Origin of the sequence: Methylobacter sp. Wu1, from assembly GCF_036553575.1 — a bacterium.
GTDB lineage: Bacteria > Pseudomonadota > Gammaproteobacteria > Methylococcales > Methylomonadaceae > Methylobacter.
The window spans coordinates 56,867-111,600 of the sequence record NZ_JAZHOC010000050.1 but is presented as its reverse complement, the minus strand read 5'-3'; the positions used below and the strand labels follow the sequence as shown (position 1 = coordinate 111,600).

The following is a 54,734-nucleotide window of genomic DNA, read 5'->3' as shown; positions in this document are numbered from 1 at the left end:
CGGCATCGAGCCGAACACCGCTCTCGCCCAAAACGCGGGACTTCCGGTGGACAACGGCATCGTGGTGGATGAGTACTTGCGGGCAGGAAATCCGGCTGTCTATGCGGCGGGCGACGTGGCTAATTTCTACAACCCGGCGCTCGGCCGGCGCATCCGGGTCGAGCACGAAAACAATGCGCTCACCATGGGCCGTTATGCAGGCCGCAACATGGCTGGCGAAACGACTCCTTATCATTACCTCCCTTACTTCTACTCCGATCTGTTCGAGTTGGGCTACGAAGCCATTGGCCTTGTCGATTCCCGACTGGAAACAATCCCGGACTGGTCGACTCCTTACCAGAAAGGGGTAATTTACTATCGGCAGGATCGCCGGGTGCGCGGCGTCCTGTTGTGGAACGTCTGGGAGAAGGTCGGAGCCGCCCGGGATCTGATCGCTGAACCCGGACCTTTCGAGCCTGAGGCTTTGCCAGGGCGGCTCTGAGCCTTTTGCAACACGACAGCCCAGTACCTTAGCTGGGCTCAAGGCTCTGTTGCGTTAATGGTTGAACCGGTCTTTGTTCTGGCCTTATAGAGGCTACTTCAACGGCGTCGATAATTTCTCGTCTTTTCCTAGGCGACATTTATGGAGAAATCGTCATGGCAGAGCATTACTGTTTTCGTTCCCCGCAATTCCTCGGCAAGGAAGACGCCTATCCTGCTGAAACCCATGAATGGATGCTCTGGACGCAGTCATCGAGCGCGCATGGCCTGACCGAACGACAGGTGGACGAGGTCCGGCAGGATTATGCCAAAATAAACCCCATTCAGCCCTCCCGGCGTAAATGCGGATGGTAAAGGCTGGAAGGCTCATAGCCCAGTGCATAAAGGAACTGTTCCCCGGTTATTTCGCCTTGGTCATGGCAACGGGCATCGTCTCGATTAGTGCGCATCTACAAGAGGAGCAGGCGGTCGCCGGATTATTGTTTCTTCTAAATCAAGCGGCATATATTGCGTTATCCGTACTCAGTCTTGCTCGTTGCATCGTTTATCCGTCAAGGGCAATTGCAGATCTGACAAATCCTGCGTTAGCGCCGGCGTTTCTGACCACCGTGGCCGGCACCGATATCCTGGGCGTTCAATTCGCCCTATTCGACCAGAATTATGAAATGGGCTTCGCTCTGTGGATCACGGGATTTTTTTTATGGATCGTGCTGATATACGGCATGCTCACCGCCTTGGTGATACGTGAATCGGCATTGAACTTAACGGTCATGAACGGCAGTTGGCTCATGGTGGCTGTCGCCACGCAATCCGTGGCGGTTCTTGCAATGATGCTTGCGCCTTGGCTTGCAGCCCGGCAAGAGGTGCTGGTCTTTTCCTCGCTGACGTTGTACTTGCTTGGATGCGTACTTTATTTTCTGATAATTTTGTTAATTATATATCGGCTGATATTACTGCCGCTTGAACCAGAAGAATTTGTGCCGTCTTATTGGATAAACATGGGCGCCGCCGCAATTACTACCCTGGCAGGAGCGACGCCGATTTTACATTCATCGAATATCCCCTGGCTGCAGAATATAATTCCATTTCTTAAGGGAATGACCCTGCTTTCCTGGGCCTTCGGCACCTGGTGGATTCCGTTCATCATCATTCTTTCATTCTGGCGCTATGTCTACAAGGGATTTCCGATCGCTTACGATGCAGGCTACTGGAGCATGGTGTTCCCGCTGGGAATGTATTCGACGTGCACTTACGAAATGGCTGCGGCCATGGAGATATCCATTCTGCGTCCTGTCCACTGGTTCTTTTACTGCGCGAGTCTCTCCGCCTGGATTGTCGTATTAGCAGGGTTTATCCGCAGAATCGCCGCAACCATGGCCAGGGAATTTTTGACTGTTTTGATCGTCTTAAACTTACTTTGATGCGCGAGTAGTAGGCACGCCTATTAGCTGGAGAAAACGAATTTACAGGTCAATGAAGCCCCCATGTTATGGCAAAAATTATTGGTCGAAGCTCATTTCTCTCCCGTGTCCAAGCCCAAGAAACAACCTCTGGATTTGACGAAATCCATGGTTTGAAACCGAACTACTCTTGGCGCTTCGCAAGCGGTTGGCAGGAGTGCTTTGGCATGGGGTAAGCATAATAGAGGCATGCACCTGCTCCGCCGGAAATCCCGGATAGACGATAGCTATTCTAATATGGAGGAGCAAAGATGAGACTTCAACTTAAACGGGTTTACGAGCCGCCGGCGGATATTGACGGACTGCGCATCCTGGTTGATCGTCTATGGCCACGTGGCCTTTCAAAGGCAGACGCCAAGATCGATTTCTGGGCTAAGGAGGTGGCGCCCTCAAGTGAGCTTCGTCGTTGGTATCATCATGAGCAGGAAAAGTGGCCTGAGTTCAAGCGTAAATACCTCATTGAATTACAGAACAATCCTGAGTCAGTACAGGAACTTATCGCTAAAATCGGAAATAAAAAAGCCACTCTTCTGTTTGGCTCTAAGGAAACCATGCTCAATAATGTTGCAGTTTTAAAAGAATACCTGGAGACACTTTTGTGAAAAAGATCCTTTAATTTCTAGCATATTCTAGCGTGATTGGAGAGCATGCAAAACCGGGGAGGCAGTCAGGCCGATGTGATAATCGACTTCTGAGATGACGGAAAACAGGTGTTTTTCCGCGTGGTGTGCCATTATGAAATATCAAAATGAATGCGACCGGCTCACGGTAACTGCGAATGAGTTCATGGAAATTTGCGACCATTGGTGGACGAATCTATAAAAGGATTCGCACCGCATAGTTTATGCGACCCTGCCAGGCCGCAGTGGACTTCAGACACTTAAATTAAGGCAATTCTAAAATCGAAGGCTTTGGTCCTTTGTGTCAATAGCAATGCTATCAACCGGAGAATCTAATGAACTACAAAAAATATGGTTTGATTATGTTCAGCTTAATTTCCATTGTAGCGCTTGCCGCCGAAGAGCGTACTGAAATCGAATTCAACGCACTTCCTGAAGCCGTACGAAATACGGTCTCCCGCATCATTGAGCAAAAAGATATAACCTCAATTGCAAGAATAGCTGATGATGGCTACGTCAAGTTTGAAATCAAAAGCACCAAGACAGTCAATAATAAAGATTTTATCGAGACGGATATGATCGTCGCTGCCGATGGCGAAATGATGAAAATGGCAAAAGAAGCGCCCCTTTTTGACATACCGTTCCCTGTCATGACGCAAGTGAACCGACGCTACCCCAATCTCAAAGTTGACGAAGTGGAAATCGTCAAGACGCGTTATTTCTTATTGACGGGAAAGATTGATGGACGGCCTGTCAATTTGAAAATAAATGATGATGGCGAGATACAGGAGATTCCGGTTGATCAGGGTAATAAAGCGATTCTGTCGCATTAGCTGGAGAGCTATAGGTTCAGGTAAATTACCTTTATGCCAATAGAAAGCACTGCTCAAACACGATTGCCTTCAAAGGCCGCGGATTTGAACAGGATAATCCTGACTTGTGTCCGCCGGTATTTGGTTTGCCCGCTGAGCTATCGAAATCTGGAAGAAATGATGGTGGAGTGCGGCGTCGAAGTTGACCCTTCCAGTATTTACTGCTGAATCCAAAAGTCCACGCCTCAACTGGAGACCTCTTTCAGGAAAGATCGCAAGCGTTCAGCCGGTAAGAGTTGGAGGATGGACGAAACCGACATCAAGGACCGGTGGCGCTATCTCTACCGTGCTGTAGACAAGGAACAATTTCTTCGAACAAGACCAGCGGGGCCATCAAACGCATTATTCGACCGATACTCGGCTTCCAATCTTGTCGTTCGGCCAGTTCGCTCTGCAAGATATCTAGCTGATGTATAGGATCAAGAACGGCCAGAGGGAAGGGCTTGGGCGATAGCCAAAATCGATCCGCGACAGGACAATTTTATTCATTGGCCGCCTAAAACCAATTCGGCACCAAGTTGCGATCGATAGAAATTAACGCAACAGAATCCTCCTTTATTCCCAATCAACACTCGGAGGTGAAAAATGGAACCGTCAAGCCAACCTGAGGTCCTCGTAAATATGGAGGACGCTCATCTCTGCTGCGGAGGCTGCGGCGATGCGGCCTCAAACGCTGGAGCCGATGCGGGACGTCGTGTTTCAATGCGACATGGAGCGCGGGGCCGAACGCCTGAGAGAACCTTAGGACAGCCTCAGACCTGATGTCCGAACCAGATCCGGTAGGGTCTGAGAATTTGCCAAGGAGAATTTGAGCCCTATTAACCCAGCCGGGATCATGATCCTACCGAAAGGCGGACGAGGATAGGCCCGGGGTGTATTGGGCACCATGCCGACCCGGCGCGCCCTTCCATTCACTGTAGACTAACGCAGGGTGAAAAATAATCGGAGAATGTGACATGACGTACACATACGTTGATGATCTTGTCAAAGCGGACGATATCCCTGAAAACGGCATCACCAGCCGCACGGTGTTCCAGGATGAACACTTGAAGGTCGTCCTGTTCGAATTCGACGCAGGGCAAGAGCTATCGGAACATACGGCGTCGATGCCCGCCGTGATGCACTTCCTGCAGGGCCAGGCTCGCGTGACGCTGGGCCAGGATGCTCAGGAGGCGCAAGCGGGAACATGGATTCATATGCCCGCCAGGCTTCCCCATAGCCTGTATGCAAAGACCCCCGTGATCATGCTGTTGACCTTGGTCAAGGCAGGGAAATGCGATCCGGAGTCCGCTGCACCGGCGCGCTAGCATGGGTTATGCCCCATCTGCCGGGCATCTTGCGTCACCGATAAATAACGATGAGGATTGGCTATGACCTATGTCGAGCAAATGGCTGGGTTTGTCGGACGGGCGTCCTATGACGACTTATCCGAAAACGCCCGCCGCCAATTCAAGATTCGGGTGCTGGACGCCGTCGGCTGCGCGATTGGCGCACTCGGAGGCGAGCCAATTCGAGCGATCCAAGCACAGGTAGCCGACTTTGGCGGCGCCGCACATTGCGCTCTGATCGGCGGGGGGCGAACGGCTCCGGACCGGGCGGCGTTCCACAACAGCGCCCTGGTGCGCTACCTCGATTTCAATGACAGTTACCTCGCCAAAGGGGAAACCTGTCATCCCAGCGATAACCTCGGAGCCGTGCTGGCGGCGGAATATGCGAAAGGCAGCGGCCGTGACCTGCTCACTGCGCTGGCGGTCTCTTACCAGGTTCAGTGCCGGCTGAGCGATGCAGCGCCGGTCCGCGCGAAAGGCTTCGACCACACGACCCAAGGCGCCTATGCTGTTGCCGCAGGCGTTTCCAAGGCGCTCCGTCTGGATCACGCACAAACGGCCCACGCCATCGCCATCTGCGGCACCGCTCTCAACGCACTGCGAGTCACCCGAACCGGGGCTCTGTCGCATTGGAAAGGCTTGGCTTTCCCCCACACGGCATTTTGCGCCACCCATGCGACCTTCCTGGCCATGCGCGGCGTTACTGGCCCGCTGGAAGTGTTCGAGGGGAACAAGGGCTTCATGGACGCCATTGCGGGCCGCTTCGAGATCAACTGGGACCGGGAAGACCTGGAGCGCGTGACCCGGACCATCGTCAAGAAATACAATGCCGAAATTCATTCCCAGTCAGCCCTGGAAGGCGTCCTGGATCTGAAGCAGGAACACGGGTTTACGGCGAGTGACGTGCAACGCATCGAGATCGAGATTTTCGACGTCGCTTACCACATCATTGGAGGCGGTGAAGAGGGCGATAAAACCTTGGTTCGAACCAAAGAGCAGGCGGACCACAGCCTGCCTTACCTGATCGCCGTTGCCGTTCTGGACGGACAAGTGATGCCGGAGCAATATGAGTCCGCTCGAATCGCGCGGCCGGACGTCCAGACACTGCTCAGGAAAGTGTCCGTCAGCGCTCTGGATGACTACAGCCGGCGATTTCCCGAGGAAATGCCCTGCCGCGTCACCGTCCATCTGAGCGATGGTCGGAGGCTGGTTCAGGAAAAAAGGGACTACGAGGGATTCCATACCCGCCCCATGGTTTGGGAAACCGTCGTCGAGAAATTCGAACGGCTGAGCTCGGGTCGCACGGACCCCGGCCTTCGGCGCCAAATCGTGCAAGCAGTGGATCAGCTCGAGTCGATTCAAGCCGCCGATCTGGCACAGCTGCTCGAACGGGTGGCAAAGAATCGAACGCAAGTGGCCGCCCCTGAAGAACTCCGGTTGAACAGTTCCATACCTTACGGCGAGGAGATAGATCATGATTCAGGCTGCTAATCCTACCGATGAACGCGCTTTCGGCTTTCTCCGCATCAACGAGCGTGAGACCAAGCCGCGCACGCGGGGCGTCACCGAGATCCGCGGACCTTACTACACGCCCATGGGCAAGCGCTATTTGCAGGATGTACTGGAGACGATGGGCGCTTACGTCGATGCGCTCAAGTTCGCCGGCGGCTCTTTCAGTCTAATGCCTCGTCAAGTCGTCAAGGAACTCATCGATTTGTGCCACGCCCATGACGTTCAGGTGTCCACCGGCGGTTTCATCGAACACGTGCTGACCCAAGGGCAGGAAGCCGTCGATCAGTACGTTCGCGAATGCAAGGCATTGGGATTCGACATCATCGAGATATCCTGCGGCTTCATCGTCATCCCCACCGATGATTGGTTGCGGCTGATCGACAAGGTGCAGCGGGCCGGAATGAAGGCCAAGCCCGAAGTGGGCATCCAGTTCGGCGCGGGGGGAGCGACTGCAGCTGCCGAACTGGAGGCCGAAGGAACACGCGATCCGGAGTGGGCGATCCAGCAAGCCAGACGCTTCCTGGACGCAGGAGCCTACCTCATCATGATCGAATCGGAAGGAATCACCGAGAATGTGAAGGTCTGGCGCACGGACGTGGCAAGCCGGATGATCAACGCCCTGGGTCTGGAAAATCTCATGTTCGAAGCCGCTGATCCCGACGTTTTTGCCTGGTATGTCAAGAACTATGGTCCGGAAGTCAATCTCTTCGTCGACCACAGCCAGATCGTTCAGCTCGAGTGCTTGCGCGCGGGCATCTGGGGAACCAAAAGCCTTTGGGGACGGGTGCTGACGTACAAGGAGTGACGGCTTTTTGGGCGCCCTGACATGGCCATTGCTCACGAGCAAGACCGATCCAACGCTACTCGACCAAATAAGGAGAAGTCCTATGACTCATGTCGTGACTGAAAGCTGCATCAAATGCAAATACTGCGATTGTGTCCTCGTCTGCCCCGTGGACTGCTTCCGGGAAGGCGCCAATTTTCTTGCGATTGACCCGGACGAATGCATCGACTGCACCTTATGTGTCCCGGAATGCCCGGTGGAAGCGATCTTCGCCGAGGAAGATGTCCCGACAGACCAGATGCCTTTCATTGCCCTGAATGCTGAATTGGCTAAGGCATGGCCGGTGATTATCGAGAAAAAAGGACCCTTGCCCGATGCAGAGGATTGGGGCAAAGTCAAAAGCAAATTGCATCTGCTCGAGCGCTGAGGAGGGACGAGGATCGATGCGGCATTGCTGAATAAATCAGTTTTCGGCATTAAGTTGAGGGTTTTAGAGATGACTCTCTCAGTCGAGTGCCCAATAGATCGGGGCACAAGATCAAAGTATCTAACATTTAACTTGGAGGATATTTTAACCATGTCAACTAACACTTTCCCATATTGGACGCTGGCACCCAATGCATTCAATGCATTAAATAAATTTACAGAAACGCTTGAAACTGGAAGCGTAGACAAGAAGCTTCAAAACCTGATCTATCTGCGCATATCGCAGATCAACGGTTGCGCATACTGCACCCAACTTCATGGGCGTGATCTACGAAAGGACAGTGAGACACCAGAAAGAATGGATACACTGGCCGCGTGGAAAGAAAGTCCGCATTTCACTCATGATGAGCGCTTAGCGCTGCGCTGGGCCGAAGCGGTTACCTACCTTAAGGATCAACAGGTGCCTAAAGAGCTATTCAATGAACTGAAGACCCGCTACTCAGACACACAAATTGCAGAACTGACCTTTGCTATTGCAAGTATCAATGCATGGAATCGTATAGCGATTTCGATGCATCGGGCAGTTTAGAAGCTGCTTGGCAAAACGATTTGCAAGGACTATTTTGAGCGATGGATTCTTCAGTTGCTGGATGAGGTAGTCATCGAGCAATCCCTGCTTGAGTTGATAAACCGTGCGACCGGTTTGGGCCGCCAAGTGCTTGAGCCGGACCCAGACCAGGAAGGCGCAACCGATGTGGTTGCGTTGAATCCGGGCTTTTCGGCATTGGCAGCGTTCCAGCCCTGTCACTTGCTTGCCTTCGCGGTGCAACGGCTCAATCCTCCAGCGGAAGCCACACGCCTGTTGTGTCGCCTCGGTGGAATTTTGAGTGGCGTCGTTGGTCACGACCCAGCCCGTGCGGTGGGTGGACACCTCAACCCGGAACAGGTGCACCTTGTGGTCCTTCAAAAATTGAAGCACGCCTATGAGCAATAGGGATTAAATTTTTTGTCAGAAAAATGCAACGCTATGTTGGATACCGAACAGAGGAAATTGGTCAATCTGGTGCATTTTATGGAATTGAAATAAAAAATATCATCGCCAGAAAGCAGTGAAGCAAAACAGGACTGGAGGATATTGAGATGGGCAATAGCGGTGGCCGCGAGATATCTGATGCGCTGGTGCTTTTTGGCGTGACGGGTGATCTGGCCTATAAAATGATTTTCCCGGCGCTTTATGCGATGGCAAAGCAGGGCAGTCTCAATGTGCCGGTGATCGGCGTCGCATCATCGCCGTGGAGTCTGGAACAGCTTCGCCAGCGAGCAAAGGACAGCATTCAGCAGCACAGCACGATAGATGACCGGCCCGCTTTGGCGCATCTGCTCTCTTTGCTTCGATACGTGGCGGGCGACTATAACGATACGGAGACATTCGATGCCCTCAGACAGACCCTTGGCGAAGCCAGGTGTCCCACACATTATCTGGCCATTCCGCCTTCACTGTTTTCGGTCGTCATTAAAGGGCTGGGCGCGGCAGGACTGGCGGAGCATGCGCGCATCGTCATCGAGAAACCGTTCGGGCGCGATCTGGCTTCAGCGCGGGAGCTGAACCGTATTGCCCAGTCGGTGTTTCCGCAGGATGCGATATTCCGTATCGATCATTTTCTCGGCAAGGAAGCGATCATGAACATCCTTTATTTCCGTTTCGCCAACTCGTTCCTGGAACCGATCTGGAACCGCAATTGCGTAGCCAGCGTTCAGGTCACCCTGGCCGAGAATTTCGGCGTAAAAGGGCGCGGCGCCTTCTATGAGACAGCCGGTTGCCTGCGCGACGTGATTCAGAACCATCTGTTTCAGATCGTCTCACTGCTCGCCATGGAACCGCCGGCCTATCGGAGTTTTGGCGCCGTGCATGACGAGAAAGCCAAAGTCTTTCATGCCATGCGCCCGTTGAACGCAGATGACCTGGTGCGCGGCCAGTACACAGGCTATCGCGACGAACCTAGCGTGGCTAAGAATTCCGATGTAGAAACTTTCTGCGCGGCGCGGCTTTTTATCGACTCCTGGCGTTGGGAAGGCGTGCCGTGGTATTTGCGTTCCGGCAAATGCCTGGCCGAAACGGCTGCCGAGGTGCTGGTCCAGCTTAAGGCGCCGCCGCAGCGGTTGTTTGCCGATTCACTGCCGGCGAATGGGCGGACTAATTATGTACGCTTCAGACTTTCTCCCAACAGTGCTATTGCCTTGGCTGCGCGAGTCAAACGCGTAGGGAAAGAATTCGTCGGCGACCAGCGGGAACTCTACCTGCTGGATGAGCAGTTAGGGGAGGAGTTGCCCTACGAACGGCTTTTGACCGACGCCTTGGCCGGCGATGGCGCGCTTTTTACTGCCGAGGAGGCGATCGAGGCCGCTTGGGCGGTTGTCGATCCGGTCCTGAAAACGCATCACCCGGTCCTCTTTTACGCGCCCGGCAGTTGGGGGCCGGAACAAGCCGATGCGCTCATTGCGGCCGATGGCGGCTGGCTTAATCCCACGCGGCAAGGACCAAGGCTATGACAAAGCCGGAGGAAGTCGTTTTTTTGCTGGATGTGGACAATACGCTGCTTGAAAACGACCGAGTGACGGCAGACCTCAGGCGGCATCTGGAGCGTTCGTTTGGCTTCGAGAACAGCGAGCGTTATTGGGTGATCTTCAATGAATTGCGCGCCGAGCTGGGCTATGCCGATTATCTGGGCGCGCTGCAGCGCTATCGGCTTGGCGCCATGAACGAACCGCAGCTATTGCTGATGTCGAGTTATCTGGCGGACTATCCGTTTGCGGATCGCCTCTATCCGGGGGCGCTTGATGTGATCAGACATCTGCGCCGCTGGGGGCCGACCGTCATCCTGTCGGATGGCGATGTGGTCTTCCAGCCGCGCAAGGTGCAGCGCTCGGGACTCTGGGATGCAGTCGAAAGCCGCGTGCTGATTTACATCCATAAGGAAGAAATGCTGGCAGCGGTCGAGCAGCGCTATCCGGCCCGGCATTATGTGATGGTGGATGACAAGCTGCGCATTCTGGCAGCCATGAAAAAGATCTGGGGAAAACGGTTGACGACGATTTTTCCTCGTCAGGGGCATTATGCGCTCGACCCCAATAATATTGCCGCTTATCCCTCGGCCGATCTGACAATCGAACATATTAGCGACCTGATCCATGTGGATTTGCCAGCATTGCTAAGGTCTGCCAATACTGAATATGTTGAACAGGAGGAATGATGAAGGCCACACAACAACTTCATAATCTCGGCCAGCGCCTCTGGCTTGATAATATTACACGAGGATTATTGACGAGCGGCACATTACAGCGCTACATCAATGAGTTTTCGCTGACGGGGCTTACCTCAAATCCCACAATCTTCGATCAGGCCATCAAGAGCGCTGATTTTTATGATGACGCTATCCGTCGTAAAGCGGCCGAAGGCAAGTCAGGCGAAGCGTTGTTCCTGGAACTGGAACTAGAGGATTTGACCCAGGCCGCCGATCTTTTTCGCCCGATCCATGACGCCACCGGCGGCGCGGACGGCTGGGTATCGTTGGAGCTGTCGCCTTTGCTGGCGGACGATACCGCCAATAGCATTAAAATAGCCAAGCAACTGCATGACCGAGCACAGCGGCCTAATATTTTTATCAAGATACCGGGAACCTCGGCAGGCATTCCCGCGATCGAGGAGTGCATTTTTAAGGGCGTGCCAATAAACGTCACGCTGTTGTTCTCGCGCGAACAATATATTGCGGCATCCCTGGCATACATGCGCGGCATTGAACGGCGGATCGAAGCCGGCCTCGAGCCCAGGGTCGACTCTGTGGCATCTATTTTCGTGAGCCGTTGGGATGTGGCAGTCAAGGACAAGGTGCCGGCCGATCTTCGAAATCGCCTTGGCATCGCCATTGCCAAGCGTACCTATACGGCCTACCGTGAACTGTTGGATTCTCCTCGCTCGCGGGAAATAGTCGAGGCCGGCGGGAGGCCTCAACGCCTGTTATGGGCCAGCACCGGCACTAAGGACCCTGAGGCTTCCGACACCCTGTACATTGAAGCCCTGGTAGCGCCGAATACGATCAATACCATGCCTGAGAAGACTTTGCTTGCCTTTGCCGACCATGGGCGAGTAGGGGCCGAATTGCCGGTCGGCACCGGCGAAGCCGATAAAGTGCTGGACGAGTTCGTAAAGGTCGGGGTGAATTACGCTGACTTGGCCGGAAAGCTGCAACATGAAGGCGCCCAAGCTTTCGTGAAGTCCTGGAATGATCTGATGGCCAGTATTGACGAAAAAGCAACCGGAGGATCGAAATGAATGCAGCCTCGCAACCATTGATTGAGTGTCCGGCCTGGAAGGCGCTGGCGGCGCATTATCAAGCCATGCGCAATATTCATCTACGCCAGCTTTTCGCCGATGATTCAGGACGCGGCGAGCGCTTGGCGGCCGAAGCTGGAGGCATTTATCTCGATTACTCGAAAAACCGCATCACTGACGAGACGATACGACTGCTCGTGCAGCTTGCCGATGAGTGCAGGTTGCGTGATCGAATTGATGCAATGTTCAGCGGTGAAAAGATTAATGTGACGGAACGGAGGGCTGTTTTGCACACGGCCTTGCGGGCACCTAAAGATGAACAGATTTTTGTCGATGGCGTCGATGTTGTGCCTGAAGTGCATGAGGTGCTGGACCGGATGAGTGTTTTCTCGCAGCAGGTTCGTGACGGGCAATGGCTGGGGTATACGGGCAAACGTATCAAAAATGTCATCAATATCGGTCTCGGCGGTTCCGACCTTGGGCCGGTAATGGCCTACGAAGCGCTGCACTATTACAGTCAGCGCGACATGCGTTTCCTTTTCGTTTCCAACGTGGACGGCACCGACTTTGTTGAGGCGACACGCTATCTCAATCCGGAAGAGACCTTATTCATCATTTGTTCGAAAACTTTCACGACGCTTGAGACGATGGTCAATGCGCATGCCGCCCGGGCATGGAGCCTGCGCAAGCTCGGCAGCGAGGAGGCCGTCTCCAGGCACTTTGTAGCGGTCTCGGCGAATCCTGAAGAGGTGGCGAAATTCGGTATCGGCGAGGCAAACCAGTTCGGTTTCTGGGATTGGGTCGGCGGCCGTTATTCGATGGATTCGTCGATCGGCCTGTCGACCATGATTGCGATCGGGCCTGAGAATTTTCGCTCGATGCTGGCCGGCTTCCGAGCCATGGACGAGCATTTTCGAACCGCCCCGTTCGAGCGCAATTTACCGGCACTCATGGGGCTGCTGTCAGTCTGGTACATCAATTTTTTCGGTGTGCAGACAATGGCGGTATTGCCTTATGAGCAGTATCTCAAGTACTTCCCGTCTTATCTCCAGCAATTGACGATGGAGAGCAACGGCAAGCACATCACGCTCGATGGCGCGCCAGTCTCTTATCATACGGCGCCTGTCTACTGGGGCGAGCCGGGTACCAACGGACAGCACTCGTTTTATCAGCTCCTCCATCAGGGAACGCAGCTGATCCCCTGTGATTTTATCGGTTTTTGCCAGACATTGAATCCGGTCAATGGACAGCATGACTTGCTGATGGCGAACCTGTTCGCGCAGACGGAGGCGCTGGCCTTCGGCAAAACGGAGCAGGAAGTCAAGACCGAAGGCACTCCCGACTGGCTGGCGCCGCACCGCAGCTTCGAGGGCAACCGTCCGACCAATACCCTGCTGGCCGAGCGCCTGACGCCGCAGACGCTCGGGGCCTTGATCGCACTTTATGAGCACAGTGTCTTCACGCAGGGGATAATCTGGCATATCAATTCTTTCGACCAATGGGGCGTCGAGTTGGGCAAAGTGCTGGCGCAGCGCACGATCCCCGAGTTGGAAAGCGCAAACGAGCCGCCGCTCAACCATGATAGCTCGACCAATGCCTTGATCCGGCGCTATCGCCAGTTTAGAGCATGAAATGCCGGTTAGGCCTAGCTGCCTTTTTCCAGGCGGCGATGACAATTTTATAAGTATGCCAACGAACAGAAAAAACCGGAGCGGCGGAGGTATAAATGAGGTATAAATAAAGATGAATGACGATATGTAGAATACTGATCAGCATCGACATCGAGGCAACCGAATGAATGAAACAGACGATAACCTCGCCTTCAGGGAAGCAATGCCAGCGTCAGAGATGCCTGTCATCAATACGCTTTCGCCTTGGTGGAGGCGCGTGAGTCTTATCATTCTGATCTCCGGTCTGGCGGTTCTTCTGCTGATAACGCTCAAGATATATGATGAGGCGCCGCCGATTCCGAAGAAGGTGATGGCGGTCGATGGATCGATTTTATTCACTGACGATGACATTCGCGCCGGCCAGCAAGTATTTCTTAAGTACGGACTGATGGACAATGGCACTGTTTGGGGGCATGGCGCTTATCTCGGCCCCGACTATTCGGCAGAATATCTGCATACCCAGGCGCTTGCCGGCGCGGCGCTGATTGCCCGGCAGCGCTATGGCCAGTCGCCAGATCAATTAACACCGGCTCAGCGGTCGGCTGTCGAGGCGGAAGTCCGGGCCGAACTGAAGCAAAATCGGTATGATCCTCACAGCGGCGCGCTGACCATGGGGCCTTCCTATGGCGACTGGTTTCGGCAGCAGACGAGCGCGTGGAACACTTATTTTTCCTCGCCGCTACAGAGCGGCGGGCTCGGCGCGGGAGCCATCCGCAATCCCGATGAGCTGCGGCAGCTAACCGCTTTTGTCGCCTGGACCGCTTGGGCTTCGGTTGCCAATCGGCCGGGAATGTCTTATTCGTACACAAACAATTTCCCATTCGATCCTGTGGCGGGAAACACGCCAACGGCTGATGCGGTGCTCTGGAGCGTTTTGAGCCTGATTTTCTTGCTCGGCGGAACGGCATTGGTGCTGTTAGCGTTCGGTAAATTCAAATTTCTCGGATGGAAGACCGAAGGGCATGTGCATCCGCAGCGGCTCCTCACTGGCGGGAGCCCCGCCCAGCGCGCCACGCTCAAGTATTTTGTCATCGTCTCGTTGCTGCTTTTAATGCAGACGCTGGCCGGCGGCGGCACCGCGCATTATCGCGCCGACCCGAACAGCTTTTATGGATTCGACCTTTCTTTGTGGTTTCCCAGTAACTTGTTGAGGACCTGGCATCTGCAGTTAGCGATTTTCTGGATTTCCACCGCGTTCGTCGCTGGCGCGCTCTTTCTGAGCAGCGAACTTGGAGGGAAGGAACCAAGAGGGCAAACGGCCGGCATTCATGCTTTGTTCTGGGCTCTGCTCATAGTCGTTATCGGCAGTTTATTGGGCGAATGGGTTGGAATGCTACAGAAATTGCCGCAGATTTGGTTCTGGTTAGGCGACCAGGGTTGGGAATACCTTGAGCTTGGCCGCGCATGGCAATTTTTGCTGGCTGCCGCGCTGCTCTTCTGGTTTGGCTTGCTGGTGCGCGCGCTGATTCCGGCCCTGCATGATGCCGAACATCGGGAGATCGCCGGTTTGTTTTTGTTTGCCGCGCTGGCTATTCCGTTCTTTTATCTGCCGGCCATGTTCTTCGACAGCTCGACCCATTTCTCTATTGTCGATTCCTGGCGTTTCTGGATCATTCATCTCTGGGTTGAGGGCTTTTTCGAGTTTTTCATCACGGTGCTGGTCGCGACTATTTTTTTCCGTTTTGGCGTTGTTTCGCAATTGACGGCTACGCGCATCATTTACCTGGACGCCATCTTGTACTTTGCCGGCGGAATCATAGGCACAGGCCATCACATGTACTGGACCGGGCAGACTAACCTCAACATGGCTTTAAGCGCCATGTTCTCGGCGCTCGAAGTCGTGCCATTGACATTGCTCACGCTCGACGCCTGGGATTTCATAACGCTGACCCACTCGCGCTGCGTTATCTGCCAACAGAAGATCGCGGTACCTCATAAATGGACTTTCTATTTTCTCATCGCCGTCGGCGTCTGGAATTTTGTCGGGGCCGGGATTTTCGGCTTTCTCATCAATCTGCCGATCGTCAGTTATTACGAGGCCGGCACATTGCTGACGCCGAACCATGGCCATGCCGCTTTGATGGGCGTGTTCGGCAATCTTGGCATCGGCCTTCTCGTATTTGTGATCAGGCAGACAGTTAGCGATACCCTCTGGATGGACTTGGAGAAATATATTCGGGTTGGCTTCTGGGGGATCAATATCGGGCTTCTGATGATGGTGGTTTTTAGCCTGTTTCCGGCTGGCATAATGCAATTGATTGATGTAGTGGAAAACGGTTACTGGCATGCGAGGGGGCTTGCTTATACGGGCACGCACCAGTCCCGTCTTTTTGAATGGCTGCGCTTGCCCGGAGACCTTGTGTTTATCATTTTCGGCGCCTTTCCCATCTTTATCGCTACGATTTATGCCTATTTAATGGAACGAAAGGCCCCGGCCGCCGGTATTGAGATCAAATAACAGCGATTTCTTGGAAAAAGCTGCTTGGGGAGCGCTTTATTTATGCACGTGCTGACGCATTGTCCTTCATCAGTGGAGTGAATTTATGACCGATCCATCTCAACTTGACCAGCTTTGCATCAATACTCTGCGCACGCTTTCCATCGATGCCGTCCAGAAAGCGAAATCCGGCCATCCGGGTACGCCCATGGGCGCGGCTCCGACCGCTTACTGCCTGTGGCAGCGCTTCTTGCGCTCCGATCCGGAAGAGCCCAACTGGCCGAACCGTGACCGTTTCGTGCTCTCGGCCGGTCATGCCTCGGCGTTGCTCTACAGTCTGCTGTATTTGTGCGGCGTCAAAGCGGCCAGCCCCAGTTATAAGGAATCTGACCGGCTGGCAGTGACGCTTGAAGATCTCAAGACGTTCCGCCAGATCGACAGCCGTTGCACGGGGCATCCTGAGTACGGCTGGACTTCCGGCGTGGAGACGACGACCGGGCCGCTCGGGCAGGGGGCTGCGAACAGTGTCGGCATGGCGATCGCGGAACGCTGGCTGGCGGCCACTTACAACCGCCCCGGTTACGATCTGTTTGACTACAACGTGTATGCACTGTGCAGCGATGGCGACATCATGGAGGGCGTTTGCGCCGAGGCGGCGTCCTTGGCGGGCCACTTGAAGCTTTCCAATCTCTGCTGGATTTACGATGACAACGATATCACCATCGAAGGCTCGACCCGTTTGACTTTCACGGAAAACGTGGCAGAGCGCTTTTCCGGCTACGGTTGGCATGTCTCTCATGTCGACGACGCCAATGACCTTGATCTGCTTACCCAATGCTACGAGAAATTCCTTAATACGCATGATGGGCCTACGTTGATTATCGTTCGGAGCCATATCGGCTATGGCGCGCCGCACAAGCATGATACGAAAGAGGCCCATGGCGAACCGCTGGGCGATGAAGAGGTTCGGCTGGCGAAAATGGCTTATGGGTGGGACCCGGATGCTCAGTTTTACGTGCCGGACGAGGTTCCTGCACACTTCCGGGATCAGTTTGGCCGGCGCGGTTCTGCGGCCCGCTTAGACTGGAATGAGCAGTTTGCAGCTTATCGCCAGCATTTTCCGGAGCTTGCCGAACAGATCGATCAGATGCAGCAGGGCGACTTGCCGGGCGGTTGGGACAGCGGCTTGCCTGAATTTCCGGCCGATGCGAAGGGCATGGCTACCCGTGAATCGTCGGGTAAAGTGCTGAATTCGATAGCCGGAAAAATACCATGGCTGCTGGGCGGCGCGGCTGACCTTGCGCCGTCTACCAAGACGCATTTGAGCGCCGAGCCGGCCGGCGAGTTTCAGGCGCCGGGGCAGGGAGGCGATTACAGCGGCCGCAATTTACACTTTGGCCTGCGCGAGCACGCCATGTGCGCCATCGCCAGTGGGCTGAGCCAGTCAAAACTGCGGCCCTATGCGGCGAGCTTCTTTATTTTTACCGACTACTGCCGGGCTGCAGTGCGGCTTTGCGCCATGATGGAACTGCCCGTGATCTATATCTGGACGCACGACTCGATCAGTCTGGGCGAGGACGGGCCCACTCATCAGCCTGTCGAACATCTCGCTTCTTTTCGGGCCATGCCGGGCATGATTCTGATACGCCCGGCGGATGCGAACGAAGTTGTGGAGGCGTGGCGCGCCATTATGCCAATCAAGAATCGCCCTGTCAGTCTGGTGTTGACGCGCCAGGCGGTGCCGACGCTGGACCGTTCGAAATACGCGCCGGCCAGCGGTGTGGCCCGCGGCGCCTATGTGCTTGCCGATGCCGAGGATCAGCAGCCTGATGTACTGTTGCTGGGGACGGGCAGTGAGGTCGGTCTCTGCGTTACGGCTTATGAGCAACTGAAATCCGAAGGGATCAAGGCTCGGGTGATAAGCATGCCGTCATGGGATCTATTCGAGGCTCAGAGCCAGGCTTATCGGGACAGCGTGCTGCCTCCACGGATCAAGGCGCGGGTCGCCGTCGAAGCCGCATCCAGCTTCGGTTGGGAGCGCTATACCGGTTGCGAGGGCGCCAGGTTTTGCCTGCATGACTTCGGCCTGTCTGCACCAGCGAAAGTCGTCGCTCAACATTTCGGTTTTACGCCGGAAAACATTGCCGCCGCAGCTAGGGAGCAAATCACAAAACACAGCAGCAGTACGAGCGGCCAAAGAGATTAGCATCATATAAACAGCGCTTGATTATAGGGCTCGTTTGATCGAGCGAAGCATCTGCCGTTTAGACAGTATGTGTGCGGGGCGCTGTTAATGCATCATCTATCATCGTAGAGAGACGTCCAATTCATGTTCACAAACCAATAGTATGATGAGCAATGACGCGATTATATTTATGATTATTTATATCATAGACATATATCAAATATAGCATTTATAAGGTTTATTAACTGTCTTGGCAGAAGCAAAATGACAGGCGGGCACGTTTCAATTAAGGATATTATATCATAGACATATTTGGAAAAAATAAATGCCAAGACACTTCAGGATTATTAAAAGGTACAATCATGATTAATATAGATGGCGCACGTGGGGAGGGTGGCGGCCAAATGCTGAGAACATCACTATCGTTGGCCGCCAGTCTGGGAAAACCGTTACGGATCAAAAATATCAGACAAGGCAGAAAAAAGCCGGGGCTGATGCGCCAACATTTAGCCAGTGTTAAGGCCATGGCCGAAATATGCGATGCGCAGATTGATGGTGCGTTTGTCGGTTCTCAAACAATTGAATTTATACCTGGCAATCTTAAAGCTGGCGACTATCATTTTGCTATCGGCACTGCTGGCAGCAGTACACTGGTTTTCCAGACCGTGCTGCCGGCGCTGTTATTGACCGGCAAGCCCTCACGATTGGTTCTGGAAGGAGGAACGCATAACCCAATGGCCCCCAGCTTTGATTTTATACAACACAGTTTTTTGCCAGTTCTGGAACAAATGGGCGCTAAGTTTAATGCCAGGATCGAACGCTACGGTTTTTATCCGGCAGGAGGCGGAAAATGGACAATAACCATCAATCCTCCTCAAAACTTTCAAAAAGTCATACTGGAAAATCAGGGAATACTGCTTAATAGTCAGGCAAAATGCATGGCATCCAGAATACCCGGCCATGTGCTGGTCAGAGAGAAAAAACAATTATTGAAAAGGCTGAACTGGCCTGAAGAAAGCATAACGTTGGAAACAGTTGAGTCGCCAGGCCCTGGCAATATTATTTCTCTCCAAGTTCGTTATTCTGACATAACAGAAGTTGTCGAAAGCATTGGAGAGCGCGGCATCAGCGCGGAACAAGTGGCTGACAAGGCGGCTGACGAGTTGATAAATTATCAATCCTTAGGTGCGCCTGTCGGCTGTTATCTCGCTGACCAACTCCTCTTACCGTTAAGTCTGGGAGCCGGCGGTTCGTTTGTGACCGGTCCTTTATCCGAGCATAGCCGGACTAATATTGCTGTTATTCGGCAATTTATGGATGCAGAGATTAATGTAGTTGAAATTGATCCGGGCAGACAGTGGCGCATCGAGGTGAACGTGTGACCAGATCCTTGTTCGGTTTAAGTTTAGGATTGATCCTTTTGCAGATCGGTTGTACGTTAATAGCCGTCGACCAACCTCCACACATCACGCCGGCAGAGGGCGTCAAGCCAGCGTTCGCCATACCTACCATACGCGAACGCATGATTTATCTGGCCCGTCAGGAATGGATGCTATTTGGTCAGCCTGTGGCCGATTATACTCATCAACCGCCGGTACTGACCTATTCGACTGGAGAAGTGAACAGCCATGAAACCCAGGCGCCGCTTTTCTCGCGCGTGTATTTATACTGGTACACCGCCTCATCTTTGCCGATATTAGGCTATGAAGGTGAACTGCGCCCCTGGTCAGGCGCTTTCATCATCTGGTTGGCGCGCAGTTCAGGTGTGCCCGAAAGCGATCTGCCATCCACTGTACTGCATTGGGACTATATCGAGCATGCGCTGTCGGCTGACAGGAATGCCCGCTTTATTGCCCGGGACGCAAAATTTTACTCACCCAAGCCAGGAGATTTGCTTTGCGCGCCTCGGGAGGAGAGATTCATGCATGAAGTAAATGCGTTCGCGCGATTGCGCCGCGGACCTTATCATTGCGATATTGTGGTAGAACGCCGAGCGAATGAGTTGGATCTGATCGGAGGAAATGTGCTCGATGCGGTTTCCCTGACTCATGTGGAATTGGATGCCCAAGGTTACGTATTGCCCATTGCTGAACGGCCTTGGCAGATTGTTATAGAGCAAAGGGATATTTAAGTTAGCGGACGCATCAGCTATGAAGCTTCGATTATTCTGTTTGATTCATGTGCTGATGCGTCGCCTAAAAGCGAATAATAAAAAGCCGTAACAATTAAATAAGCTGCGGCTCGTCTTGTATTTATGTAGGCATCAATTTAACCGGATGAATTAATCACGGTCCTCATTGTGCCTTTTATTCTTTTCAACGTTTTTCCTGATTTCACTGATCGCCATCGTTTTATCATTGCCCGTTCCCGAATGCTGGACGTTCACGAACAGTTTATGCGGGTTTTTGCCGAAATATATACCGGTTCCTTCCGCATCTTTATCTTTCATCGATGCAAACAAATGCACGCCATCCGCATGGCTATCGCCGTCATTATCGGGTTCTGCTACCCAAATATCACTGGGTACATTATCTTCCACGATCCATAATTTTCCGTCAGGACCGTTGGCCAAGTTATCGGGACTTTTAAGACCGGTTACGCCGGAAGCTGAATTTTCTGCAGCAATATTGACACCGGCTTCAACGAAGTAATTGACCATCGGCACTTCATTCAGGCTAATAGACAATACGGCGCCAGGACCATCTTTGCCGCCGGTTCGCGGTTCGCAAGTCAATGCCGCATATAAAACCTTGCCTATGCGCTCCAAATCTTCAGGACGACAGTAGCTGGTTGCTCCAACTTGTTCTGCGGCTGCTTGCGCATCAAATGTGGCTGGATCAAGGTTAAGTTCTACCCATTCCGCCTCGCCGATTTGGGCGCCATTTTTAACCCGCAATGCAAATAACTTGCCGCTGCTCAAATCGCCATAAGTGTTGGGTACGAACTTGTAAATAGATCCGCCTGGTGCACGGTCTTCATCGATCACATAGACATTGCCTTCATCATCGGTCTCAATTCCTTCATGAGCAATTGAGCCAAGCAATGGACGGGCTGTGACTTTCTTTGCTTTGGTAGGGTCATCCTTGTCCAGCTCGATTTCATAAACCAGTCCCGATGAAGCATGCGGATAATCGGGATCAGGATAGCCGCCCGAGTTTGTTTCCTCAGCAACCAGAATGGTATGCCACGGTGTCCAAACAATACCGTCCAAGGCTTCCCAATAGTCTCTAGCTGCCAATTCTTTGGCTTTACCCGTTTTTAAATCGATAACGGAAACTGCTCCACCCAATCTCCCGTCATTGCGTTGGTCATTGCCTGGACGGACTTCATGAGTACGGTATAAATAGCGCCCAGCCTGTTTTTGAGTCTCATTGACCGTATTCATGTCAGGCCAATCGTTATCAATATAAATGTTTAAATTGGATTCATCAGAGACAACGGATTGTTTGAATCCTTCCGGGATCAACCAGGTCGATTCATCCAACACAGCAGGATCATTGGTGAGTTCATTATAAGCAGACCCCTTGATCGGTTTGAAGGCCATTGGTCCTTTGACTTCATCCGCGAAATTGATGTTTGGATGAAAAAGGCCTGCCGCCGCAAGTAAGGGGAGGGATGTTAGAATTATTTTATTCATGCTTATTTTCCGTATATTTTCTGAATTTTAATTGACCGCATGCTCTAAGCGGGCTTCATGAATAATAAGTATTGGAAGTGACAAAAATATGAAGAAATGAAGAAATTAAGAAGAATTGATGACTATGTTATTGCCTCAATCAATTATAATGAGCTCTCTTTGCCTTCCTGATAAACAGTAGCTTCCCGGGTAATACCGATAACAATGCCGGCAAAACGTTGATTTTAATTATCTCGCCTAAGAAAAATATTTTAAAACTCTATAGCGCAAGCTCTGCTGATTGCTGTACCTCATGTATTATCCAAACGTAAAGAAAACCATTGTTGCCAGACCCATAGGCAAAAAACGTCCACAATTCGGCGAGCTTCATCCCATATTGGAACGTATTTATTTAGCCAGAGGCTTAATATCGGAAGCTGATCTGGATAGAACGCTAGCAAAATTGCCATCGCCATGGCTGTTATCTGGCATGGAGGATATGGTTGCTCATCTAATCAACGCGATTAATGAAGGGCTGAGAATTTCTGTCATAGCCGACTTCGATGCAGATGGCGCCACCAGTTGCGCAGTGGCTGTCAAGGGCCTGCAATTACTGGGGGCAGGGTCGGTTTCATTTATAGTCCCAAACCGGTTTGAATACGGTTATGGATTGACGCCGGAAATTGTAGAACTGGTTAAACAGCAAAAGCCCGACATTATCATTACTGTTGATAATGGCATATCAAGCATTGATGGTGTTAAAGCGGCTAAAGCTTCTGGATTGAAGGTTCTGGTAACGGATCACCATTTGCCTGGGCATGAGCTTCCGGCTGCTGATGCTATCGTCAATCCCAATTTACCCGACGATAAATTTCCGAGTGGCGCGCTGGCAGGTGTCGGAGTGATTTTCTATGTGTTAATGGCACTGCGTAGCCGCTTAAGAGAACAAAACTGGTTCGAGAAGCATCGGATCCAGGAGCCTAATCTCGCTCAGTTGCTTGATTATGTGGCTCTAGGTTCAGTTGCCGATGTGGTTCCGCTGGACCGAGTCAACCGAATACTGGTTTATCAAGGATTATTAAGGATACGCACAGGGCGCGCGCATCCTGGGGTGAATGCGCTGATTGAAGTATCAGGCAAAAAAGCTCAATCAATCAGTTCGTCGGATCTGGGTTTTTCATTAGGGCCGAGACTCAATGCGGCTGGGCGCATGGATGATATGTCATTAGGCATTGAGTGCCTGTTAACCGAAGATCCGGCTCATGCCAAAGAAATAGCACTTCAGCTCGATGATCTGAATAATGATCGGCGGGAAATTGAAGGTCAAATGAAAAAAGAAGCGGTTGCTTTATTGAGGGAAATGAAAGCCCTGGATGAAAATCATTTGCCTGCCGGGGTTTGCCTGTTTAATGCAGACTGGCATCAGGGCGTGATTGGCATTTTAGCGTCACGAATCAAGGACAGGCTGCATCGCCCAGTTATTGCCTTTGCTTCGGCCGGCAAAGACGAAATAAAAGGTTCAGCTCGCTCTATCCCCGGTGTTCATATCCGTGATGTGTTAAGTGATATTGCCGCAGAGCACCCCAAATTATTAAGCAAATTTGGCGGTCACGCCATGGCGGCCGGTTTAAGTTTGAAAATGCACGATTATCCGCCTTTTGCTTTAGCCTTTGATGAAATGGTAAGAAAGCGTCTGGCGAATGTCGATCTGGAGCTAAAGATTTATTCGGATGGCGAGTTATCCGGAAATGACATCTCGATTGAATTTGCCGCTTTATTGCAAAACGCAGGTACCTGGGGGCAGGAGTTTCCGGAGCCAGTGTTTGACGGAATATTTGATGTCATTCAATCCCGCATCGTCGGACAGCGCCATCTTAAACTGGTGCTGAGAAAGCCAGATACCGAGCAGTTAATTGATGCTATCGCTTTTTATGTGGATCATCCTGAACAATGGTTGGGCCTGAGATCTTGCAGGATAGCTTATAAATTGGATATTAACGAATTCCGAGGGAATCGCAGCGTCCAGTTTATTTTGCAATACATGGAAAAAATAGCATAAAAAAGGGCGGAAAAACCGCCCTTTTTGACACGTGGGTTATTTTTTATCTGTAGTAGCCGGTTTTTCCGCTTCAGGTGCGGCTTTCTCAGCAGGGGCCTCACTTGGCTTTGCAGGTTCAGCCGCTGGCTGTTGAGCAGCTGGCTGCTCTGTAGTTGCCGGCTCGCCAGCAGGAGCGGCAGGTTCAGCGCCTTCAGCTTTTGGTTTTTCTTCTGTGGTCGGAACCAGAACTTCTACTTGCGCCTGCTTACGCAGGTTTTCTATCATGGATTGGACTTTTTTGCGTTGCAGATAAGGTGTCAGCTGTTCTTTTACCGCTTCCAAAGGAGGTGGTGTTACAGGACGTGAGTCTTCTCTCAAAATAACATGCCAGCCAAACTGTGTTTGTACCGGTGTTTTAGTGTATTTGCCGTTTTCCAGCTTTTCTACGGCTTCAGAGAAAGGCGCCACCATCTGATTAGCGGTGAACCAGCCCAAATCGCCGCCTTGAGACGATTTATCTATAGAGTTTTTGTTTGCCAGCTCGTCAAATTTTGCGCCTTTGTCTAATTTTTCAATCAGCTTTTTAGCTTCAGCTTCAGTTTTGACTAAAATATGGCGCGCTTTATATTCATTGCCTTTCTCAGCGGCAACTTTGCTGTCGTACTCAGCTTTGACTTCGGCTTCGGTGACCGGATTGGATTTTAGGTAATCTTGCAGGACGGCTTGCGACAGTAATGATTTCTTTAGAGTTTCAAGACGTTCTACAACTTCAGGCGATTTATCAAGTCCTTTTTTCACGGCTTCCTGAACCAGTAACTCACGTTGGATCAATTCTTCTATTAATTTATCTTTAGGAAAAGTCTGCCCGTGCGCACGTTCGGCAACTTCACCTTCCAAGTCTGCCAGTGTTTTTTTGCTGATATATTTTCCGTTTACAACGGCAACGGCATCTGCTTTATCGACAACGGGAGCGGCAGGCGTGGCATCAGTACTTTTTTGTTCATTGCAAGCTGAAATCGAAACCAGTGCTGTACCAGCAAGCAGTAAAGGGATAATCTTTTTTTTCATTTATTATTTTCCTTATATTTTACGTTCAGAGGGTGATAGAGCATTAATGCCTAAAGCATGGATTTGATGTTTCATCATGTCGCCCAACGCTTTATAGATTAGCTGGTGCCGTTGAACCAATGATTTGCCTTCAAACGCCTCGGCAACAATCGTTACATGGTAGTGACCGCCGCCGCTGCGTGCTCCAGCATGTCCAGCATGAGCTGAGCTGTTATCTACAATTTCCAGAAGCTCAGGATGAAAGGCATCGTTTAATAATTGCTTAATTATATTAACTGTCATTGAGGCAAGACTTTTTTGAAAGGTTTAACGGTGACCTGCGTATAAACGCCTGCATCAATATAGGGGTCCGCATCGGCCCATTGTTGAGCTGCTTCCAGGCTATCAAACTCGGCCACAATCAAACTGCCGGTAAAACCGGCTTCGCCCGGATTTTCACTGTCTACAGCGGGATGCGGACCGGCTAAAATCAGTCTTCCGGCGTCCTGAAGCGCTTGCAGTCTTTTAAGATGGGCCGGACGCGCGGTCATTCTTTTTTCCAGACTATGCGCTACATCTTCACTGATAATTGCGTATAACACGATTTATTCCTCTGCCTCGGGGATATATTTATAGATAAAAATCATTTGTACCAGAATAAAAATAATCATCAGCCCCGGCACGCCGAATGTTTTAAAAGTCACCCAATCATCGGTATTGTAATTATACATAACATACAGATTGATAAAGCCGACACTGATAAAGAAACCGGCCCACATAATGTTTAACCGTCTCCAGACCACTGCCGGCAACGTCAAACTGCCGGACATCATTCGTTCGACGAAAGGCTTTTTACCAATGAATTGACTGCCTAGAAAGGCAAGGCCGAATAGCCATTCTATAATGGATAATTTCCATTTGATAAATTGCTCATCCTGCAAATAAATGGTGGCGCCGCCCATCACAAGAATAAGAGCCAAAGTAATCCATTGCATGGTTTCAACTTTACGATGTTTAAACCAGGTATAGGCAACCTGAATAACAGTGGCTACGATAACGACTGCGGTAGCAACATATATATCGTAAAGCTTAAAGGCGATAAAGAATAAAATGATAGGGAAGAATTCGAAAAGCTGATTCATAATGGCTGGATATGAAGGTTGTCAGACATAAGTGTCTATTCCTGTAATCAGTAAGGTTGACTGATTTTGTATATGAGCATTTAATGCTTCTAAAGTACGCGTATCAGTTGATTTATAAGTATTATATTGGTCTATTAAGCCTAGAGTTAAACCAGCATTATCGAATGCTTTTTTAATCTCATCGGCAGAAAGGCCCCGGCCGAACTGATGGTTATGAGAGTTTATAGGAACAGAAAGTTCACTGATTTCATCTTTGTTTTGCACGCTGTTGTTTCTTTCAATGGACTGCCGGTTATATCCAATAGGCGAAAAAGTTAACAATGAACTACGAATTTCCATATATTTAACCGTCTGTTATGCAAACATGATGACGAGGTATTGTAAAATCTTTGTTCATGAATGTACATAACCCCATGTGCGTTTCTGCTAAAATGCCAATTTTTCGGAAAAAATCCATGAATATAAACACACAGACAGAATTAGAAGCGGCTGCATTCAGGCAATTGGTCAGCCATTTACAGAGACACACTGAAGTGCAAAACATTGATTTAATGATTTTGGCTGATTTTTGCAGGAATTGCCTGGCAAAATGGTACACGGCTGCAGCTGCGGAGCGGGGCATTGATATGGATTATGAGCAGGCGAGGGAAGTGATTTATGGCATGCCTTATAAAGAGTGGAAAGATAAATATCAAAGCGAAGCAACAGCCGAACAATTAGCCGCTTATGAGCGTAAACAGCAGGCAAAATCATAACTGGTAAATGAGTAGTAATAATGAGTGGTAATAAGAAATCCCAATACGATGCGCTGTTCTCCGGCGTAATAGGGCAGGACTATGAAATGCTCAATCTGATCTGTCCATTAGCGACGGAAATGAGCCGTCTTGTAGGCGCTGCAGTTACAGAATATCCTGCTCGAAGTGCAGATAAATTGAAGATTGTCGAATTAGGCGGAGGAACTGGCATTACCACGTTATCAATATTAACTGCCAAGGAGGCGGCAATTGTAATAAGCATTGATAACGAACCCACTATGCAGAACCAAGCCAAAAACCATCTAAAAAAGTGGGCTGATGAGGAAAGGCTATTTTTTTGTAGCGATGATGCATTGACCGCACTAGAAAATATGGCAACTGATAGCGTTGACATCGTGGCATCCGCCTATACTTTGCACAATTTTCAAAATACTTATCGCCAGAGAGTTATAGCGGAAATTTTTCGCGTTTTAAAGCCTGGCGGGCAACTCATTAATGGAGATCGTTATGCTCTGGACGATGTTTCCATACATACGCGGGTTGTTCAGAGAGAGGTGGAGGGGTATTTCAAGATATTGACGGAAGCCAATAAGCTTGATTTATTGGAGAGTTGGATAATTCACATATTAAATGATGAATCCGAAGACCATATCATGCGTGAATCGCTGTCGCTAAACCAACTGAGAGAGGTCGGTTTTTCACAGATTAGCCTGAGTCACAGAATGGAAGCCAATGCCTTGGTCACGGCTATCAAACCTGCTCAATAAAGGAGCGACTTAACAAGTATTTACAGACAGGCACATTGAATATGCCTGTCTTTGTTTCAATCCAAGCAATAAGGCTTCAATCGGTTACCGAGGTGAAGCTTAAATCCGCGTAATGGCTCAGGCTTTGGCTGTAAAACCCCAGCTTGTCTGCATACAGAGGAATAATCACGTTATGAATGGTTTTTGCCAGATCATGCGTGACTTTGATCTATTAAAGTCTTTTCAACGCCGAAAGACTCCCGAGTAGAACGGCATAAACTGATCGACATCCTCATTCTGACGATTTACGCGGTGATCAGTGGAGCGGAAGACTGAGAAGCGATTGAACAGTTTGACAAGGATAAAGAGGCTTGGCCGCGCCAATGGCTCAAGTTGGAGGACGGCATCCCTTCGCATGACTGCAGAGCGCGAGTCATTGCGCGTCTTGAGCCGGCGAAACTGAGAGAGTGCTTTATCGCCTGGGGCAGGAAGCTGACGGCGGGCGAGGTCGTGGCGATTGATGTGATGGCGGCAAGACAGTCCGGCGCTCTTACAACCGTTAGGGCAAACGGGGAACTATCCACATGGCCAGCGCCAAGCCAAGCCGGGCTTTCTTTCGATCAAGTTTTTTCTTTTTGATATTTATATGCGCTTGCCCTGGGAGCCATAGCACAAATACATGAATGCGCCAGAATGATTGTTATAATGGCAAATTTTTAAGCGTAACGATTACAAAGGAGAAATTGGTTTTGACACAAGTGCAGGACATTACGAGTCCGATGAGCCCATCGGAAAAACGCGCCACCTGGTCTTTGGCCAGCATTTATGCTTTCCGCATGCTCGGCTTGTTCCTGATTATGCCGGTATTGTCGTTATTCGCCGAGCAGCTTGAGGGGGCAACACACTCATTAGTCGGTCTGGCTATCGGCATTTACGGCATTACCCAATCGCTTCTGCAAATTCCTTTTGGTTTGATGTCGGATCGGTTTGGCCGTAAAAAGATCATAATCATCGGTTTGTTGCTGTTTTTTGCCGGCAGTGTGATTGCCGCCATGTCCACGACTATTTACGGCGTTCTGCTGGGGCGTGCCATACAGGGGGCCGGCGCAGTAGCCGCCGCCGTTATGGCGTTGGTGGCCGATTTAACGCAGGAAGTGCACCGCACGAAAGCCATGGCATTGATCGGCGCCAGTATCGGCGTATCCTTCGGCATTGCCATTACTTCAGGTCCCGTGATTGCGAGCTTTGTTGGCGTGCAGGGCATATTCTGGCTGATTGCGGGACTGGCGTTGCTGGCTATATTAATTCTTCTATTTATAGTGCCCAATCCCCAGGAATCCAAGACACATCGCGATGCGGAACTCGTACCGACGCAATTTTCGCATGTGCTGAAAAATGTTGAATTACTGCGGCTGGATTACGGCATTTTTATCCTGCACGCCATTTTAACGGCCAGTTTTGTCATCGTGCCTTTGTTAATGCGCGATGCCGGCCTGCTTCCGGCACAGCACTGGCAGGTTTATCTGCCGGTATTCATTGTTTCCATGGCCGCTATTATCCCGTTTGTCATACTGGCGGAAAAAAAGCGCAAGATGAAAACCGTCTTTATAGGCGCCATTGCCGCACTGGTGCTGGCTGACATCGGTTTGATGCAGTTCAATAGTAATCTGTTTGCCATAATCGGCTTTCTCTGGCTGTTTTTCTGCGGTTTTAATCTGCTGGAAGCGACCTTGCCGTCGTTAATATCCAAGAATGCGCCAGCTGACCTGCGAGGCACAGCGATGGGCATCTATTCAACCTGTCAGTTTCTGGGCGCCGGCATCGGCGGCGCAGCAGGCGGCTGGTGTTATGGAGAATTTGGCGCCGGCGCCGTATTCCTGTTTTGCGCGGCCGCTGCCGGCAGTTGGCTGCTTTTATCGCTCAGCATGAAACCGCCGCGTTATTGGGCGAATCTGCTTATTTCTCTGGAAAAACTGACGGAGCAGGAAGCCAACGAATTTATGGCGGAGATGGTGAAGATTGTCGGTGTGGAAGAAGTGACCTTGCATTATGAAGAAGCAGTCGCTTACCTCAAAGTTGACAATCAGAAGCTGGACAGGGATGGCTTGCAATATCTTATTTCAAGCTATACCAGTGCCTGATCTTGTAAGGCAATGCTGCTTGCAACATTGAATTCAAAGGTCTGTCTTGATTAGTAGAAAACTTGGAATACCTTTATAATCTCAAAAAATAGAGGATTTTTTCTAAGAAATATCCGGGGAATACACAATGAAATCCGGAAAGCAGAAGTTCGATGCCTTCTTATCAAGATAAGCCCGTAGATGAAGAAATTCGTCGGCAAAACTAATCAAATTACAAAGAGCTGTTTTTATAAATAAATGTCAATGCCAATTAAACGACTTGTTTTAGTTTGTTCACTGCCTATCCTGGTTACAGGCTGCGCCGAGTTTTATGGCTCTCAGCCTCCAGCACCGGTATATGGCGGACAACCTCGTGTCCAACCGAACATCTATGCTAAACCTGCGCCCAAGCCGAAGCCCCCCAAAAAAGCCAAACAGGCTAAACGTCCAGTCGCTCCGACGGTTGAGACCCAACCGCTTAAGGACTCTGGCCCGATAACGACAACGCCTATGGAGCCCATAGAAACAACACCTATGGAAACAGTCCCAGGGGCGGGCGCTATTCCGAGTTCTGCAGTACCTTCTGTCCAGGCGCCTGCGGCGCCTTTGCCGGAACCCACAGAAATGATGCAGCCATTGGAACCGGTTGCGTTTGTATCATCGTCGCCGGCGGTAGGCGCTCTGGTTTCCGCGGCGGACCAAAACAGCCAGTCCGGCAACCTTGATTCGGCAGTGGCCGCTATAGAACGTGCCATCAGAATAGAACCCCGCAATGCAGCCTTGTTTTATAAGCTTGCGGAGTTAAGGCTCAAACAGTCCAAACCGCGATTAGCGGAAGACCTGGCAAAAAAATCAGCGCTGCTGGCATCCGGAAACGCGCGTTTGAAAAGACAAAGCTGGCTATTGATCGGAAACGCCAAAGTGATGCAGCAGGATTTCGCAGGCGCCAGAGCGGCAAGAGCCAAGGCTGCAAGTTTTTAAGACGATCATTTTCAAAATCGGCGGTCATGTGCCCGCCGATATCTTTGAACTGTTCAAGGCGGGGGTTTTAGGCCGGAAACGGTTTGATTATTCGCTATGGGCCAAAATAGGCCGATGCTTATTCAACGAGATTGACTATTTATTGATCAATGAAAACAACTCCATCTGATGTTTTAACCATACTCTCCACGATTCGCGATTACATTCGCTGGGGCGCCAGCCGGTTTACCGAGGCCGGAATCGTTTTTGGCCATGGCACGGCGACAGCACTAGACGAAGCTGCGGCGCTGGTCCTGCATACTATTTATCAGCCCTATAATCTGCCTGAGGCTTATCTGGAAACTGTTTTGACGCTGAAAGAGCGCCAGGACGTCATTGATATCATCGATAGACGCATCATCGAAAGAAAACCAGCCGCCTATTTGACTCATGAGGCCATTTTTGCGGGCCTGCCTTTTTATGTCGATGAAAGGGTTCTCGTGCCGAGGTCGCCAATTGCCGAATTGATCGAGCAGCGGTTCGATCCTTGGGTAGAAGAAAGTCAGGTCGAACGCATCCTGGATTTGTGCACCGGTAGTGCCTGTATTGCTATTGCCTGCGCTTATGCATTTCCCGAAGCCTATGTCGACGCGGTCGATTTGTCTGCCGACGCGCTGGCCGTTGCTGAAATGAATGTGGCAAAACACCGGCTCGATGATACGGTGACGCTGTATCAGTCGGATCTGTTCAATGAATTGCCCGATCAGCGCTATGACATCATCGTCAGCAATCCGCCTTATGTCAGTCATGCCGAATGGGAACAGTTGCCTGCCGAGTTTCGCGCCGAACCCGATATGGGCTTTAAAGGCGGCGAATCGGGGCTGGATATCGTGCTGCGCATTCTGGTTGAAGCTGGCCGCTATTTGGCGGAGCAGGGCATTTTGATCGTGGAAGTCGGCAGCAGCGCGGAAACGTTGCAATATACGTTTCCCGATGTGCCGTTTTACTGGCTGGATTTCGAGCGAGGAGGCGACGGCGTATTCTTGCTGACGGCCGAACAGGTTAACCAATATCACGAACTATTCTTAGCGGCTTTAGCATAATGTCTGGAAACACTATAGGAAAATTATTTACCGTCACCACGTTCGGTGAAAGTCACGGCCCTGCTTTGGGTTGCATCGTTGACGGCTGCCCGCCGGGATTATCACTGGCTGAGGCCGATCTGCAACAGGATCTGGATCGCAGAAAGCCCGGCACCTCCAGGCATACGACGCAGCGCCGCGAAGCCGATGAAGTCAGGATTCTGTCCGGCGTGTTCGAAGGCAAAACCACAGGCACGCCTATCGGCCTGCTGATTGAAAACACCGATCAGCGCTCCAAGGATTATTCAAAAATCGCCGATAGTTTCAGGCCAGGACATGCCGACTATACCTACCAGCATAAATACGGCATCAGGGATTATCGAGGCGGAGGGCGTTCATCAGCCCGCGAAACGGCCATGCGCGTGGCGGCCGGGAGCATCGCCAAAAAATACCTTAAAGAGCAGGCCGGCATCGAGATAAGAGGTTATCTGTCGCAACTGGGTCCGATAAGAATAGAGAAAATCGATTGGGATATTATCGACAGCAATCCCTTTTTCTGTCCGGATGCCGACAAAATCGAGGAAATGGCGGCTTATATGGATGCTTTGCGCAAGGAAGGCGAATCGATAGGCGCCAGAGTCAATGTAACGGCAATCAATGTCCCGCCCGGCCTGGGCGAACCTGTTTTCGACCGCCTCGACGCCGATCTGGCGCATGCGTTGATGAGCATCAATGCCGTAAAAGGCGTGGACATCGGCGATGGCTTTGCCTGCATCGACAGCAAAGGCACGCAATTTCGGGATGAAATCACGCCGGATGGATTCTTGAGCAATCATGCCGGCGGCATTCTGGGCGGCATTTCAAGCGGTCAGGCCATCGTCGCCAGCATCGCGTTAAAGCCGACGTCCAGCCTTCGTCTGCCCGGCAGGAGCATCAATCGTCAAGGCGAAGCCGTCGAAGTGGTTACGGAAGGCCGTCATGATCCGTGTGTAGGCATTCGCGCGACGCCGATCGCCGAAGCGATGGTGGCAATCGTGCTGATGGATCATTTTTTACGGCATCGGGCGCAAAATGCCGATGTCCATTCCGGATTGCCGGTTTTAAGATAAGCAGTCATCGATGACCAGCACAAACACCACAAGACATGACACCCTGTCTTGTGGTGCCTGAATAAAGACCTTTATGTCTATTCCTTACTGGCGTCTGTCAGGATTCTACTTTTTTTATTTTGCGACGCTGGGCGGCTTTTTGCCTTACTGGAGCCTCTATCTGAAAGACAGCGGCTTCAATGCCGATCAGATCGGCGAACTGTCTGCCTTGTTGGTTGGCACCAAAATCATTGCACCTAATCTGTGGGGATGGATTGCCGATCATACCGGCAAGAGTCTGCGCATCATCCGCATTGCCTCATTTTTCGCCGCCTTGCTCTTTGCCGGCTTTTTAATCGATCGCAGTTATATCGGATTTGCCTGGATCACCATCGGGTTCAGCTTTTTCTGGAACGCCGCTTTGCCGCAGTTTGAGGCGGTAACGTTGTTTCATTTAAAAAGCGAGCCTCATCGTTATAGCCAGATCAGGCTATGGGGCTCAGTCGGGTTTATTGTCGCTGTGTTAGGTATTGGCTGGTTGCTGGATAGACAGCCCATATCGATGCTCCCGGCCGTCATTATCATCTTGCTGGCTTTAATCTGGGTTGTTGCCTTAGCGACGCCGGATGCTCATGCTTTAGGTCATGAGGCTGAGCCAGTCGGCCTTATGCAAATCCTGAAAAGACTGGAAGTGTTAGCTTTTTTAGTCGTTTATCTGCTGCTGCAAATGGCTCATGGACCTTATTATGTTTTTTATTCCATTTATCTTAAGCAATATCATTATTCGACAACGATAACGGGAGCGCTCTGGGCTTTAGGCGTCTGTGCGGAGATCGTGCTGTTTATTTACATGAGACGCCTATTAAAGCGTTATTCATTGCGGCATATTCTGCTGCTCAGCATCGTGCTGGCCGCCGGCAGGTGGCTGATGATCGCCTGGTATGCAGATCAGTTATGGTTGCTGATTCTTGCCCAGTTGCTGCATGCCGCTACCTTCGGCGCAGCCCATGCTGCAGCTATTCATTTGGTTTATCTTTATTTTGGCCAGCAGCATCAGGGTAAAGGCCAGGCTTTATACAGCAGCCTGAGTTATGGGGTAGGCGGCATGCTGGGCAGCCTCTACAGCGGTTATTACTGGGAGTCCATGGGCCCGGCGTTCGTTTATTCATTAGCCGCCGTCGCGTGCGGATTGGCCTTTGTAATCGCTTATCTGTGGATTGGCTTTGAAAATACTCAACACCAGGCACTTTAGGTTAAAATAGCACTTGTACAGTGTGTGACCTATACTTACGCATGTGGTTTTTAGTTAACAATACTGATTTTAGGAAATAACGTGTTTGAAGTAATTAAAAGCGGCGGCTGGATGATGCTGCCAATCATTTTATGCTCAATTGGGGCAATGGGTATCATTGCTGAACGTTTATGGTCTTTGCAAAGGAAGAAAATCGTACCTTCGGAGCTCGTTCCTCAGGTATGGAACTTATTTCGTGAAGGAAAGCTGGATAAAGCGGCACTCCATCGTTTAAAGACCAGTTCGCCTTTAGGATATATTTTGGCGGCAGGCCTGGCTAATAGCGAGCATGGACGTGAAGTCATGAAGGAATGTATTGAAGAAGCTGGCCGACAGGTTGTTCATAATCTGGAGCGCTTTCTTAATACTTTGGGCACTATCGCTGCCGTCAGCCCTTTACTGGGATTGCTGGGAACAGTGTTCGGCATGATTGAAATCTTTTCAGCGCTTATGCAGCGCGGTGCCGGAGGAGATCCGTCTGTTTTGGCAGGGGGGATTTCCGTTGCGTTAATCACTACGGCAGCGGGATTGACAGTGGCTATTCCCAGTTTGATTTTTCACCGCCATTTTGAAAGACTGGTCGATGAATACATTGTAAACATGGAAGCCGAAGCAATAAAACTGATGGAAATCCTGCACGGAGACCGCGAAGAAGCCTTATGAACTTTCGCCATAAAAAAAGAGAAAAAGTCGATATCATGTTGGTATCGATGATCGACGTGCTTTTTGTATTGCTGCTGTTCTTTGTGGTATCCACCACTTTCAACCGACAAACAGAAGTCAATGTAAAGCTGCCTGAAGCCAATGGCGCTGAAGCCGAAGCGCATGAAAAGATGGTTACCTTAATCATCGATGCGGACGGCGTTTATTATCTGGAAGGTGAAGATGGGCTGCCGCACGAGTTGGTCAATCAGAACAAAGATACGTTAAGACAGGAATTGCAGAAAATCGCCGCGCATTCCTCACAACTGCCTTTTATTATCAATGCTGACGGCAAGACACCTCATCAGGCCGTTATTGCGGCGCTGGACAGCGCCGGCCAAGCGGGCTTTACGCATATCTCGTTTGCGACGGAAGAATCGAAGACAGAAAAATGAAAAAAACACTGGCTCGATGGGCGCAGGATATCTGGTATAAAGATCAGTTTATCGGTGTATGGCTTTGCCCATTGGGCTTTCTGTTCTGCGATCTGGTCAGGTTCCGCAAATTATTGTATCGCCTGGGCGTATTGAAAAAACAAACCGTGTCCGTTCCTGTCATCGTGGTAGGCAATATTACGGTAGGCGGCACCGGCAAGACGCCGTTCGTAATAGAATTGGCTTCATTGCTTAAAGAAGCCGGCTATAAGCCCGGCATCATTAGCCGAGGCTATGGTGGGCTGGCTGAATCATGGCCTCAGAGAGTTGATGAGAACAGTAATGCCGAGCTGGTCGGTGATGAAGCCCTGTTATTGGTCAGGCAGACGGATTGCCCTGTAGCGGTAGGCCCTGTCCGTGCCGATGCCGCCAATCTGTTGCTGGCGCAGACGGACTGTAATGTCATCGTATCGGACGATGGTCTTCAGCATTATGCGCTGGCTAGAGATATCGAAATTGCCGTTATTGATGGGGAAAGGCGGTTTGGCAACGGCTATTGCCTGCCTGCCGGACCCCTGAGGGAACCGATAGACAGGCTGCAAAGCGTCGATTTCAGGATTGTTAACGGCGCAGAAAAGGAAGATGAAGAATATTCCATGCAACTGATCGGAGATCGTGCGATCAATCTAGTCACGGGCCAGCAAAAATCATTAAAAGATTTCAGTGCTGTTGAATGCCATGCGATAGCGGGCATTGGCAATCCAGAGCGCTTCTTCAATCTATTGGCCACTGCCGGCATCTCATGCGCAACGCGCAGCTTTCCGGATCATTACAGGTTTGAGCGGCATGATATTGCGTTCAATGATGATAAACCGGTATTAATGACCGAAAAAGATGCTGTAAAATGCACCGCTTTTGCAGGCTCGCAGCATTGGTATGTGCCGGTAAAAGCTGTTCTGGAACAAGGTTTTTCCGAACAATTATTAAATTTATTAAAAGCAAAGAACAATGGATAAAAAACTACTCGATATTCTGGCCTGTCCTTTATGCAAAAGCCCGCTGATTTACGATAAAGCCAAACAGGAATTAATCTGTAAAGCTGATCGTCTGGCTTTTCCTATTCGCGATGACATTCCAGTCATGCTTGAGGATGAAGCGCGCGAATTAACCCTTGATGAAGTTGACGCTTTACATCAATGAGTTTACGTTTCAAAGTCGTTATCCCTGCACGATATGCCTCCACGAGGTTGCCTGGTAAACCGTTATTGAAGATTGCCGGCAAACCCATGATTGCGCATGTCTGTGACCGCGCGCAGGAAGCTGATGCCGAAGAAATTATCGTCGCAACCGATGACGAGAGAATCTTGCAGACGGTAAACGATCTGGGCATTAAAGCCATCATGACAAATCCGGACCATCAAAGCGGCACGGAGCGCATTGCGGAAGTCGCCAGACTGCGCGGATGGCGTCATGATGAGATCATCGTTAATCTCCAGGGCGATGAGCCGTTGATTCCTCCGGCTTATATTCGCGATGTCGCCTCGGCGTTAGCGGGCCAGCAGCAAGCGGGCATAGCCACGCTTGCTGCTGAAATTATTGATAATGAAGAGATTTTTAATCCGAACGCCGTCAAGGTTGTAGTGAATAAAGCCGGTCTGGCGCTTTATTTCAGCCGTGCTCCCATTCCATGGGAAAGAGGGCATTTTACGCATGCCGGCGGCACGCCTTCCGGGAAAATACCTTATCTCCGACACATCGGCATGTATGCCTATACGGTTGATTTTTTGAACCGTTACTGCCAATGGGAAGCCTCGTCACTCGAGTCAGTGGAATCTCTGGAACAACTTAGAATCCTGTGGCACGGCGAACCTGTTCAGGTAAAAGTTGTAGCTCAAACGCCGGCTGCCGGTGTCGACACGCCGGAAGATTTAATACGCGTGGAGCAGATATTGTCCGCATACCGTTAAACTTTTCAGTTCGTGTTTCAATCAAGCCTGTTGCATTGTCAAATAGTTGACATGGCTCAGTAACAACAGTACTTTAGACTGTTTTTTTAACCTTTCACTTATATACTTGAATTCTCAAGGGCTGTTAATGGAACAATTTCATAGAATAAGTCGCTTACCTCCCTATGTCTTTAACATTGTTAATGAACTAAAAGCCAAAGCCCGTGCAGCCGGAGAGGATATTATCGATTTTGGCATGGGCAACCCGGATCAGCCTACCCCCGATCATATTGTCAAAAAGCTGATTGAAGCAACGCAAAGAGGGGATACGCACCGTTATTCCGTTTCCAAAGGCATCCCCAGGCTCAGAAGAGCTATTTGTAATTGGTATAAAAACCGTTTTGACGTTGATTTGGACCCTGAAAGCGAGGCTATTGTCACGATAGGCTCGAAGGAAGGCCTCGCGCATTTGGCCCTGGCGACTTTGGGACCTGGTGATATCGTGCTGGTGCCAAGCCCCGCTTATCCGATTCATCCTTACGGCGTTGTTATTGCCGGAGCCGATCTTCGGCACATACCCTTGGTGCCAGGCGTTGATTTCTTTGAGGAACTGCAGAAAGCCATCATCGATTCCTGGCCTAAGCCGAAAATGCTGATCCTGAATTTTCCCGGCAATCCGACCAGCCAGTGCGTGGAACTGGATTTCTTTGAAAAGATTATTGCTTTGGCCAAAGAGCACAAGATCTGGGTAGTCCATGATATTGCCTATGCCGACATCGTGTTCGACGGTTATAAGGCGCCATCCATTCTTCAGATTCCTGGCGCAAAAGATATAGCGGTCGAATTTTTCTCGCTGTCGAAAAGTTACAATATGCCAGGCTGGCGTGTCGGCTTTATGTGCGGCAACAAGCAACTCGTAGCCGCTCTGGCTCGTATCAAATCCTATCTGGATTACGGCACTTTCACGCCCATTCAGATCGCAGCGATCGCCGCGCTGGAAGGTCCGCAGGATTGCCTGACTGAAATTGCCGAAATGTACAGAAAGCGCCGCGATGTATTGTGTGATGGCTTGAACGCAGCAGGTTGGCCTGTTACCAAACCCAAAGCGACCATGTTTGTCTGGGCGCCTATTCCGGAACCCTACAAGGAAATGGGGTCGTTGGAATTCTCGAAAAAGCTGCTGGCTGAGGCCAAAGTGGCTGTTTCTCCCGGCATTGGTTTTGGCCAGCATGGCGATGATCATGTTCGGTTCGGACTGATTGAGAACGAGCATAGAACCCGTCAGGCAGTGCGCGGTATTCGCAATATGCTGAAGAAAGACAACGTTATATGACATTAAATTTAGTAAACAAGGCTTTGTGCAGGAGTTTGATTTGAAACCGGTAAAAGTGGGGGTTTTAGGATTAGGTACTGTCGGAGGCGGTACTGTCAATGTTTTGAAACGCAATGCGGCTGAAATCGCACGCAGAGCGGGTCGTGAAATCGTCATTACTCGCGCATCGGCGAGGGATTTGAACCGCGAACGCATTTGCGATACGCAAGGTATAGTTTTAACAACGGACCCTTATGAAATCATCAATGATCCGGAAATCGACATTGTCCTGGAGCTGATTGGCGGTTGTGGCCCGGTCAAGGAAATGGTTTTGACGGCCATCGCCAACGGCAAGCATGTTGTCACAGCCAACAAAGCACTGATAGCCTTGCACGGCAATGAGATTTTCGCCAGAGCCAGCGAAAAAGGCGTCATGGTGGCGTTTGAAGCTGCAGTCGCCGGCGGCATTCCGATTATCAAGGCCATCCGTGAAGGATTGAGCGGCAATCAAATCCAGTGGCTGGCCGGTATTATCAACGGCACCGGCAATTTCATTCTGACTGAAATGCGCGATAAAGGTCGTGATTTTTCCGACGTTTTGGCCGAAGCACAAGCGCTAGGTTATGCAGAGGCCGATCCGACTTTTGATGTGGAAGGCATCGATGCAGGCCATAAGTTGACGATTTTGGCCTCTATCGCGTTCGGCATACCGCTGCAATTTGATAAGGTTTTTACCGAGGGCATTACTAAAATCACGCGTGAAGATGTTGAGTATGCTGAAGCATTGGGTTATCGCATCAAGCATTTAGGTATTGCCCGCAAGACGCCTGAAGGGATCGAATTAAGAGTTCATCCGACACTGATACCGGCACGCCGCCTGATCGCCAATGTCGACGGTGTCATGAATGCCGTGCTGGTTAAAGGTGATGCGGTAGGTCCCACTTTATACTATGGTGCCGGCGCCGGTGCTGAACCGACTGCATCTGCTGTCGTTGCTGATGTGGTTGATGTCGTGCGGGCATTAACCGGCGATCCTGAAAACCGGGTGCCGCATCTGGCCTTCCAGGCCGATTCGTTGGCAGATATACCGGTGTTGCCGTCAGAAGAATTTAAAACCGCTTATTATCTGCGCCTGCATGCTGAGGACAAACCCGGCGTTCTCGCTGACGTAACGAGAATTCTTGCCAACCACCAGATCAGCATTGAAGCCATTATCCAGAAAGAAGCACTGGATGACAAAGGGTTCATGCCAATTATTATGCTGACTCAGATCACGCTGGAAAAAGAAATGAACGCGGCCATTGCTGAAATTGAAGCTTTACCGATGGTCAACGGCAAGGTCAATCGAATCCGCCTAGAAACTTTGGGATAAATAAAAAAACATGTCTATTCATAAACGTTATACCGGTCTCATCGAACATTACAGAGACCGTCTGCCAGTCAGTGAAACTACTCGTCTGATCAGTCTGGGCGAAGGCAATACGCCGCTCATTCAACTGCAAAACATTCCCCGCCTGATCGGCAAAGATGTTGACATTTACGTCAAGTACGAAGGCCTGAATCCTACCGGTTCGTTCAAGGACCGCGGCATGACGATGGCTGTGACTAAAGCCGTGGAAGAGGGCAGTAAGGCCATCATCTGTGCATCAACCGGCAACACGTCAGCAGCTGCGGCAGCTTATGCCGTCCGCGCAGGCATCAAAGCATTCGTATTGATACCCGAAGGCAAAATTGCCTTGGGCAAACTGGCCCAAACGCTGATGTATGGCGCTGAAATCATCCAGATCAACGGCAATTTTGACAGAGGTATGGCGCTGGTTAAAGAAGTGGCCGATCACGCCCCCGTTACTATCGTGAACTCGATCAATCCGTTCAGGCTGGAAGGCCAAAAAACAGCAGCGTTTGAAATCGTTGATGAACTCGGCCGCGCTCCGGATTATCACTGTCTGCCCGTCGGAAACGCCGGCAATATCAGTGCATATTGGAAAGGCTATAAGGAATATTCAACAGACACAGCGACGCATCAAGCCGTCACCAATACGCGCCCGATCATGTGTGGTTATCAAGCGGCCGGAGCGGCTCCGTTTGTGCTCGGCAAAATGGTTGATGAACCGGAAACACTTGCTACGGCTATCCGTATCGGCCATCCTCAATCCTGGGATTTGGCCTGGACGGCGCAAAAAGAGTCCAGCGGTTGGTTCGACAAGTTCTCGGATGAGGAGATTCTGGCAGCTCAGAAAATGCTGTCTCAATATGAAGGCGTATTCTGCGAGCCGGCATCGGCTACCTCGTTAGCGGGCGCTTTGCATGACATCAAAACCGGCAAAATACCCGAAGGCAGCAAAGTCGTCTGTACGCTAACCGGTAATGGCCTGAAAGATCCGGACAGCGCGATTAAACAATGCGCAGCAGCCCATCCTGTTACGATTGAAGCCAATCTGGATGCCGTCAAAAAGGCGATTCTGGATAATATGTAATTTGGACAGTCTTTTGACTGATAGAAAGCCGGCAAAATAGTCGGCTTTCTATTTTAAAAGTTAAGGCGCCGCCGATGTTCCGGTTCATTTAAAATAATTACTTTGTACTAACACTTCATTCTTTAATAGTAGTAGAATATATAAAACAATAAATGTTGCTCCATCATTAATTACTGGCTCTTCGTCTAGCGGTAGGACTCTGGATTCTGATTCCAGCTGCCGGGGTTCGAATCCCTGAGAGCCAGCCAATTGAATCAATAACTTACAACAATCCAATGCAGTCATTCAGTTATTGTGTAGTAAATTTGGCACAATCACTGGAAAATTATTTTCTCTTGTTTTCTGCTGCTGAGTATGCAGCAGCAACTATGCCACGAGAAATTTCTCCGCACATTTCCGCCAAAATAGATGGGAACCAATCTTCGTGCCAACGGTTTTTTGTAGGCATAATCACACTATTGATTGCGTGTTTCACTGATTCAGCAATATCGAAGTCAGATTCATTAATTTTATCAATCAACGCATCTGCGACACGTTTACTATCTTCTTGTGTCAACATTGTTAATGTTTTATCACTCATATTTCACCTATATAAATTCATTTACAGTTTGTTAATGTTGAAAAAATAGCATCGAGCGTAGCCCGATCCCATCCAATCACTCTAGCTGATAATCTTTTAGGAGCTGGTAGCGTTCCATTCTTCATCCAATTAAATACAGTTCCACGGCTAATACCATAGATATTTTGGAAGTCGCTTGGCCTAATAAAATGTTTTGCCATCTCTTTCATCATTCATTCCTCACAATCTTTAATTTATTATTACTGTTCAACTTCGTATTCCCGGCATAATCAGCAAGATGATCTGCTGACAGGTGGCTATACCTAAATACCATACTCATATCAGACCATCCACCTAACTCTTTCAGCACATGTAGCGGCGTACCGTTTTGAATGTGCCACGATGCCCAGCAGTGTCTTAAATCATGCCATCTAAAATTATCTATGCCAGCTCTAGCTAACGCTTTCTTCCAGGCATGAGAACCGGCTTTTTTAATCGGCTTGCCTTCGAATGTGAATACAAATTCACTGTTCTTTCCCATCTGCTGCCTTACAACAAGTAAAGCCTCGTCATTCAAAGGCACTGGAATAGATTTTTTCCCTTTCGCTTCATCGGCATGAACCCAAGCGCATTTTCTGCGCATATCAATCTGCGACCATTGCAAGCCGGTCACATTGCTTTCTCTAAGTCCTGTTGCCAATGTAAACTTAATCATGGCTTTCAGGTGATCAGGGCATTCTCTAATCAGCCTTTCTGCTTCTGCATGAGTTAGCCAGCGAACTCGAGTAGACTGTTCTGGTAGCATCCTGAACCCGGGAACGCTATCTATCCATTCCCAATCTTTCCATGCTCTATTTAATATCGTTCGGAGCAGGGCAAGGTTACGGTTTACTGTGCAATTGCTTGAGGTCTGCTGTTTATCTTCCGTGATACGATTGATTAACGCCTTATCAATCTGATCTAGCGTTTTATCGTGCAGATATTGATGCAACCAGCGTAATCTAACCTTATCGGTCTCTATGCTCTTTTTATGTGCTGACTCTTTTAGAAATCGCACTACGGCATCCTGCCATGTGCGCTTAGGTTTCCGCTTTAGTTTATTTGCGGCCCACGCTTCGGCCTTTAGCTTGTCGTGGAGTTCTTGCGCTGCTTTCCTGTCTGAAGTCCCAGAAGATCGCTGTATTCTCTGTCCTGCTGAGTCTGTGAACTGGATATACCACGTTTCCCCGCGCTTGTAGATCGACATTTTTTCATACCTCCGTCAATAACTCTTATAGTTTTAATTGGTTCAGTATGAGAATTATGTCGCCCAGAAATCCAGTCGGCAAGGTGTTCTTTTACAAATACCCATCGAGCACCGGCTTTGCGTCCTGGTACTTTATTTTCTGCGGCTAATCGCCTAAGCCCTTCTTTGCTCATGTGCAGAAACTCAGCCGCTTCTTCAATTGTTAGTGTTTGCATTATTCCTGCTCCTTGATGCCGTGAGCGGCTTTCTTACTGTTGCTGGGTTAATCTCTGAGTGAACATGGCGTTGTGATCCTGTGTGTTTTGTGAATCCTGTCATTATTCAACCTCAATCCATATTTTATTTTGCTGATCACGCCTAACAGCCGATGTGCATAGATACAGTTTCGCGCATAATTCATTGCCTCTGCCTGCACATCCAGCACACGGACCTTCATTACTGTCATTATCAACAGCAATGTACTTTTTGCCATCAGCGTAGCATTCGTTTTCGTTTCTGTCGGTCATGGCTCTCCCCACGTATTCATAATAGTATCCACAATCTTATATCTACTCGGCTTAACTTTAGCTTCGCGCAGATAAGCCGAAATAGCATTGCCTGTTTCCGTAAGCTGACGGCACTCTATCGTGTGCATGATTTCGCCGTCTTTTGCGTAGAATAAAATCTGGTGTGTGCCTGGTTGTGTTTTCATTGCTTAACCGTCCAGCGAGTTAAATACTCGTCTATCAATCGAATACGATACAGGACTTGAATGCTCATCATTAATGTTACATGACTCAATTAGCAAAAATGCCTTTCTCTTTGCATCCTGTATGCTTTCTGCGTAGTCATCAAAATCTTTCAGGCGCTTACCGTATCGATTGTAGTAATTGATTTTATAGTCGCCGGTTCTCATTCTGCCGCCTGTGCTTTCTTGATAGCATCATGAATGACTTTCAGCTTATCTGCCGCTTTCCATCCTTCAGGCTTCAATACCTTGCCCTGCTCGTTTTTAATCACCTTGCCGCCTACGCATTTACGCATATTTGCGGCATGGATCTCGTTGAACATTTCCATAAACGGCAGTCCTAAATAGTTCATCAGGCCCATGGTGACATAGACTAGATCAACAGCTTCGGCGCATACTTCTGATATATTTTTTAATGAATCCTCATCTTCACAGTAAACAAATTTCCATATTGCTTGATGCAACTCCGCACTTTCTTCTACGATAAGCGCTTTCCATAGCGGAAAATCACTTTCATATGAGGGCTGTATAGGAGTTTCATGCCTTAACTGACCACAAGCATCCATGAACTCAGCCTGCAATTGTTGAATGTTTTTCATGCTGCTTCTTCCTCGCTAACGCTAACTCTGATTGTTTCAGCCTGATTATCTCTTGCCATGCGGACAACGTGTTTTTTTACAATCTGTTTGTACTGTGGCGAAAAATCACCGCGCAGAAACCGAACTTCTAACGAATCATTAACAACAGGCGTTTCAGTTCTACGTCCTTTTTTGCGCTGCTGATATTCGTATATATACGCATTGAAAGCAGTTCTAAGCTCTGCCAGAACATCACGATCTTTACCAAAGACGATGATTTCATCTCGGCGATACATATTTGTATGGCCCCATCCGCGCTTTGTAACGACTTTAGGCGCACCTTCAAGTTGTCCAAACATGCGTTTGAATAGCCTAAAATGCTTTCCTCCGATAAGGATTTGGCAGGCTTCTAGTGTTGATACTAGTTCCATAATTCCCCCAAAAAGCCCCACATAAGCAGGGCTATTGTTAAGTTAATTTAACGTAAGTTATTGATTCTAAAATGGAATATCGTCATCGTATGAGTCCCCGAAATTATCAGTACTCCCCTTTGCCACCTCAGGCTTATCGTGCCTCTGCTGTGTGCTTTGCTGATCGTTTTCACGCTTGCCGCCGACAAGATCAAGAATATTGGCGTTAAGATCAAGATTGGTTATTGTCGTACCGTCTTTTGCTTGATACTCACGCTGTCTCAGTTCGCCTGAGCAGAATACTTGCTGACCTTTCTTAAGGTAATTCTGCAACTGTCCTTCGGCGCGCTTGCCCCATAAAGCAACAGTGATCCACATTGTTTGCTGCTTATCGCCATAACCAATATTGCAGGCCACAGCAACATTTAATACTGCTTGTCCAGACGGAAGATAACGGACTTCGGCATCTCTGCCGCAAGTGCCAGTAAAACTAAAAACGTTGCTCATGCTGCTTGTTCCTGTGTTAATTGCTGTTTTCTTTCGCTTGCCTTAGATTTCAATTTCAATTGCAAAGGCTTTGGTATTTGTGACCAGTTGTAATTTAGCTCTTCAACTGAATTCGAGCTTTCTATCAATGCCACGCACTCTTGCTCAGTAAGCTCTTTCTGCTCTGGCAAGTCCTCGCCGGCATAGATGTATAAACCAAGCCCATGCAGGGCGATCGCTTTAACCAGACAACGCTGAATTGATGTATTGATTTGAAAGCTGTTAGGCTGCGCTATGGGCTTATTGTTATTGTCCAATACCGGATGAAGCTGAGACTTCTTGATGCCTCTTACCATAACTTCAACCTCAACAAAGAAACCGCATTCAGTTTTAAGATACGGCAAGCCATCAAACCGCAACACTTCCCAGCTTGCCTCTGGATCGATTTTGTTAAGCTCAGCTATCGCATAAGTCCATGACAAATAGCTGAACTTTCCTTTTTTCTCCACATGCTTGCTAACGTCAAGCGCATAGAGCTGTTGAAAATAATTTTCTTTATTCATAATCTTCACTTAAAATTGTGGTTGTGATGATTGAATTTGCTATTTAGCATATTGATCGCCAAAGCCGCGCAAATATGCTGAGAATTTATTTGTCGGTTTCTTACCTAGACGCGCGTCACGAACGCCAATTCTGTAGAGTGCGCGTCTAACTTCCATTCTGTATCGTTTCATGCTGCCTCCAATACTTCTGCCTTCTTAACAGGTTTTCTCCAACCTAAGTTTCTAGCCCGTTTAAACGCTTCCGCTTCTGCATCTGATTTATTAGCTGCTAAAACCGTCTCTTCGTAATCAAAATCGCCTTTGAAGTGCAGGATTACTCTGTACTTTTTCATAAATGAAAACCTCCAATCATTTGCAAGAAATTACCAACCAGTGACACAAACAGAGCCACAACAGCAATAACAAAATAGCCTTGAGTCCTATGTAGCTCTTTCTCTGTTTCGTTTGCAGTTGAAGCGAAATCTAATTCAGCCTTGAGTTTGTCTTTCTCTTCCTGATCAATTCTCGCCATGTGTGCAGCAATACGGTCTGTTAATGAAAATTCGTCTATAAATGCCATGATTTACTCCTGATAATCCAGCCACTCTTTTTGCGGCTCTTGTTTATATTTCGCTACAGCAGCCTTAAGTCTTTCGGCTTTCTCAATAGCCAGTTTTGTTCTTTTAATATCCAAATCTTCCGCTTGCTTTTCTAACCATGAAGGGAACTCTTCACGGGTAACGTAATTAGGGAAGATTGATTGCATTTTGGCTCTATAAGCCAGTTCTCGTTCGGTCATAAAACCTCCTAGCAAGTAAATCCGCCAATAAACAAGCGATTATCTATCTGCCATCTAATCTCTTTAAGAGCTACATATCTTCCAAATGCAGCAGAAAGATGATGATTTTCCTTGCTCTTTATTCCTTCCATTGTTGTTTCTTCGCTAAATCCATAAGCTTTTTCAAACCATGCAATCCTTCTGACAAGCTCTTCCTTAATTGCTGTTTTTGTTAATTTTTCAGTCATAAAACCTCCTGAATTGATAATTGATGACTCTTCGTCTGTGTTATTGATCTCCGCCACCGCTCCAGCAGTAGCGCATGAAGTTTGAAATGAAGAGTCATCAATGAATGCGACTAGGACTAGCGTTAATACTTTCTAAGCTGCCTGTGCGGCAGTGAACCCACGCCGCTAATCACATTCATTGATGATTCTGTTTGATGGCATGAACTCTGATTGTGCAATAACCACATTGCCAGAATTTGCGCTTAACTCGTCCGATACTTGCGCGTATATCGGCTAAAGCCTTTTTTCGGAGCTTTAGGACTCCGGTTCATGCCACCAAAAAAACGATCTAAACAACGTCTAAATCGTTTTGTTCGTAGCGATAGTCTTTCCTATCAGTAAAACGCAGCAATCAGCAAGCGCAGTCAGGGAAAGTACACAAAGTGAAAAAACCTGCTGCTCTTGATATAGTCCTTGCCAACTCTGTATTCTCGGCTATTATGCGAGAGATCCGATAGCGCAACAGTATTTATGCGTATACTGTCAAGACGATGGTAAATCCAACCAAAGGCGGTGAATTTATGCAGCTTCCGATTTAACTTCTTCAGCATGTTTCTGATGATGCTTAGCTAGCGTCAGGATGATTGCCTTATTCTCTTTCCAGAACTTAAGTGCATTACCGGACATTTCTGATATACGCTCATCACTAAATGTTTCCCAATCAGTAGTGCTGTGCATTTGGCATCCGATTTTTATATGGGCATCGAAAATTAAAACCGGCCAGTATTTTCCAAGAAGTTGGAGCAATCCGTTTTTTAGCGTTGCTATTCCGTAAGTTGCACGGTCCAGATTCGCACGGTCCAGATTCGCACCGGACAGATTCACACCGTCCAGATTCGCACCGGACAGATTCGCACCGTCCAGATTCGCACGGTCCAGATTCGCACGGTCCAGATTCGCACCGGACAGATTCGCACCGTCCAGATTCGCACCGGCCAGATACGCCCCGTACAGATTCGCACCGTACAGATTCGCACGGGACAGATTCGCACCGGCCAGATTCGCACCGTACAGATTCGCACCGGACAGATTCGCCCCGTACAGATTCGCACCGTCCAGATTCGCACCGCACAGATTCGCACCGGACAGATTCGCACGGGACAGATTCGCACCGGCCAGATTCGCACCGGACAGATTCGCACCGGACAGATTCGCACGGGCTTTAACAGCCAATTCAATAGTTATTTTTATCGAATTATTTTCCTGCTCATGGCTAAAAATAACCTCACCAGACCATCTATTTTTTATTTCAATTCTCATACAATCCTCGTTGTTTATTTGTGAATAAATTAATCTAACGGATGAACTCATTCAAAAAGAAGCGCCCGATTAAAGGCGCTATTTATTTTTAACCGTAACCGTAACCGTCACCGGAACCTGAACCTGAACCGGAACCTGAACCGGAACCTGAACCGTAACCTGAACCGTAACCTTCACCGTAACCTTCACCGTCACCGTAACCTGAACCGTAACCTGAACCGTAACCTGAACCGTAACCGTAACCTGAACCGCAGTCTTTATCTTTTACTGCTTCCATACTGGCACACTCGCAATGCTTTCTCGTGCAGCATCAGTGCAGTCGAGAATTTCAATTGCTTCAGTCAACTCGACGCGATCAACTTCGCAAGGGAATTTGCAATCATTTGGTCTTTTAACGCCTTCCATTGCCAACTGGCTCAAACTGCTTGCGCCAGACCAGTACCAGAGTCTGCGGGCGTTTGTCATAACCACTTCTTTCCCGTTTCTGCTTTCAATCGTTCCAGCAAAAACGCCTGCCGAATAAGTTCTAACAATTACATAGCGTTTGTTTTGATCTGGCATTTCATTTCCTCTCTGTTGTTAATGGTTTTTCAAAAACTCTCTATCGAAAGCGTTTGAAAAAAGAGCCGCCAGTTAAGGCGGCAGAGTTGGTTTTTTAGGAAGTAATCATGGCGATTACCCGATAAACACTAGCAATGCCTATTGGTGTAATCGGCTCATCCTTGAGCGTTATTTACCTGCAAATACTAGCAAGTGCTTTTAATACGCTTCGTTCGTGTTCGTTTCTAGCTTGTCTAGCCATGTATTCAAAACTAGGATTGAAGTAAGCTTCTGGCTTGCGTCCGCTCTTAGCCATATGCCCAATCTCTCCTCTCTTAACCGCTTCATTCAGGGCTTTACGGACTTGCATCGGTAAGCGTCCGGTTACAAGCTGAACACGAGCCATTTTTACTTTCTCAACATTTGCTTGATCTGCTGTTATTTCTCCGCGCTCCAATAGGTCTTGGAGATGTTCACGTTGATTTTGGGTAAACTTCATATCTGTTATTCCATTGTTATTAAGAAATTGTCGACTCTGTTTTCACCCACCTGAGCCTGGGGCGGTAATCTAATGCCACGGTTATAGGCCAATACCCGAATTGCCGTACTTGAGTACTCTCAAGATTTCCTGATTGTGAAAGAGCTGAAACGGTGTTTTGTTTCGTTGGATAAAATAATACGCAAACGTATCAAACAAGTCAAATTTTTTTAATACTAAAACGTATTTATTTTTATTCAGGCATAAAAAAACCCGCAGTTTATGCGGGTTTTCTATTGGATTGGTTGGTTATTTTTTATCAATGAACGCACCTGTAACCGTAACATATGCGCCATCTTTACATTTCATAACTGTTGCTGATCCGCCAGTTATAGTTATTTCAATGCCGTCGATGTTGATATTTACCTGAGCCGGCACAAATCTTTGCTTGCGCCTGTCTTTTTCGGTCCGTCTATCATTAAATACTTTGTCTAAATCCGTTAGGTCATATATTTCATTATTGTCTTTCACACAGAATTCTACTAATTGATACAGCTTGTTGTAATCTATCGCTGACATTTTTATACAGGATTAAAGAAAACATTATAGCTGATCCTCAGTTTTTTTCTTGTTTTTGAGCGCTTTGTCTCGTAAAAGTTTTTCAATTAATGCTATGTCTGGGTAGTTAAACCTAGCCATCAGGTCAAACGCTTCCCAGAATAAAGCGCGTCTGCTTTCCTCTGTATCGGGATATAAATCATCTGTAATCAAATGCTTACACATAATTATCACGCTTATCCAGTAAGATTCTACCTCTGATTTTGTCAGTTCTTTGATTTTTGGCAGTGAATTCAATATTTCTGCCGCTTTGTTGTTATTTTGATCTTTACTGCCTGGTATTGGTTCAAGTCCTCTTAGTTGTGACTCGGTTAATCCAATGGCCCTGGCTATCTTTTCAACGTTTTTTGTCCTCAAGTCATCATGTTTACCTTTTAAAAATCGATGAATAGTCGGTTGCGGAACACCAGATCTGTACTCAAGATCGTAGGCGTTCCATCCCCTTCTGTTAAGTTCTTTCTGAAGTGTGTCGCGTAATTTATTCATAGTCCGTTCAGCATACGCCAACGTATCAACGCTATCAAAGACGGTTTCGTATTTAGTGTTTTGCATTTGATACGATTTCGTATTAGAATCCATCCCCATGAACATTAAAGAACTCCTTAATAAATTAAACCAGATTGGAATGACTGATAAAGCGATAGGCGCAGAGATTGGCGTTGATCGCAATACGGTTTGCAGGCTGAGGCATGGGCGGCATAAATCCACTTCATTTGAGCGTGGTTTGAAGATTTACGAGCTTGCCAAGCAGAAGCTGCCAGAACACGTTTTAAACGCTTAACCATTTTCACCGTTCTGGCATACGGCGTTGCTGTATGTATGCTCATTGTCTCTACTTCCTCTGACTAGCCCGGGCTTTGACCCGGGTGTTTTTTCAACGTGAGGACAGTATGAAGCAACAAAAACAATTAAAACAGTCGGAAATTACCTATATAGGGATTTCACATTACAAAGAGGAAATAACGAAATGAAAATAAAAGCAAAATTAGTTAATAACGAAGTTTTAACGGCCAGGGAAGGCGAAGTGCTTGAACTGATTTGCTCGGCAAAAAATGACAAAACCATAGCCAGAATGCTTGGCATATCAGCAAAAATGGTTGAGGCCCATTCATCACGCATCTATGAAAAGCTAAATGTACGAAATGCAGAAACCAATGCTCGTTGCGCGGCTATTAGTGCATCAGTAGCTCGCGGCATCGTAAGAATATCAATTTAATAATTATGGGGATTAGTGAATGGAGTTAGTGAATGCAGTACATGGACTATTAAAAAATATGGCTCTGTATGCGTGGTCGTTTCCTGATCGGTGGATAAGGATCGCTAACGCGCATATAGATAAGAAATTCAACGAACTTTGGGACTTTATCTCATGAACATAGTGGCAGCGGTAGCAATCGGCGTTGGTTCTATTTTTGTTCTCCTTGCTTGCGTATGGGCTTTAGTTGCCGGCGCAGATGATGACGACACATATGATGATTTTGATCCTTACGAATGATTGCCTGCTGCCGCTATTGCCGGCTATTTGAACGTGACCGTCTAGGCGACGGATTTGGAGTCGGTAAATGCGGCCCTTATGAACAATACAAAGCTAAAAACCCGAGCGAATCACAACTAAGACTAGCTCGAATAAAACTCGGAAATGAACCAGATAATGATTTGTTCTGGGGTGGCGATGGGTTGAGAGATTGCGAGAAATTTGAGGAACGGAAATGAATAGAAAATCAAGAAAAAAAGTAGTCAGAAAACTTAGAAACTACTTAGGGCTGATAAGAATACCTGCGGCAACAGAGAAAAGCATTGAAAAAGTATGCAGACAAGCTGCTGAAGAATGCGCTTCCTTGACCGAGGCGAACAGAAATGTGTAAACGCACCATAACCGCAGCAGATCGCCGCATTAGAGCTAAATTGCTTAACCCTGGTAAACGACAGAACAACCAAATGTCTCGAAACTTCGTGATTTCCCCAGCGGCAACACTAGGCGAAAAAATGGAGCATGACAGACTGGCTCAGGTTTTTAGCAGATTGAAATAACAAAAAAGCCCGGTACGACTGCGACATCATTACCGGGCTTTCCAATACAACGAGGACTTAATTATGTCACCAAATACAAATATGTCAAATTCCGATAGAGCAATAGCTAACCTAAAGTACGCGCTTGACTGCGTTTACAGAGGGAAATTATTACAAGCCCGCTCAGCAATAAGTACGGCTCTATCTTTGCTAAAAATGCAAGATTCATCATCCGTAGATGATGAGGTTTTGCGCCTTATATCTGGTAAATAACAATGGCTAACGCCTGGTTTCGCATGTATCACGAATTCGCTACAGATCCAAAAGTACAAATGCTTTCAGAGGTCGAGCAGCGGCGTTATGTCATGATCCTTTGCATTCGCCTAAATAATGATAAGGCAATTTTATTGGAAGAAATGGCGTTTTACTTAAGGGTAGATTCGAATTCGTTAGAAAAAACAAAACAATCATTAGTTGAAAATGAACTGATAACTGATGATTGGTTTCCAGTTAAACCTTTAGAAACTACAGACGAAAGACTTCCTTGGAATATATGGAAAGAAACAAGGGAGCGCATATTTGCTAGAGATAATTACACATGCCAATACTGCGGAAGCACTAATGTAGACCTTCAATGTGATCATATTTTGCCTTTAGCAAAAGGCGGCTCAAATGAAGACGATAACCTTGTTGCTGCTTGCGTTGTTTGCAATAGAGACAAAAGCGACAAACTACTAAGCGAATGGAGTAGGCAATGAGCTTAGATGCAACAAGATGGGCCTGGGAGCAATCGCTCAAGCCTTCTCAAAAATTGTTGTTGTTGTCTTTGGCGGATCGGGCCAGCGAAACAAATGAATGCTACCCGTCTGTATCAAGACTTGAAAAAGATACTTGCCTTGATAGGAAAACGATCATGAAGAACATCCAAGAATTAGAATCATTAGGACTTATTTCTGTTCGTCGCAGAGTTGGTGCAGGAAATTATTATAAGCTAATTGGCGTTAAAAATAGACATTCTGAAGAGCCAAAAACCAGTCCCAAAAACGGTACTGGTACCAAAAACGGGACCAGCCCCAAAAACGGGACTACCCAGTCCCAAAAACGGGACGGGTACCAGTCCCAAAAACGGGACACTAATCTACCAATAGAACCTAACAATAATCTATCAATAGGAAAATCAGGTTTTGTTAAACCTTCTGTATCTGAAATTCAGGCTTACATAGATGAAAAACAATACTCGATAAATGCAGAGTATTTTTTCAATCACTATGAAGCTAACGGATGGATGAGAGGAAAGACGAAAATAAAATCCTGGAAAGCTTGCCTTGCAACATGGAGTTTGAATAACAACGCAAACGGTCAACCAAGAGGATTTAGACAGCAACCAGCACAGCAAGCACAAAGGAAGGTGATCTGATGGCTATCCGTGATGACATAGAAAACCTGGAAGATGTAATAACCAGTGTTTTATTAAATCATCCTGAGTTAGTTCTAACAGAACCATTAGACCTAACGTTATTTGACCGCAGAAAGGCTGTTATTCACGCGATTGTGAAATTATCAGGCCGTGGCATTACTCCTGACATTTTTACCGTCTCAGACGAGCTAAACGATCAATCAATGGTTGCTACTCTTGGGCATCTGCAAAAGGATGTTTTTGGGTCTGCTAAGAATTACGCTCATTACCTGAAATCATTACGCGACAAAGTTACAGACGTTCGAATGTATCAGCGTCTGCGTGATGGAATGAAAGCGATTGCAGACGGAACACCAGCGGCAAACGTGTTAGGCGAGATCGTAACGGAATCAATGCGCCTGTTTACCACAGCAGAGCATAGGCAGTATTCGTTCACGGCTAAGGAAATGATGAAAATCATGGTTGAAAAGCTGGAGAACACACTAGATAGAAGTGAAGAACCGGACGGAATCAAAACCGGCATACCTAAAGTTGATTACATCTTAGGCACTCTGCATCCGTCTGACCTGTGCATTGTAGGAGCAAGACCGGCAGTCGGAAAAACAGCCTTTGGTGTATCAGTTGCGCTTAATGTCGCTCTTGCTAAAAAACGAGTCGGCATAATTTCAACAGAAATGAGCGTTGACCAAATATCCTTTCGGTTCTCTGCTCAGATGGCACGGATTGACGCCAAAAAATACCGTACAGCCGGTTTTGATGAATTGGAATGGTCCAGGGTGGCTGCATCAACAAAAACGCTATCTGAGCTTGATATTCGAGTCTGCGATAAAACCGTGATGAAAGTTTCTGATGTCATGCTCCAATGCAGAGCCTGGGCAATGGATGGCGGTCTTGATCTGGTTATTGTTGATTACCTTACCAGGGTAAAAGCAGATAACGCCACAGGAAACCAGAATTTAGACGTTGGAGAGATTGCAACGCAGATGAAAAACCTTGCGCGTGATCTGAAAATACCTGTGATTGTCCTGGCGCAGCTCAACAGAGGAAATGCTAACCGTGGCGATCAGATACCACGAATGAGCGATTTAAGAGACTCAGGAATTATCGAGCAGGAAGCAGACAGTATTCTGCTACTGCACAGAGAAGAAGATGATGACGGGCATCAGAAAAACTTAATCATTGTTGACAAGAATAGGCATGGGGAAACTATGGTAGCAGCAGTTGAATTCGACGGCCCGACAATGCGCTGGTGGAGTGATGAAGTGAGGGATGAGCAATGAGAGCAACTAAATACAAAAACCGTAAAACGCTCTATGACGGAATAGAGTTCGATAGCAGCAAGGAGGCTAGCTATTACCAGACTCTGAAATGGCGAGAAGAAGCAGGAGAGATAGATAACCTACAGACTCAGGTTAAATATACGCTAATTCCTGCTCAGAAACGTCGTAGCGATGCGAAAACGGAAAAGCAATGCGGTTATGTGGCCGACTTCGTTTTTCACGACATAGCGCAAAATAAAACAATTGTGGTTGATGTGAAATCAGCCATGACTAGAAAACTACCGGCATACATCATCAAGCGGAAATTAATGCTGATGGTGCATGGGATTGAGATTCAGGAGATTTGAAGTGAACAGATGGGATAACGACGAAATAGAAGCGCAAGACTGCGCGAAACAGGATGAATTAATACTTCCAGGTGGGGGAATTGTAAACGTGGCTGAAATCGAAGAAAAAGGGGCTTTAAGCACACAAGTAGGTGGCGATCATTACTCACGGCTAAAAATTCAGCCGGCGCAATATACTCATGCTAATGATATTGGACATATGGCTGGCGATGCTATTGCGTATATAACCCGGTATAAGTTCAAGAATGGCCGGCAGGATTTAGAGAAGGCTATTCATAGTCTGCAATTGCTGATTCAGATGGAGTATGACGAATGACAAGCATTAATAAACTAGCTGAGTACAGAATTAACAGGTTTGGTACAGATCGCAG

The 54,734-nt window shown here is 48.6% G+C and carries 69 protein-coding genes and 1 tRNA gene (1 of these 70 cut by a window edge); 45 read left to right on the top strand and 25 right to left on the bottom strand.

Annotated features, from left to right (window positions below):
- From V2P20_RS09490 to V2P20_RS09400, 19 genes are all read left to right on the top strand, one after another.
- Positions 1-481, top strand: partial view of an FAD-dependent oxidoreductase gene (locus tag V2P20_RS09490; RefSeq protein WP_331817964.1) — the 3' portion only. The gene continues 698 nt to the left of window position 1, outside the view; 481 of the gene's 1,179 nt are visible here — the last part of the coding sequence; its start codon lies off the left edge, out of view; its stop codon occupies positions 479-481.
- A gap of 155 nt (positions 482-636) precedes the next feature.
- A complete protein-coding gene (locus V2P20_RS09485) occupies positions 637-834 on the top strand; it encodes a hypothetical protein (RefSeq protein WP_331817963.1) in 198 nt (65 codons plus the stop codon).
- A complete protein-coding gene (locus V2P20_RS09480; protein ID WP_331817962.1) occupies positions 828-1,901 on the top strand; it encodes a tellurite resistance/C4-dicarboxylate transporter family protein in 1,074 nt (357 codons plus the stop codon). Before V2P20_RS09485 ends, V2P20_RS09480 begins: the two co-directional genes overlap by 7 nt.
- Positions 1,902-2,191: 290 nt before the next feature.
- On the top strand, positions 2,192-2,542 hold the full coding sequence (locus V2P20_RS09475) for a DUF488 family protein (RefSeq protein WP_331817961.1): 351 nt from the start codon (positions 2,192-2,194) through the stop codon (positions 2,540-2,542).
- Positions 2,543-2,895: 353 nt separating this feature from the next.
- Positions 2,896-3,393: a hypothetical protein gene (locus V2P20_RS09470; RefSeq protein ID WP_331817960.1), complete on the top strand. Its 498-nt coding sequence runs from the start codon at positions 2,896-2,898 to the stop codon at positions 3,391-3,393.
- A 995-nt stretch (positions 3,394-4,388) separates the two neighbouring features.
- Positions 4,389-4,739 (top strand): cupin domain-containing protein, encoded by a 351-nt coding sequence (locus V2P20_RS09465; RefSeq protein ID WP_331817959.1) that lies wholly within the window; start codon positions 4,389-4,391, stop codon positions 4,737-4,739.
- 63 nt (positions 4,740-4,802) lie between these two features.
- Positions 4,803-6,251 (top strand): MmgE/PrpD family protein, encoded by a 1,449-nt coding sequence (locus V2P20_RS09460; protein ID WP_331817958.1) that lies wholly within the window; start codon positions 4,803-4,805, stop codon positions 6,249-6,251.
- Complete coding sequence (locus V2P20_RS09455) at positions 6,235-7,077, top strand: phosphosulfolactate synthase (protein ID WP_331817957.1); 843 nt, start codon at positions 6,235-6,237, stop codon at positions 7,075-7,077. Before V2P20_RS09460 ends, V2P20_RS09455 begins: the two co-directional genes overlap by 17 nt.
- Before the next feature lie 82 nt (positions 7,078-7,159).
- The gene (fdxA, locus tag V2P20_RS09450) at positions 7,160-7,483 is read left to right on the top strand and encodes a ferredoxin FdxA (protein WP_331817956.1); all 324 of its coding nucleotides are present in this window, start codon (positions 7,160-7,162) and stop codon (positions 7,481-7,483) included.
- A gap of 150 nt (positions 7,484-7,633) precedes the next feature.
- Entirely contained in the window at positions 7,634-8,071 is a 438-nt protein-coding gene (locus tag V2P20_RS09445) for a carboxymuconolactone decarboxylase family protein (RefSeq protein WP_331817955.1), read from the top strand.
- Positions 8,072-8,125: 54 nt separating this feature from the next.
- Positions 8,126-8,476 (top strand): hypothetical protein, encoded by a 351-nt coding sequence (locus V2P20_RS09440; RefSeq protein ID WP_331817954.1) that lies wholly within the window; start codon positions 8,126-8,128, stop codon positions 8,474-8,476.
- 146 nt (positions 8,477-8,622) lie between these two features.
- Positions 8,623-10,032 (top strand): glucose-6-phosphate dehydrogenase, encoded by a 1,410-nt coding sequence (gene zwf, locus V2P20_RS09435; protein ID WP_331817953.1) that lies wholly within the window; start codon positions 8,623-8,625, stop codon positions 10,030-10,032.
- The gene (locus V2P20_RS09430; RefSeq protein WP_331817952.1) at positions 10,029-10,733 is read left to right on the top strand and encodes an HAD family hydrolase; all 705 of its coding nucleotides are present in this window, start codon (positions 10,029-10,031) and stop codon (positions 10,731-10,733) included. The genes zwf and V2P20_RS09430 overlap by 4 nt, the downstream gene beginning before the upstream one ends.
- Entirely contained in the window at positions 10,730-11,812 is a 1,083-nt protein-coding gene (gene tal / locus V2P20_RS09425) for a transaldolase (RefSeq protein WP_331817951.1), read from the top strand. Before V2P20_RS09430 ends, tal begins: the two co-directional genes overlap by 4 nt.
- Positions 11,809-13,443, top strand: a complete 1,635-nt coding sequence (pgi, locus tag V2P20_RS09420; protein WP_331817950.1) for a glucose-6-phosphate isomerase — start codon at positions 11,809-11,811, stop codon at positions 13,441-13,443. The genes tal and pgi overlap by 4 nt, the downstream gene beginning before the upstream one ends.
- Before the next feature lie 163 nt (positions 13,444-13,606).
- Entirely contained in the window at positions 13,607-15,940 is a 2,334-nt protein-coding gene (locus V2P20_RS09415) for a cbb3-type cytochrome c oxidase subunit I (protein WP_331817949.1), read from the top strand.
- Between the two features lie 85 nt (positions 15,941-16,025).
- A complete protein-coding gene (gene tkt, locus V2P20_RS09410) occupies positions 16,026-18,125 on the top strand; it encodes a transketolase (protein WP_331817948.1) in 2,100 nt (699 codons plus the stop codon).
- Positions 18,126-18,466: 341 nt separating this feature from the next.
- Complete coding sequence (gene rtcA / locus V2P20_RS09405; protein ID WP_331817947.1) at positions 18,467-19,486, top strand: RNA 3'-terminal phosphate cyclase; 1,020 nt, start codon at positions 18,467-18,469, stop codon at positions 19,484-19,486.
- The gene (locus tag V2P20_RS09400; protein WP_331817946.1) at positions 19,483-20,235 is read left to right on the top strand and encodes a DUF2272 domain-containing protein; all 753 of its coding nucleotides are present in this window, start codon (positions 19,483-19,485) and stop codon (positions 20,233-20,235) included. Before rtcA ends, V2P20_RS09400 begins: the two co-directional genes overlap by 4 nt.
- Before the next feature lie 150 nt (positions 20,236-20,385).
- Here V2P20_RS09400 and V2P20_RS09395 read toward each other — a convergent pair whose 3' ends face one another.
- A complete protein-coding gene (locus V2P20_RS09395; protein ID WP_331817945.1) occupies positions 20,386-21,741 on the bottom strand; it encodes an alkaline phosphatase PhoX in 1,356 nt (451 codons plus the stop codon).
- Positions 21,742-22,033: 292 nt separating this feature from the next.
- Between V2P20_RS09395 and recJ the strand changes: the two genes are divergently transcribed.
- The gene (gene recJ / locus V2P20_RS09390) at positions 22,034-23,779 is read left to right on the top strand and encodes a single-stranded-DNA-specific exonuclease RecJ (RefSeq protein ID WP_331817944.1); all 1,746 of its coding nucleotides are present in this window, start codon (positions 22,034-22,036) and stop codon (positions 23,777-23,779) included.
- A 36-nt stretch (positions 23,780-23,815) separates the two neighbouring features.
- Here the strand turns inward: recJ and V2P20_RS09385 are convergent, their stop codons facing one another.
- From V2P20_RS09385 to V2P20_RS09365, 5 genes are read right to left on the bottom strand one after another with little or no spacing between them, the layout of a single operon-like run.
- Positions 23,816-24,826, bottom strand: coding sequence for a peptidylprolyl isomerase (locus V2P20_RS09385; RefSeq protein WP_331817943.1), 1,011 nt, complete (start codon positions 24,824-24,826; stop codon positions 23,816-23,818).
- A 12-nt stretch (positions 24,827-24,838) separates the two neighbouring features.
- Positions 24,839-25,108, bottom strand: coding sequence for a BolA family protein (locus V2P20_RS09380; RefSeq protein ID WP_194968792.1), 270 nt, complete (start codon positions 25,106-25,108; stop codon positions 24,839-24,841).
- Complete coding sequence (locus V2P20_RS09375) at positions 25,105-25,407, bottom strand: YciI family protein (protein ID WP_331817942.1); 303 nt, start codon at positions 25,405-25,407, stop codon at positions 25,105-25,107. Before V2P20_RS09375 ends, V2P20_RS09380 begins: the two co-directional genes overlap by 4 nt.
- A 3-nt stretch (positions 25,408-25,410) precedes the next feature.
- The gene (locus V2P20_RS09370; protein WP_331817941.1) at positions 25,411-25,947 is read right to left on the bottom strand and encodes a septation protein A; all 537 of its coding nucleotides are present in this window, start codon (positions 25,945-25,947) and stop codon (positions 25,411-25,413) included.
- A 21-nt stretch (positions 25,948-25,968) separates the two neighbouring features.
- Positions 25,969-26,286: a hypothetical protein gene (locus V2P20_RS09365; protein WP_331817940.1), complete on the bottom strand. Its 318-nt coding sequence runs from the start codon at positions 26,284-26,286 to the stop codon at positions 25,969-25,971.
- A gap of 116 nt (positions 26,287-26,402) precedes the next feature.
- On the opposite strand from V2P20_RS09365, the gene V2P20_RS09360 reads away from it, so the two are divergent.
- The 16 genes from V2P20_RS09360 (at position 26,403) to V2P20_RS09285 (ending at position 41,048) form a co-directional block, all read left to right on the top strand.
- Positions 26,403-26,702, top strand: coding sequence for a DUF1244 domain-containing protein (locus V2P20_RS09360; protein ID WP_331817939.1), 300 nt, complete (start codon positions 26,403-26,405; stop codon positions 26,700-26,702).
- Between the two features lie 20 nt (positions 26,703-26,722).
- Positions 26,723-27,469, top strand: coding sequence for a methyltransferase domain-containing protein (locus V2P20_RS09355; protein WP_331817938.1), 747 nt, complete (start codon positions 26,723-26,725; stop codon positions 27,467-27,469).
- Between the two features lie 758 nt (positions 27,470-28,227).
- Positions 28,228-29,589: an MFS transporter gene (locus V2P20_RS09350; protein WP_331817981.1), complete on the top strand. Its 1,362-nt coding sequence runs from the start codon at positions 28,228-28,230 to the stop codon at positions 29,587-29,589.
- Positions 29,590-30,102: 513 nt separating this feature from the next.
- Positions 30,103-30,549: a hypothetical protein gene (locus V2P20_RS09345; RefSeq protein WP_331817937.1), complete on the top strand. Its 447-nt coding sequence runs from the start codon at positions 30,103-30,105 to the stop codon at positions 30,547-30,549.
- A gap of 149 nt (positions 30,550-30,698) precedes the next feature.
- Positions 30,699-31,631 (top strand): 50S ribosomal protein L3 N(5)-glutamine methyltransferase, encoded by a 933-nt coding sequence (gene prmB / locus V2P20_RS09340; RefSeq protein ID WP_331817936.1) that lies wholly within the window; start codon positions 30,699-30,701, stop codon positions 31,629-31,631.
- Entirely contained in the window at positions 31,631-32,719 is a 1,089-nt protein-coding gene (gene aroC / locus V2P20_RS09335; RefSeq protein ID WP_331817935.1) for a chorismate synthase, read from the top strand. Before prmB ends, aroC begins: the two co-directional genes overlap by 1 nt.
- Positions 32,720-32,792: 73 nt before the next feature.
- Positions 32,793-33,950, top strand: a complete 1,158-nt coding sequence (locus V2P20_RS09330; protein ID WP_331817934.1) for an MFS transporter — start codon at positions 32,793-32,795, stop codon at positions 33,948-33,950.
- A gap of 81 nt (positions 33,951-34,031) precedes the next feature.
- Positions 34,032-34,652: a MotA/TolQ/ExbB proton channel family protein gene (locus tag V2P20_RS09325; RefSeq protein ID WP_331817933.1), complete on the top strand. Its 621-nt coding sequence runs from the start codon at positions 34,032-34,034 to the stop codon at positions 34,650-34,652.
- Positions 34,649-35,086 (top strand): biopolymer transporter ExbD, encoded by a 438-nt coding sequence (locus tag V2P20_RS09320; RefSeq protein WP_331817932.1) that lies wholly within the window; start codon positions 34,649-34,651, stop codon positions 35,084-35,086. The genes V2P20_RS09325 and V2P20_RS09320 overlap by 4 nt, the downstream gene beginning before the upstream one ends.
- The gene (lpxK, locus tag V2P20_RS09315; RefSeq protein WP_331817931.1) at positions 35,083-36,081 is read left to right on the top strand and encodes a tetraacyldisaccharide 4'-kinase; all 999 of its coding nucleotides are present in this window, start codon (positions 35,083-35,085) and stop codon (positions 36,079-36,081) included. Before V2P20_RS09320 ends, lpxK begins: the two co-directional genes overlap by 4 nt.
- Positions 36,074-36,265: a Trm112 family protein gene (locus V2P20_RS09310; protein WP_331817930.1), complete on the top strand. Its 192-nt coding sequence runs from the start codon at positions 36,074-36,076 to the stop codon at positions 36,263-36,265. The genes lpxK and V2P20_RS09310 overlap by 8 nt, the downstream gene beginning before the upstream one ends.
- Positions 36,262-37,032 carry a 3-deoxy-manno-octulosonate cytidylyltransferase gene (gene kdsB, locus V2P20_RS09305; RefSeq protein ID WP_331817929.1) on the top strand — a complete coding sequence of 257 codons (771 nt, stop codon included), beginning with the start codon at positions 36,262-36,264 and terminating at the stop codon, positions 37,030-37,032. The genes V2P20_RS09310 and kdsB overlap by 4 nt, the downstream gene beginning before the upstream one ends.
- Positions 37,033-37,159: 127 nt before the next feature.
- Positions 37,160-38,344, top strand: a complete 1,185-nt coding sequence (gene alaC, locus V2P20_RS09300) for an alanine transaminase (protein ID WP_331817928.1) — start codon at positions 37,160-37,162, stop codon at positions 38,342-38,344.
- A 40-nt stretch (positions 38,345-38,384) separates the two neighbouring features.
- Positions 38,385-39,695: a homoserine dehydrogenase gene (locus V2P20_RS09295; RefSeq protein ID WP_331817927.1), complete on the top strand. Its 1,311-nt coding sequence runs from the start codon at positions 38,385-38,387 to the stop codon at positions 39,693-39,695.
- Positions 39,696-39,705: 10 nt separating this feature from the next.
- The gene (thrC, locus tag V2P20_RS09290) at positions 39,706-40,800 is read left to right on the top strand and encodes a threonine synthase (protein WP_331817926.1); all 1,095 of its coding nucleotides are present in this window, start codon (positions 39,706-39,708) and stop codon (positions 40,798-40,800) included.
- Positions 40,801-40,974: 174 nt separating this feature from the next.
- Positions 40,975-41,048, top strand: a tRNA-Gln gene (locus V2P20_RS09285).
- A 77-nt stretch (positions 41,049-41,125) separates the two neighbouring features.
- Here the strand turns inward: V2P20_RS09285 and V2P20_RS09280 are convergent.
- The 19 genes from V2P20_RS09280 to V2P20_RS09190 all read right to left on the bottom strand — a co-directional run bounded on the left by V2P20_RS09280 (position 41,126) and on the right by V2P20_RS09190 (position 49,861).
- Entirely contained in the window at positions 41,126-41,380 is a 255-nt protein-coding gene (locus V2P20_RS09280) for a hypothetical protein (protein ID WP_331817925.1), read from the bottom strand.
- Between the two features lie 17 nt (positions 41,381-41,397).
- On the bottom strand, positions 41,398-41,592 hold the full coding sequence (locus V2P20_RS09275; RefSeq protein WP_331817924.1) for an AlpA family phage regulatory protein: 195 nt from the start codon (positions 41,590-41,592) through the stop codon (positions 41,398-41,400).
- The gene (locus V2P20_RS09270; RefSeq protein ID WP_331817923.1) at positions 41,589-42,416 is read right to left on the bottom strand and encodes a site-specific integrase; all 828 of its coding nucleotides are present in this window, start codon (positions 42,414-42,416) and stop codon (positions 41,589-41,591) included. Before V2P20_RS09270 ends, V2P20_RS09275 begins: the two co-directional genes overlap by 4 nt.
- 65 nt (positions 42,417-42,481) lie before the next feature.
- Positions 42,482-42,820 (bottom strand): helix-turn-helix domain-containing protein, encoded by a 339-nt coding sequence (locus tag V2P20_RS09265; protein ID WP_331817922.1) that lies wholly within the window; start codon positions 42,818-42,820, stop codon positions 42,482-42,484.
- Positions 42,821-43,107: 287 nt separating this feature from the next.
- On the bottom strand, positions 43,108-43,296 hold the full coding sequence (locus V2P20_RS09260; protein ID WP_331817921.1) for a hypothetical protein: 189 nt from the start codon (positions 43,294-43,296) through the stop codon (positions 43,108-43,110).
- Positions 43,297-43,496: 200 nt separating this feature from the next.
- Complete coding sequence (locus tag V2P20_RS09255; RefSeq protein ID WP_331817920.1) at positions 43,497-43,931, bottom strand: nucleoside triphosphate pyrophosphohydrolase family protein; 435 nt, start codon at positions 43,929-43,931, stop codon at positions 43,497-43,499.
- Positions 43,928-44,341, bottom strand: a complete 414-nt coding sequence (locus V2P20_RS09250; protein ID WP_331817919.1) for a hypothetical protein — start codon at positions 44,339-44,341, stop codon at positions 43,928-43,930. Before V2P20_RS09250 ends, V2P20_RS09255 begins: the two co-directional genes overlap by 4 nt.
- A gap of 66 nt (positions 44,342-44,407) precedes the next feature.
- Complete coding sequence (locus tag V2P20_RS09245; RefSeq protein WP_331817918.1) at positions 44,408-44,827, bottom strand: single-stranded DNA-binding protein; 420 nt, start codon at positions 44,825-44,827, stop codon at positions 44,408-44,410.
- Positions 44,824-45,369 carry a DUF1071 domain-containing protein gene (locus V2P20_RS09240; protein WP_331817917.1) on the bottom strand — a complete coding sequence of 182 codons (546 nt, stop codon included), beginning with the start codon at positions 45,367-45,369 and terminating at the stop codon, positions 44,824-44,826. The genes V2P20_RS09245 and V2P20_RS09240 overlap by 4 nt, the downstream gene beginning before the upstream one ends.
- Positions 45,370-45,536: 167 nt before the next feature.
- On the bottom strand, positions 45,537-45,701 hold the full coding sequence (locus tag V2P20_RS09235) for a hypothetical protein (RefSeq protein ID WP_331817916.1): 165 nt from the start codon (positions 45,699-45,701) through the stop codon (positions 45,537-45,539).
- Positions 45,698-45,928, bottom strand: coding sequence for a hypothetical protein (locus tag V2P20_RS09230; RefSeq protein ID WP_331817915.1), 231 nt, complete (start codon positions 45,926-45,928; stop codon positions 45,698-45,700). The genes V2P20_RS09235 and V2P20_RS09230 overlap by 4 nt, the downstream gene beginning before the upstream one ends.
- A 3-nt stretch (positions 45,929-45,931) precedes the next feature.
- Entirely contained in the window at positions 45,932-46,147 is a 216-nt protein-coding gene (locus tag V2P20_RS09225) for a hypothetical protein (protein WP_331817914.1), read from the bottom strand.
- Between the two features lie 8 nt (positions 46,148-46,155).
- On the bottom strand, positions 46,156-46,374 hold the full coding sequence (locus V2P20_RS09220) for a hypothetical protein (RefSeq protein WP_331817913.1): 219 nt from the start codon (positions 46,372-46,374) through the stop codon (positions 46,156-46,158).
- Positions 46,375-46,932: 558 nt separating this feature from the next.
- On the bottom strand, positions 46,933-47,673 hold the full coding sequence (locus tag V2P20_RS09215; RefSeq protein ID WP_331817912.1) for a pentapeptide repeat-containing protein: 741 nt from the start codon (positions 47,671-47,673) through the stop codon (positions 46,933-46,935).
- Between the two features lie 88 nt (positions 47,674-47,761).
- Positions 47,762-47,950, bottom strand: coding sequence for a hypothetical protein (locus tag V2P20_RS09210; RefSeq protein WP_331817911.1), 189 nt, complete (start codon positions 47,948-47,950; stop codon positions 47,762-47,764).
- Positions 47,938-48,234: a hypothetical protein gene (locus tag V2P20_RS09205; RefSeq protein WP_331817910.1), complete on the bottom strand. Its 297-nt coding sequence runs from the start codon at positions 48,232-48,234 to the stop codon at positions 47,938-47,940. The genes V2P20_RS09210 and V2P20_RS09205 overlap by 13 nt, the downstream gene beginning before the upstream one ends.
- 172 nt (positions 48,235-48,406) lie before the next feature.
- Positions 48,407-48,712 carry a hypothetical protein gene (locus V2P20_RS09200; RefSeq protein WP_331817909.1) on the bottom strand — a complete coding sequence of 102 codons (306 nt, stop codon included), beginning with the start codon at positions 48,710-48,712 and terminating at the stop codon, positions 48,407-48,409.
- A 288-nt stretch (positions 48,713-49,000) separates the two neighbouring features.
- Complete coding sequence (locus V2P20_RS09195; RefSeq protein WP_331817908.1) at positions 49,001-49,222, bottom strand: hypothetical protein; 222 nt, start codon at positions 49,220-49,222, stop codon at positions 49,001-49,003.
- Between the two features lie 72 nt (positions 49,223-49,294).
- Positions 49,295-49,861, bottom strand: coding sequence for a helix-turn-helix transcriptional regulator (locus V2P20_RS09190; RefSeq protein ID WP_331817907.1), 567 nt, complete (start codon positions 49,859-49,861; stop codon positions 49,295-49,297).
- Between the two features lie 31 nt (positions 49,862-49,892).
- On the opposite strand from V2P20_RS09190, the gene V2P20_RS09185 reads away from it, so the two are divergent.
- The 9 genes from V2P20_RS09185 (at position 49,893) to V2P20_RS09145 (ending at position 54,679) form a co-directional block, all read left to right on the top strand.
- Complete coding sequence (locus V2P20_RS09185) at positions 49,893-50,090, top strand: hypothetical protein (protein WP_331817906.1); 198 nt, start codon at positions 49,893-49,895, stop codon at positions 50,088-50,090.
- A 186-nt stretch (positions 50,091-50,276) separates the two neighbouring features.
- Positions 50,277-50,525, top strand: coding sequence for a LuxR C-terminal-related transcriptional regulator (locus V2P20_RS09180; protein ID WP_331817905.1), 249 nt, complete (start codon positions 50,277-50,279; stop codon positions 50,523-50,525).
- Positions 50,526-50,678: 153 nt separating this feature from the next.
- Positions 50,679-50,804 carry a hypothetical protein gene (locus tag V2P20_RS09175; RefSeq protein WP_331817904.1) on the top strand — a complete coding sequence of 42 codons (126 nt, stop codon included), beginning with the start codon at positions 50,679-50,681 and terminating at the stop codon, positions 50,802-50,804.
- A 214-nt stretch (positions 50,805-51,018) separates the two neighbouring features.
- Positions 51,019-51,174, top strand: coding sequence for a hypothetical protein (locus V2P20_RS09170; protein ID WP_331817903.1), 156 nt, complete (start codon positions 51,019-51,021; stop codon positions 51,172-51,174).
- A 420-nt stretch (positions 51,175-51,594) separates the two neighbouring features.
- Positions 51,595-52,077: an HNH endonuclease gene (locus V2P20_RS09165; protein ID WP_331817902.1), complete on the top strand. Its 483-nt coding sequence runs from the start codon at positions 51,595-51,597 to the stop codon at positions 52,075-52,077.
- Positions 52,074-52,736, top strand: a complete 663-nt coding sequence (locus V2P20_RS09160) for a helix-turn-helix domain-containing protein (protein WP_331817901.1) — start codon at positions 52,074-52,076, stop codon at positions 52,734-52,736. Before V2P20_RS09165 ends, V2P20_RS09160 begins: the two co-directional genes overlap by 4 nt.
- A complete protein-coding gene (locus V2P20_RS09155) occupies positions 52,736-54,016 on the top strand; it encodes a DnaB-like helicase C-terminal domain-containing protein (protein WP_331817900.1) in 1,281 nt (426 codons plus the stop codon). The genes V2P20_RS09160 and V2P20_RS09155 overlap by 1 nt, the downstream gene beginning before the upstream one ends.
- Entirely contained in the window at positions 54,013-54,363 is a 351-nt protein-coding gene (locus V2P20_RS09150; RefSeq protein WP_331817899.1) for a DUF1064 domain-containing protein, read from the top strand. The genes V2P20_RS09155 and V2P20_RS09150 overlap by 4 nt, the downstream gene beginning before the upstream one ends.
- Position 54,364: 1 nt before the next feature.
- Positions 54,365-54,679, top strand: coding sequence for a DUF3310 domain-containing protein (locus tag V2P20_RS09145; RefSeq protein WP_331817898.1), 315 nt, complete (start codon positions 54,365-54,367; stop codon positions 54,677-54,679).
- The last annotated feature ends 55 nt before the right edge of the window (positions 54,680-54,734 follow it).

Excerpts from the sequence above, each read along its gene's own strand:
- V2P20_RS09485 (WP_331817963.1), top strand. The coding sequence starts at position 637 with ATGGCAGAGCATTACTGTTTTCGTTCCCCGCAATTCCTCGGCAAGGAA.
- V2P20_RS09480 (WP_331817962.1), top strand. The coding sequence starts at position 828 with ATGGTAAAGGCTGGAAGGCTCATAGCCCAGTGCATAAAGGAACTGTTC.
- V2P20_RS09475 (WP_331817961.1), top strand. The coding sequence starts at position 2,192 with ATGAGACTTCAACTTAAACGGGTTTACGAGCCGCCGGCGGATATTGAC.
- V2P20_RS09470 (WP_331817960.1), top strand. The coding sequence starts at position 2,896 with ATGAACTACAAAAAATATGGTTTGATTATGTTCAGCTTAATTTCCATT.
- V2P20_RS09465 (WP_331817959.1), top strand. The coding sequence starts at position 4,389 with ATGACGTACACATACGTTGATGATCTTGTCAAAGCGGACGATATCCCT.
- V2P20_RS09460 (WP_331817958.1), top strand. The coding sequence starts at position 4,803 with ATGACCTATGTCGAGCAAATGGCTGGGTTTGTCGGACGGGCGTCCTAT.
- V2P20_RS09455 (WP_331817957.1), top strand. The coding sequence starts at position 6,235 with ATGATTCAGGCTGCTAATCCTACCGATGAACGCGCTTTCGGCTTTCTC.
- fdxA (WP_331817956.1), top strand. The coding sequence starts at position 7,160 with ATGACTCATGTCGTGACTGAAAGCTGCATCAAATGCAAATACTGCGAT.
- V2P20_RS09445 (WP_331817955.1), top strand. The coding sequence starts at position 7,634 with ATGTCAACTAACACTTTCCCATATTGGACGCTGGCACCCAATGCATTC.
- zwf (WP_331817953.1), top strand. The coding sequence starts at position 8,623 with ATGGGCAATAGCGGTGGCCGCGAGATATCTGATGCGCTGGTGCTTTTT.
- V2P20_RS09430 (WP_331817952.1), top strand. The coding sequence starts at position 10,029 with ATGACAAAGCCGGAGGAAGTCGTTTTTTTGCTGGATGTGGACAATACG.
- tal (WP_331817951.1), top strand. The coding sequence starts at position 10,730 with ATGATGAAGGCCACACAACAACTTCATAATCTCGGCCAGCGCCTCTGG.
- pgi (WP_331817950.1), top strand. The coding sequence starts at position 11,809 with ATGAATGCAGCCTCGCAACCATTGATTGAGTGTCCGGCCTGGAAGGCG.
- V2P20_RS09415 (WP_331817949.1), top strand. The coding sequence starts at position 13,607 with ATGAATGAAACAGACGATAACCTCGCCTTCAGGGAAGCAATGCCAGCG.
- tkt (WP_331817948.1), top strand. The coding sequence starts at position 16,026 with ATGACCGATCCATCTCAACTTGACCAGCTTTGCATCAATACTCTGCGC.
- rtcA (WP_331817947.1), top strand. The coding sequence starts at position 18,467 with ATGATTAATATAGATGGCGCACGTGGGGAGGGTGGCGGCCAAATGCTG.
- V2P20_RS09395 (WP_331817945.1), bottom strand. The coding sequence starts at position 21,741 with ATGAATAAAATAATTCTAACATCCCTCCCCTTACTTGCGGCGGCAGGC.
- recJ (WP_331817944.1), top strand. The coding sequence starts at position 22,034 with ATGTATTATCCAAACGTAAAGAAAACCATTGTTGCCAGACCCATAGGC.
- V2P20_RS09385 (WP_331817943.1), bottom strand. The coding sequence starts at position 24,826 with ATGAAAAAAAAGATTATCCCTTTACTGCTTGCTGGTACAGCACTGGTT.
- V2P20_RS09380 (WP_194968792.1), bottom strand. The coding sequence starts at position 25,108 with ATGACAGTTAATATAATTAAGCAATTATTAAACGATGCCTTTCATCCT.
- V2P20_RS09370 (WP_331817941.1), bottom strand. The coding sequence starts at position 25,947 with ATGAATCAGCTTTTCGAATTCTTCCCTATCATTTTATTCTTTATCGCC.
- V2P20_RS09365 (WP_331817940.1), bottom strand. The coding sequence starts at position 26,286 with ATGGAAATTCGTAGTTCATTGTTAACTTTTTCGCCTATTGGATATAAC.
- V2P20_RS09360 (WP_331817939.1), top strand. The coding sequence starts at position 26,403 with ATGAATATAAACACACAGACAGAATTAGAAGCGGCTGCATTCAGGCAA.
- V2P20_RS09355 (WP_331817938.1), top strand. The coding sequence starts at position 26,723 with ATGAGTGGTAATAAGAAATCCCAATACGATGCGCTGTTCTCCGGCGTA.
- V2P20_RS09350 (WP_331817981.1), top strand. The coding sequence starts at position 28,228 with ATGAGCCCATCGGAAAAACGCGCCACCTGGTCTTTGGCCAGCATTTAT.
- V2P20_RS09345 (WP_331817937.1), top strand. The coding sequence starts at position 30,103 with ATGGAAACAGTCCCAGGGGCGGGCGCTATTCCGAGTTCTGCAGTACCT.
- prmB (WP_331817936.1), top strand. The coding sequence starts at position 30,699 with ATGAAAACAACTCCATCTGATGTTTTAACCATACTCTCCACGATTCGC.
- aroC (WP_331817935.1), top strand. The coding sequence starts at position 31,631 with ATGTCTGGAAACACTATAGGAAAATTATTTACCGTCACCACGTTCGGT.
- V2P20_RS09330 (WP_331817934.1), top strand. The coding sequence starts at position 32,793 with ATGTCTATTCCTTACTGGCGTCTGTCAGGATTCTACTTTTTTTATTTT.
- V2P20_RS09320 (WP_331817932.1), top strand. The coding sequence starts at position 34,649 with ATGAACTTTCGCCATAAAAAAAGAGAAAAAGTCGATATCATGTTGGTA.
- lpxK (WP_331817931.1), top strand. The coding sequence starts at position 35,083 with ATGAAAAAAACACTGGCTCGATGGGCGCAGGATATCTGGTATAAAGAT.
- V2P20_RS09310 (WP_331817930.1), top strand. The coding sequence starts at position 36,074 with ATGGATAAAAAACTACTCGATATTCTGGCCTGTCCTTTATGCAAAAGC.
- kdsB (WP_331817929.1), top strand. The coding sequence starts at position 36,262 with ATGAGTTTACGTTTCAAAGTCGTTATCCCTGCACGATATGCCTCCACG.
- alaC (WP_331817928.1), top strand. The coding sequence starts at position 37,160 with ATGGAACAATTTCATAGAATAAGTCGCTTACCTCCCTATGTCTTTAAC.
- thrC (WP_331817926.1), top strand. The coding sequence starts at position 39,706 with ATGTCTATTCATAAACGTTATACCGGTCTCATCGAACATTACAGAGAC.
- V2P20_RS09280 (WP_331817925.1), bottom strand. The coding sequence starts at position 41,380 with ATGAGTGATAAAACATTAACAATGTTGACACAAGAAGATAGTAAACGT.
- V2P20_RS09275 (WP_331817924.1), bottom strand. The coding sequence starts at position 41,592 with ATGATGAAAGAGATGGCAAAACATTTTATTAGGCCAAGCGACTTCCAA.
- V2P20_RS09265 (WP_331817922.1), bottom strand. The coding sequence starts at position 42,820 with ATGCAAACACTAACAATTGAAGAAGCGGCTGAGTTTCTGCACATGAGC.
- V2P20_RS09260 (WP_331817921.1), bottom strand. The coding sequence starts at position 43,296 with ATGAAAACACAACCAGGCACACACCAGATTTTATTCTACGCAAAAGAC.
- V2P20_RS09255 (WP_331817920.1), bottom strand. The coding sequence starts at position 43,931 with ATGAAAAACATTCAACAATTGCAGGCTGAGTTCATGGATGCTTGTGGT.
- V2P20_RS09250 (WP_331817919.1), bottom strand. The coding sequence starts at position 44,341 with ATGGAACTAGTATCAACACTAGAAGCCTGCCAAATCCTTATCGGAGGA.
- V2P20_RS09245 (WP_331817918.1), bottom strand. The coding sequence starts at position 44,827 with ATGAGCAACGTTTTTAGTTTTACTGGCACTTGCGGCAGAGATGCCGAA.
- V2P20_RS09240 (WP_331817917.1), bottom strand. The coding sequence starts at position 45,369 with ATGAATAAAGAAAATTATTTTCAACAGCTCTATGCGCTTGACGTTAGC.
- V2P20_RS09235 (WP_331817916.1), bottom strand. The coding sequence starts at position 45,701 with ATGAAAAAGTACAGAGTAATCCTGCACTTCAAAGGCGATTTTGATTAC.
- V2P20_RS09230 (WP_331817915.1), bottom strand. The coding sequence starts at position 45,928 with ATGGCATTTATAGACGAATTTTCATTAACAGACCGTATTGCTGCACAC.
- V2P20_RS09225 (WP_331817914.1), bottom strand. The coding sequence starts at position 46,147 with ATGACCGAACGAGAACTGGCTTATAGAGCCAAAATGCAATCAATCTTC.
- V2P20_RS09220 (WP_331817913.1), bottom strand. The coding sequence starts at position 46,374 with ATGACTGAAAAATTAACAAAAACAGCAATTAAGGAAGAGCTTGTCAGA.
- V2P20_RS09215 (WP_331817912.1), bottom strand. The coding sequence starts at position 47,673 with ATGAGAATTGAAATAAAAAATAGATGGTCTGGTGAGGTTATTTTTAGC.
- V2P20_RS09210 (WP_331817911.1), bottom strand. The coding sequence starts at position 47,950 with ATGGAAGCAGTAAAAGATAAAGACTGCGGTTCAGGTTACGGTTACGGT.
- V2P20_RS09205 (WP_331817910.1), bottom strand. The coding sequence starts at position 48,234 with ATGCCAGATCAAAACAAACGCTATGTAATTGTTAGAACTTATTCGGCA.
- V2P20_RS09200 (WP_331817909.1), bottom strand. The coding sequence starts at position 48,712 with ATGAAGTTTACCCAAAATCAACGTGAACATCTCCAAGACCTATTGGAG.
- V2P20_RS09190 (WP_331817907.1), bottom strand. The coding sequence starts at position 49,861 with ATGCAAAACACTAAATACGAAACCGTCTTTGATAGCGTTGATACGTTG.
- V2P20_RS09185 (WP_331817906.1), top strand. The coding sequence starts at position 49,893 with ATGAACATTAAAGAACTCCTTAATAAATTAAACCAGATTGGAATGACT.
- V2P20_RS09180 (WP_331817905.1), top strand. The coding sequence starts at position 50,277 with ATGAAAATAAAAGCAAAATTAGTTAATAACGAAGTTTTAACGGCCAGG.
- V2P20_RS09175 (WP_331817904.1), top strand. The coding sequence starts at position 50,679 with ATGAACATAGTGGCAGCGGTAGCAATCGGCGTTGGTTCTATTTTTGTT.
- V2P20_RS09170 (WP_331817903.1), top strand. The coding sequence starts at position 51,019 with ATGAATAGAAAATCAAGAAAAAAAGTAGTCAGAAAACTTAGAAACTAC.
- V2P20_RS09165 (WP_331817902.1), top strand. The coding sequence starts at position 51,595 with ATGGCTAACGCCTGGTTTCGCATGTATCACGAATTCGCTACAGATCCA.
- V2P20_RS09160 (WP_331817901.1), top strand. The coding sequence starts at position 52,074 with ATGAGCTTAGATGCAACAAGATGGGCCTGGGAGCAATCGCTCAAGCCT.
- V2P20_RS09155 (WP_331817900.1), top strand. The coding sequence starts at position 52,736 with ATGGCTATCCGTGATGACATAGAAAACCTGGAAGATGTAATAACCAGT.
- V2P20_RS09150 (WP_331817899.1), top strand. The coding sequence starts at position 54,013 with ATGAGAGCAACTAAATACAAAAACCGTAAAACGCTCTATGACGGAATA.